39 protein-coding genes (1 of these 39 running past the window's edge) are annotated in these 57,671 nt (G+C 71.7%); 16 read left to right on the top strand and 23 right to left on the bottom strand.

Annotated elements, in window-relative coordinates:
* A protein-coding gene (locus tag ACFVH0_RS25550; protein ID WP_385823724.1) for a CDP-glycerol glycerophosphotransferase family protein crosses the window boundary here: on the top strand, nt 1–28 show its final stretch. The gene continues 2,222 nt to the left of window position 1, outside the view; the window shows 28 of its 2,250 coding nt (coding positions 2,223–2,250); the start codon falls outside the window, past its left edge; it ends in the stop codon at nt 26–28.
* Between the two features lie 24 nt (nt 29–52).
* On the opposite strand, the gene ACFVH0_RS25545 is transcribed toward ACFVH0_RS25550, so the two are convergent.
* From ACFVH0_RS25545 to ACFVH0_RS25525, 5 genes are all read right to left on the bottom strand, one after another.
* Complete coding sequence (locus ACFVH0_RS25545) at nt 53–427, bottom strand: hypothetical protein (RefSeq protein ID WP_241196904.1); 375 nt, start codon at nt 425–427, stop codon at nt 53–55.
* Nucleotides 428–497: 70 nt separating this feature from the next.
* Nucleotides 498–2,012: a methyltransferase domain-containing protein gene (locus tag ACFVH0_RS25540; RefSeq protein ID WP_385823722.1), complete on the bottom strand. Its 1,515-nt coding sequence runs from the start codon at nt 2,010–2,012 to the stop codon at nt 498–500.
* Between the two features lie 60 nt (nt 2,013–2,072).
* Nucleotides 2,073–3,074: a hypothetical protein gene (locus tag ACFVH0_RS25535; protein WP_385823720.1), complete on the bottom strand. Its 1,002-nt coding sequence runs from the start codon at nt 3,072–3,074 to the stop codon at nt 2,073–2,075.
* A gap of 429 nt (nt 3,075–3,503) precedes the next feature.
* Nucleotides 3,504–7,052, bottom strand: coding sequence for a CDP-glycerol glycerophosphotransferase family protein (locus ACFVH0_RS25530; protein WP_385823718.1), 3,549 nt, complete (start codon nt 7,050–7,052; stop codon nt 3,504–3,506).
* A gap of 43 nt (nt 7,053–7,095) precedes the next feature.
* Nucleotides 7,096–9,183 carry a CDP-glycerol glycerophosphotransferase family protein gene (locus ACFVH0_RS25525; protein ID WP_385823716.1) on the bottom strand — a complete coding sequence of 696 codons (2,088 nt, stop codon included), beginning with the start codon at nt 9,181–9,183 and terminating at the stop codon, nt 7,096–7,098.
* Nucleotides 9,184–9,284: 101 nt separating this feature from the next.
* Here ACFVH0_RS25525 and ACFVH0_RS25520 point away from each other — a divergent pair, with 101 nt between their 5' ends.
* Nucleotides 9,285–12,815: a CDP-glycerol glycerophosphotransferase family protein gene (locus ACFVH0_RS25520; RefSeq protein WP_385823714.1), complete on the top strand. Its 3,531-nt coding sequence runs from the start codon at nt 9,285–9,287 to the stop codon at nt 12,813–12,815.
* A gap of 12 nt (nt 12,816–12,827) precedes the next feature.
* Here the strand turns inward: ACFVH0_RS25520 and ACFVH0_RS25515 are convergent, their stop codons facing one another.
* Nucleotides 12,828–13,433, bottom strand: coding sequence for a TetR/AcrR family transcriptional regulator (locus ACFVH0_RS25515; RefSeq protein WP_385823712.1), 606 nt, complete (start codon nt 13,431–13,433; stop codon nt 12,828–12,830).
* Between the two features lie 160 nt (nt 13,434–13,593).
* Between ACFVH0_RS25515 and ACFVH0_RS25510 the strand changes: the two genes are divergently transcribed.
* The 4 genes from ACFVH0_RS25510 (at nt 13,594) to ACFVH0_RS25495 (ending at nt 18,318) form a co-directional block, all read left to right on the top strand.
* Nucleotides 13,594–14,538 carry an ABC transporter permease gene (locus tag ACFVH0_RS25510; protein ID WP_385823710.1) on the top strand — a complete coding sequence of 315 codons (945 nt, stop codon included), beginning with the start codon at nt 13,594–13,596 and terminating at the stop codon, nt 14,536–14,538.
* Nucleotides 14,531–15,310 (top strand): ABC transporter ATP-binding protein, encoded by a 780-nt coding sequence (locus ACFVH0_RS25505; RefSeq protein WP_385823708.1) that lies wholly within the window; start codon nt 14,531–14,533, stop codon nt 15,308–15,310. The genes ACFVH0_RS25510 and ACFVH0_RS25505 overlap by 8 nt, the downstream gene beginning before the upstream one ends.
* A gap of 113 nt (nt 15,311–15,423) precedes the next feature.
* On the top strand, nt 15,424–16,446 hold the full coding sequence (locus tag ACFVH0_RS25500; RefSeq protein WP_385823706.1) for a serine/threonine-protein kinase: 1,023 nt from the start codon (nt 15,424–15,426) through the stop codon (nt 16,444–16,446).
* An 87-nt stretch (nt 16,447–16,533) separates the two neighbouring features.
* Nucleotides 16,534–18,318, top strand: a complete 1,785-nt coding sequence (locus ACFVH0_RS25495; RefSeq protein WP_385823704.1) for a protein kinase — start codon at nt 16,534–16,536, stop codon at nt 18,316–18,318.
* Here the strand turns inward: ACFVH0_RS25495 and ACFVH0_RS25490 are convergent.
* From ACFVH0_RS25490 to ACFVH0_RS25465, 6 genes are read right to left on the bottom strand one after another with little or no spacing between them, the layout of a single operon-like run.
* Nucleotides 18,308–21,790, bottom strand: coding sequence for a hypothetical protein (locus ACFVH0_RS25490; protein ID WP_385823702.1), 3,483 nt, complete (start codon nt 21,788–21,790; stop codon nt 18,308–18,310). The two genes, ACFVH0_RS25495 and ACFVH0_RS25490, sit on opposite strands and share 11 nt — an antisense overlap.
* A complete protein-coding gene (locus ACFVH0_RS25485) occupies nt 21,787–22,869 on the bottom strand; it encodes a hypothetical protein (protein ID WP_385823700.1) in 1,083 nt (360 codons plus the stop codon). The genes ACFVH0_RS25490 and ACFVH0_RS25485 overlap by 4 nt, the downstream gene beginning before the upstream one ends.
* On the bottom strand, nt 22,866–23,888 hold the full coding sequence (locus ACFVH0_RS25480; RefSeq protein WP_385823698.1) for a hypothetical protein: 1,023 nt from the start codon (nt 23,886–23,888) through the stop codon (nt 22,866–22,868). The genes ACFVH0_RS25485 and ACFVH0_RS25480 overlap by 4 nt, the downstream gene beginning before the upstream one ends.
* Nucleotides 23,885–25,510, bottom strand: coding sequence for a VWA domain-containing protein (locus ACFVH0_RS25475; protein WP_385823697.1), 1,626 nt, complete (start codon nt 25,508–25,510; stop codon nt 23,885–23,887). Before ACFVH0_RS25475 ends, ACFVH0_RS25480 begins: the two co-directional genes overlap by 4 nt.
* Nucleotides 25,510–27,198, bottom strand: a complete 1,689-nt coding sequence (locus tag ACFVH0_RS25470; protein WP_385823695.1) for a SpoIIE family protein phosphatase — start codon at nt 27,196–27,198, stop codon at nt 25,510–25,512. The genes ACFVH0_RS25475 and ACFVH0_RS25470 overlap by 1 nt, the downstream gene beginning before the upstream one ends.
* Nucleotides 27,195–28,133: a hypothetical protein gene (locus ACFVH0_RS25465; RefSeq protein ID WP_385823693.1), complete on the bottom strand. Its 939-nt coding sequence runs from the start codon at nt 28,131–28,133 to the stop codon at nt 27,195–27,197. Before ACFVH0_RS25465 ends, ACFVH0_RS25470 begins: the two co-directional genes overlap by 4 nt.
* Nucleotides 28,134–28,349: 216 nt before the next feature.
* On the opposite strand from ACFVH0_RS25465, the gene ACFVH0_RS25460 reads away from it, so the two are divergent.
* Nucleotides 28,350–29,486 carry an FHA domain-containing protein gene (locus tag ACFVH0_RS25460; protein ID WP_385823691.1) on the top strand — a complete coding sequence of 379 codons (1,137 nt, stop codon included), beginning with the start codon at nt 28,350–28,352 and terminating at the stop codon, nt 29,484–29,486.
* Nucleotides 29,487–29,562: 76 nt separating this feature from the next.
* Here ACFVH0_RS25460 and ACFVH0_RS25455 read toward each other — a convergent pair whose 3' ends face one another.
* Nucleotides 29,563–34,566 (bottom strand): NAD-glutamate dehydrogenase, encoded by a 5,004-nt coding sequence (locus ACFVH0_RS25455; protein ID WP_385823689.1) that lies wholly within the window; start codon nt 34,564–34,566, stop codon nt 29,563–29,565.
* A gap of 389 nt (nt 34,567–34,955) precedes the next feature.
* Here ACFVH0_RS25455 and ACFVH0_RS25450 point away from each other — a divergent pair, with 389 nt between their 5' ends.
* The gene (locus ACFVH0_RS25450; RefSeq protein WP_385823687.1) at nt 34,956–35,525 is read left to right on the top strand and encodes a DJ-1/PfpI family protein; all 570 of its coding nucleotides are present in this window, start codon (nt 34,956–34,958) and stop codon (nt 35,523–35,525) included.
* Nucleotides 35,526–35,546: 21 nt separating this feature from the next.
* On the opposite strand, the gene ACFVH0_RS25445 is transcribed toward ACFVH0_RS25450, so the two are convergent.
* Together ACFVH0_RS25445 and ACFVH0_RS25440 are read right to left on the bottom strand one after the other, a co-directional pair.
* The gene (locus ACFVH0_RS25445) at nt 35,547–36,218 is read right to left on the bottom strand and encodes an HAD family hydrolase (RefSeq protein WP_385823685.1); all 672 of its coding nucleotides are present in this window, start codon (nt 36,216–36,218) and stop codon (nt 35,547–35,549) included.
* Between the two features lie 66 nt (nt 36,219–36,284).
* Complete coding sequence (locus tag ACFVH0_RS25440) at nt 36,285–36,791, bottom strand: DUF6912 family protein (RefSeq protein WP_385823683.1); 507 nt, start codon at nt 36,789–36,791, stop codon at nt 36,285–36,287.
* Nucleotides 36,792–37,083: 292 nt separating this feature from the next.
* Here ACFVH0_RS25440 and ACFVH0_RS25435 point away from each other — a divergent pair, with 292 nt between their 5' ends.
* Nucleotides 37,084–37,512 (top strand): Rv3235 family protein, encoded by a 429-nt coding sequence (locus ACFVH0_RS25435; protein WP_385823681.1) that lies wholly within the window; start codon nt 37,084–37,086, stop codon nt 37,510–37,512.
* Nucleotides 37,513–38,481: 969 nt separating this feature from the next.
* Here the strand turns inward: ACFVH0_RS25435 and secA are convergent.
* Nucleotides 38,482–41,301 carry a preprotein translocase subunit SecA gene (gene secA, locus ACFVH0_RS25430; RefSeq protein ID WP_385823678.1) on the bottom strand — a complete coding sequence of 940 codons (2,820 nt, stop codon included), beginning with the start codon at nt 41,299–41,301 and terminating at the stop codon, nt 38,482–38,484.
* A 240-nt stretch (nt 41,302–41,541) separates the two neighbouring features.
* Between secA and ACFVH0_RS25425 the strand changes: the two genes are divergently transcribed.
* A complete protein-coding gene (locus tag ACFVH0_RS25425) occupies nt 41,542–42,117 on the top strand; it encodes a GNAT family N-acetyltransferase (RefSeq protein WP_385823676.1) in 576 nt (191 codons plus the stop codon).
* Between the two features lie 77 nt (nt 42,118–42,194).
* On the top strand, nt 42,195–43,370 hold the full coding sequence (locus ACFVH0_RS25420) for a winged helix-turn-helix domain-containing protein (RefSeq protein ID WP_385823674.1): 1,176 nt from the start codon (nt 42,195–42,197) through the stop codon (nt 43,368–43,370).
* Nucleotides 43,371–43,465: 95 nt separating this feature from the next.
* Here the strand turns inward: ACFVH0_RS25420 and ACFVH0_RS25415 are convergent, their stop codons facing one another.
* From ACFVH0_RS25415 to mtnA, 7 genes are all read right to left on the bottom strand, one after another.
* Nucleotides 43,466–44,215, bottom strand: coding sequence for a response regulator (locus ACFVH0_RS25415; RefSeq protein WP_385823672.1), 750 nt, complete (start codon nt 44,213–44,215; stop codon nt 43,466–43,468).
* Between the two features lie 183 nt (nt 44,216–44,398).
* The gene (hpf, locus tag ACFVH0_RS25410; RefSeq protein ID WP_385823670.1) at nt 44,399–45,088 is read right to left on the bottom strand and encodes a ribosome hibernation-promoting factor, HPF/YfiA family; all 690 of its coding nucleotides are present in this window, start codon (nt 45,086–45,088) and stop codon (nt 44,399–44,401) included.
* Between the two features lie 321 nt (nt 45,089–45,409).
* A complete protein-coding gene (locus ACFVH0_RS25405; protein WP_385823668.1) occupies nt 45,410–46,135 on the bottom strand; it encodes a ComF family protein in 726 nt (241 codons plus the stop codon).
* Nucleotides 46,136–46,225: 90 nt separating this feature from the next.
* Nucleotides 46,226–48,091: an LpqB family beta-propeller domain-containing protein gene (locus ACFVH0_RS25400; RefSeq protein ID WP_385823666.1), complete on the bottom strand. Its 1,866-nt coding sequence runs from the start codon at nt 48,089–48,091 to the stop codon at nt 46,226–46,228.
* Entirely contained in the window at nt 48,081–50,105 is a 2,025-nt protein-coding gene (mtrB, locus tag ACFVH0_RS25395; protein ID WP_385823664.1) for an MtrAB system histidine kinase MtrB, read from the bottom strand. Before mtrB ends, ACFVH0_RS25400 begins: the two co-directional genes overlap by 11 nt.
* A 1-nt stretch (nt 50,106) precedes the next feature.
* A complete protein-coding gene (gene mtrA / locus ACFVH0_RS25390) occupies nt 50,107–50,796 on the bottom strand; it encodes a two-component system response regulator MtrA (RefSeq protein WP_187438793.1) in 690 nt (229 codons plus the stop codon).
* 4 nt (nt 50,797–50,800) lie between these two features.
* A complete protein-coding gene (mtnA, locus tag ACFVH0_RS25385; protein ID WP_385823661.1) occupies nt 50,801–51,949 on the bottom strand; it encodes an S-methyl-5-thioribose-1-phosphate isomerase in 1,149 nt (382 codons plus the stop codon).
* A 140-nt stretch (nt 51,950–52,089) separates the two neighbouring features.
* On the opposite strand from mtnA, the gene ACFVH0_RS25380 reads away from it, so the two are divergent.
* Genes ACFVH0_RS25380 through ACFVH0_RS25360 form a run of 5 tightly spaced genes read left to right on the top strand, consistent with a single transcriptional unit; the run spans nt 52,090 to nt 57,513 of the window.
* The gene (locus ACFVH0_RS25380; protein ID WP_385823659.1) at nt 52,090–53,292 is read left to right on the top strand and encodes a glycerophosphoryl diester phosphodiesterase membrane domain-containing protein; all 1,203 of its coding nucleotides are present in this window, start codon (nt 52,090–52,092) and stop codon (nt 53,290–53,292) included.
* A 4-nt stretch (nt 53,293–53,296) separates the two neighbouring features.
* Nucleotides 53,297–53,986, top strand: coding sequence for a DUF4129 domain-containing protein (locus ACFVH0_RS25375; protein ID WP_385823657.1), 690 nt, complete (start codon nt 53,297–53,299; stop codon nt 53,984–53,986).
* The gene (locus tag ACFVH0_RS25370; protein WP_385823655.1) at nt 53,983–55,194 is read left to right on the top strand and encodes a DUF4350 domain-containing protein; all 1,212 of its coding nucleotides are present in this window, start codon (nt 53,983–53,985) and stop codon (nt 55,192–55,194) included. Before ACFVH0_RS25375 ends, ACFVH0_RS25370 begins: the two co-directional genes overlap by 4 nt.
* Nucleotides 55,191–56,192, top strand: coding sequence for an AAA family ATPase (locus ACFVH0_RS25365; protein ID WP_385823653.1), 1,002 nt, complete (start codon nt 55,191–55,193; stop codon nt 56,190–56,192). The genes ACFVH0_RS25370 and ACFVH0_RS25365 overlap by 4 nt, the downstream gene beginning before the upstream one ends.
* A 10-nt stretch (nt 56,193–56,202) precedes the next feature.
* Entirely contained in the window at nt 56,203–57,513 is a 1,311-nt protein-coding gene (locus ACFVH0_RS25360) for a DUF58 domain-containing protein (protein ID WP_385823772.1), read from the top strand.
* The last annotated feature ends 158 nt before the right edge of the window (nt 57,514–57,671 follow it).

The following is a 57,671-nucleotide window of genomic DNA, read 5'->3' as shown; positions in this document are numbered from 1 at the left end:
CCCCGCGCCGGCCGCCGGACGGGCCTGAGGGGACCGCCCGGCTCCGGCGCCGTCAGCGTTGCTGGCCCGCCATCACCGTGACGAGGCCGATGACCACGAGCAGCGAGCCGCCCCAGGTCCACATCGAGGTCCGCTCGTGCAGCACGGTCGCCCCGGCCAGCACGATCAGCAGATACCCGAGGGCGTTGAACGGATAGGCGATGGACAGCGGCACCTTGGCCAGGGTCGCCATCCAGGCCAGGGCCGACACCGCGAAGACCACCAGGCCCAGCACGACCCAGGGACTGGTCGCGGCGCGGATCGCGACGGATCCGCCGCCGTGTCCCGCGGCGGCGGCCGCGCCCTTCATCCCGTGCTTGAGCATGATCTGACCGCCCGCCGAGGAGAACACGGCGAACAGCAGCAGCATCAGACTGGGGAGGGTCAAGACCTTGCTCCTGACTGCGGCGCCCGGGGACTGCGACTCCGGGGCGGGGGCGGGACGGGGAACGGCGGCCTCAGACGCCGACCCGGTCGGCATGGACGTACTGTCGGTTGAGGATGTCCTGTACATCGACGTGCTCTCCAGCGATGATCGTCTCGGCCGCATGCGGGGTGAGCAGTGCGACGTGCTGATAGCCGAACAGCGTCGGCCGGATCCGGGTGAGCAGCTTCGACACTCCGCCCAGGACCGCGGGGAGCGGTCCACCGCCGAGCAGCGCCCAGAACGGGGCCCCGGTCGACGCGATGCCGAGGACGTCGTAGCCCGCGTCCCGGACCGTGCGGCGCAGGCTGGCCCGGGTGAAGAAGCGCAGATGCGTTTCGTCGAGGATGCCGCGCCGGTCGTAGCCGAAGACCCCGAGCGCGACCCGCAGCCGTGAGTACCAGTGGCTGAAGTTCGGCACGGAGAGCAGCACATGACCGCCGGGCCGCAGCACCTCGGCGACCTCGGCGAGCACCCGCTCGGGGCGGGAGAGGTGCTCGATGACGTCGCCGGCGACCACGTAGTCGTAGTCGACCCCGATCTCGACCGGCAGCCCCTCCTCCAGGTTGGCGAGGTGGAAGCGGGTGCACTTCTCGCGTACGCCGGGGACCTCGACGTAGTCCACGCCGGTGACCTCGTGGCCGAGGGCTTCGAGGCGCTGGGCGAACAGTCCGCCGGAGCAGCCGAGGTCGAGGACCCGGCCGGGCGGGAGGCTGCGCATCTTCTCCAGGATGACGGAGTGCGAGGAGCCGTCGCCCTCCTTGAACGCGTACTCGACGGGCTTGGGGATCCAGCCGCAGGTGCCGAATCCCTTGACGGCGAGCCGGTATTCGAGGACGTCCTTGACGACGTCCTTCGCGTACTTCATGCCGTTGACGTAGCAGATCTCGTCGCCGTAGTAGGTGGGGACGGGGATCTCCTTGATCCGCATCCCCTCGTTGAGCAGCTGGACGATGATCTGGGTGTCGAAGTCGAACGCGTCGGTGTTCCGGTGGATCGGCAGCTTCTTGAGCGCCGCGACGCTGTAGGCGCGGTATCCGGAGTGGAATTCGGTGAGCTGCGATCCGAGGAGGGCGTTCTCCACACGGGTGAGAATGCGGTTGCCGAGCCATTTGTACATCGGCATGCCGCCCTTGAGCGCGGATCCGGATTTCATCATCCGTGACCCGAAGACGGCGTCGCATTCGCCGCGTTCGATCGGTGCGACCATGTCGGGCAGGAATTCCGGGGCGTACTGTCCGTCGCCGTGCAGGAGCACGATGATATCGAGTCCGTGCTCGGCGGCCAGCGCGTATCCGGCCTTCTGGTTTCCGCCGTATCCGAGGTTCTTGGTGTGCCGCATCACCACGGTCCGCGGCATTCCTTCCGTCTGCGACCAGCGGCAGCCCGCGGTGAAGGTCGCGTCATGGCTCGCGTCGTCGAGAATGAGGATTTCGGCGACCTTGGACCGGAAGTCCTCCGGAATGCGGTCGAGGGTCCTCTCCAGCGTCGTCTCGGCGTTGTACGCGACCACCAGGATGCCGATCCTGGGGCTCGGGCTTTCCTTCACGGGGCGTTCTCCAGTTGCGCTCGGTGCTCGGTGCTTGGTGTCTGGCGCTTACGGGGAGGTTCAGTTGACGGCGCAGTCGGTGCGCTGCTCGGCGCAGGGCGCCGCGAACGGGGCCGGCCCGGCGGGGGGCCGGGCGGGCGGCTCCGGCCGGGCGGCGAGGATCTTGCGGACTCCGCTGACCAGGCCCGCGGCGAGAACCACCCAGCCCAGCTCGGCGAGCAGCAGCACCGTTTCGCTCCAGTGCACGGCGGAGCGCCCCCGGTAGCCGAGGACCGCCGTCAGGCCGAGCAGGCAGCTGTACGCGGCGCCCTCCCAGAACCCGACGACGAACAGTCCGGCGGCGGCCCAGGTGAGGTACTGGAGCGCGGAGGCGGTGGAGAGCAGCAGCAGGAGGCTCATCGTGACGGCGACGACGACCGGCAGTTGCGCGGGCCGCAGCCGGGCGAGCCAGACCCCGGCCGCCGCGCAGGCCAGCACGAAGAGGAAGTGGCCGTCGCCCTCGATGAAGGTGATGAAGGACTCCGGCAGGCCGAACAGGTCGGCGAACCGGACGAGCCCCCAGAGGCGGTGGCCGCCGCCCGCGTACTCCAGGACGTTCTCCTTGAGGTTCTGCGGAACGGTCAGCAGGACCGGCCCCCAGACGAGGGCGACCAGGGCCGCGAACCCGGCGAAGAAGCGGACGAGCGCCGGCCGGCCCGCCCGGAGCGCGACCAGGAACAGCGCCGGGATCACCACCACGGGGATGAACTTGACGCTGATCGAGAGCGCGGCGGCCACCCCGGCGGCCAGCGGCGCCTTGCGGTCCACGAGGAGGTGGGCGGCGACCAGGGCGAAGGTGATGGCGACCGCGTCGGTGTTGCCGTGGTACCCGGAGGTGGCGATCAGTACAGGGCTGGCGGCCACGCCCACGCCGCAGGCGACGGCAGCGCCGAGCGAACCGCGGCGGCGCACGATCTCGAAGACGACGATCGCGCAGAAGAAGTCGGCGATCGAGGCGGGTGATCTGATCAACGTGCCGAAGGGGACGCCGAGTTCGGAGAGTTCATTCAGTCCGAGAAGCATCCAGCCGGCCAGTGGCGGATGGTTGTAGACGGGAAGTCCCGGCAGTGGCTGTTCGTAAATCCGAATGGGCCCGTAACGCACGATCGCCTTTGCGAAACCGTGAAAGATTCGCACATCGGCCGGGCCCGGCATATTCGCCGCGATCAGCATTCGGGTGATAAGACCCGCGGCGGCGGCGACGATCACCACCGCCCTTGCGCGTGACACGTTCCAGGTTTCGCATCGCATTCGGATACCCATGAAAACAGAACGTAGCAACCCGAGGACGCCGAGCGACGCACCGATGGCCACACTTAGATGGACCATTACTTGAATATGTCGCACATTCGCGCAAACATTCGCACCCCTGAATCACTCGAACGGTTCAGGGGGTACGCGGCGGCGGAAGGGAATTGCCCGGCCGGGAGCGGCACGGCCGGGCGGTGCGGATTACAGCATTCGGTCGACCACGCCCGCTGCCGCGTGCCCGTCGTCCAGGTCGCAGAAGTCGCGGCGGAACGCCTCGTACGCCTGCGCGTGTCCCGCGGTGGCGCGCTCCGGATCGCGCAGCGCCTCCACGAGGCCGGTGGAACCGGGGACCAGCGGGCCGGGGGCGCGGGCCTCGAAGTCGAAGCAGAAGCCGCGCAGGGTGTCGCGGTAGTGCGCCAGGTCGTAGGTGTGGAAGAGCATCGGGCGGCCGGTCTGGGCGAAGTCGAACATCAGCGAGGAGTAGTCGGTGACCAGGGCGTCGCTGATCAGCATCAGCTCGCCGACGTCCCCGTAGCGCGAGACGTCCCGGAGGAAGCCGCTGCCGCTGTCCGGGAGGCGGTCGGTCACCAGGTGGTGGCGGCGCACCAGCAGCACGGTGTCGTCGCCGAGTTCGCGTTCCGCGGCGGCCAGGTCGAGCCGGAGGCCGAGGGCGTATCGGCCGCCGCCGCGCGGCTGGTCCTCCCGCCAGGTCGGCGCGTACAGCACGACCCGCTTGCCCTCGGGGACGGCGAGCCGTTCGCGTACCGCGGTGGCGACCTTGGCCCGGTCCGAGGCGTGGAGCAGGTCGTTGCGGGGGTAGCCGCACTCCAGGATCTCGCCCGGGTAGCCGAAGGAGCGTCTCAGCACGGGGGTGGAGAAGCTGTTCGGCGAGACCAGGAAGCTCCACTGGCGGGCGCGCCGCTCGATGGTGGCGAGGTAGGCCGCGTCGGCGTGGGCGGTGCCCGCCAGGTCGAGGCCGATCCGCTTGAGGGGGGTGCCGTGCCAGGTCTGGACGACGCACTGGCCCTCGCGCCGCTCGAACCACTCCGGCAGCTGGGTGTTGGTGACGACGTAGCGGCTGCGGGCCAGCGCCTCGTGCCAGGCGGCGGAGCCGTGCTCGACGGCCGTGGCACCGGCCGGGATGCGGGCCTGCTGGTCGCTCACCACCCACAGGTGCTCCAGCTCGGCGCCGCGCCGGACGACCTCCTCGTGGATGGCGCGCGGCGAGTCGGAATACTGCCGGCCGTCGAAGCTGCTGTACAGCACCGTGTCGCGCAGTGGTGCGGTGCGCCGGGCCCGGTAGCCCTCGCGCAGCCGCCGCTTGCCGCGCGGGCCGCGTTCCGCCGCGGGGAGCACCGGGGCGCTGTTGATCAGCAGCTGGTCGTGGAAGTGCCGTTCGAGGGTGTACGTCCGGCCGCCGAGGGTGCGGGCGGCGGGCAGGGTGCGGTGGGCGGCGGCCGGGATGCGCAGCGCGGCGTCGTCGGCCTCGTCCCGGGCGCCCCGCTCGCGGAGGAAGAGGTACCAGTCGCCCTGGTCGAGCGGCAGTTTCCCGCCTGGGCCCTCGACGGCGTCCGGCCGGAGCACGGCCCGGAACCGCCGGGCGCCCACGGCCCCGGAGAGGGTGAGCGGGAGGACCGCCTCCTCGCCGCGCTCGCTGTGTCCGGCCACCAGGTCGACGGGCCGTTCCGGGCGGTCGGGGAAAGTGCCCTCCAGGAGGAGCCGGCCGTCCTCGGTCCAGGTCGCCAGGTCGACGGCGGGCTGCACGGTGCGGTCGCTGATCAGCAGATTGCCGCGGGAGCTGGTGGTGAGGCCGAGTTCGCGCCGCTCGTCGCCGCTCCCGGCCAGCGGGTAGCGGCCGGGCAGTACCGGCCCCGGCACGTCGACCGGTGTGCGGCGGCCGTCCGGTCCGACGAGGTGCAGGCCGTACGACACCTGGGCGCGCCCCGCTCCCCCGGCCGGGCCCGGCCGGGCGTCGGTGAAGGCGCCGAGCGGGACGTCCGCGGTGAACCGCCGCCAGCCCGCCGCCGAGGGAACGGCCCCCTCGTGCACCGTCACCGGGCGGTCGAAGGTGGTGCCGGAGGGGCGGTGGGTGAGCGCGAGGCGCAGCGGCCCGTTGCCGAGCCGGTCGCGGATCATTCCGTCGATGACCACGGTGGCGGTGCCGTCGCCCGTGTCGCCCGCGCGGTGCGTCTCGAAGCGGGCGTCGATCCGTTCGGCGTGCAGCACCAGCCTGCCGTCCTCGAAGGCGGGCACGATCCGGTGGTCGCCGTCGGGGCGGTGCACGGGCGGCGGGGCGGCCACCTCGTCCGTCGAGACTTCGGAGCGGCGCAGCATGCCGTGTCCGGCGATGCCGATCTCCAGCCGCCAGGTGAGGCGTTCGGGGCTGCCGGCCGGGTCGATGCGGAGCCTGGCCGGGTCGATGACGGTCTCGAAGCCGGATCTGTCGTAGTCGTGCAGGCTCTGCCTGGAGCGGGCGGTGGCCTCGGGCTCGTCGACGGTGCGCAGCCGCAGCGGCACCACGTGCCGGCGTCCGGCCCGCAGCCAGCCGGCCCGGAACTCGGCGGCGCGCGATCCGGCGGGCAGGTTGCGGATGTACGCGTACCCCTTGAGGTGCAGTCTGCCGCCCCGCCAGTGGGCGTCCCGCAGCCGGGCGGTGAGCGGCAGGTCCCGCTCGCCCACGCGCAGCACCGAGCGCGGCACCGGCCGGGTGAGGGCCGGGTAGGAGGCGCTGCGGCGGCGCACTCCCCGTACCGTGAAGGCGCCCGGCTCGGCCTTGTCGAGGGCGAGCAGGTCCAGCAGTTCGCCGGTCCGGCGCTCGCGTACGAGGTGCCACATCAGGCGCAGCCGCAGCGGCAGCGCGTCGAGCACGGCCGGGTCGACCTGGTCGGTGAACTCGTTGGCGTACGTGACGAAGGCGCGCCGGTACTCCTCGTCGCCGTCGGGCAGCGCCTCCATGAAGTGACAGAGGTCGTCGGCGAGCACATGCGCCTCGTACTGCCGTTTGTCGGCGGCGTCGCGGTGCTCGTCGAGGAAGGCGCAGACGCCCAGCACGTGCGAGACCCGGTCCTGGACTCCGCGGACGACGGCGCGGCGGGTGGTGAGGGAGTCCGGCCGGTCGCGCCAGTGGTAGACGGGGTCCTTCAGCACGTCGACGGAGCGGGCCAGGAAGTGGGCGGGCAGCACGACCGGGATGTCCTCGTGGAGGGCGCCGACCGGGAAGGCGAAGGCGTGCTCGTCCCAGAAGGACCGGCGGAAGACCTTGTTGCAGGCGGTCCGGTCGGCGGCCAGGTCCCAGTCCCGTGAGATGTGGGTGCGCAGCCGGGTGGTCGCCATGGGCTTGCGGAAGTCGGGCGACTGCTGGAGCCGGCCGCCGGTCCGCAGCCGCAGCACGTTGCCGGAGGCGATGTCCGAGCCGGTCTCGTCCAGGGCGCCGACGAGGAGTTCGTACGCGCGCGGCGGGAGCACGTCGTCGCTGTCGGCGAAGGCGAGGTGGCGGGCGCCCGGATCGCAGTTGCGGACCCCGGTGTTGCGGGCGTGCCCGAGCCCGCCGTTCTCCTGGCTCACCAGCCGGAACCTGCCGTCCTGTTCGGCGAACGCGGCGGCCAGGGCCGCGCTGTCGTCGGTGGAGCCGTCGTCGACCATCACCACTTCCAGGTCGGCCATGGTCTGCTCCGCGAGGGACTTCAGGCAGTCCGTCAGATAGAGCTCCACGTTGTGGACGGGTACGACGACACTGAGCCGTGGCGGCATGTTGAGCACGTCCGTTCATCGGGGGCCTGGTTGTCCGTACGGCTCAACCCCGTGACGGGCCGGGGGTCACCGGTCGCGGTCTCTCCCGAACGGGTGAGATCGGACGCTCCCCGGTTGCCGGGCGGTCCGGCTCCGTCCCGCCCAGGAACAGGCGGCGCACCACGCGTTCGGCCGCGTGCCCGTCGTCGTACGGGCAGAAGCGCTCCCGGAACGCCGCCCGCAGTCCGGCCGTCCGTGCCGAGCGCCACTCGCCGGTGCGGAACAGGTCGAACAGCTCGTCCTCGGTGGTGGCGACGGCGCCCGGGGTTTCGCCGGGGCGTCCCGAGAGCAGGTCGAAGTAGGTGCCGCGCGAGGCCCGGTAGGCCTCCCAGTCCGGGACGTGGCTGATGATCGGGCGGTCCAGGCAGGCGTAGTCGAACATCAGGGACGAGTAGTCGGTGATCAGCGCGTCGGAGACCAGGCAGAGTTCCTCGACGGACGGGTACCCCGTCACGTCCACCACCCCGGCCCCGTCCTGCGGGGCGGAGCGGCCGTAGAAGTAGTGCGCGCGGACCAGCACCACGTACTGCGGGCCGAGTTCGCGGGCCAGGCGTTCCGGGTCGAGGTGCGGGACGTAGCCCTTGCGGTAGTCGCGGTGGGTGGGCGCGTACAGCAGGACGGTGCGGTCCGGGTCGAGAGAGAGTCCCCGCCGGATCGCGGCGGTCCGCTCGGGGGTCGCGGTGAAGAGGATGTCGTTGCGGGGATAGCCGAGGTTCAGGTGCTCGTACCCGGCGGGGTAGACCCGGTCCCAGATCTCGGTGGTGTGCGGGTTGGCGGAGAGGGAGAAGTCCCACTGGTCGGCGTGGGCGACGATCTTCTCGAAGCTGATGCCGCCGGTGAGGGCCGGGTAGCCGCACTGGTCCAGGCCCATGGTCTTCAGCGGGGTGCCGTGGTGGGTCTGGAGGTAGATCTGGCCGGGGCGTTTGGTGAAGCCGCCGGGGAAGCTGGAGTTGTTGATCAGGTAGGTGGCGGTGGCCATCATCCGCCAGTAGGCGAGGGATCCCTCGATGACGTACGGGGTGCCGGGCGGCAGCCGGTCGCGGTACCGGGAGGAGACGGCCCAGACGCCCTGGATGTGCGGGGCGAGTTCGAGGGCCTTGGCGTGGATCGCGGCCGGGTTGCAGGCGACCCCGCGGTTCCAGTAGGCGCCGTACACCGCGAGGTTCGGGTCCAGCGGCCGCAGCAGGTCGGCGCGGTAGGAGGCCCGGGTGAGGGCGGTCCTGAGCGCTCTTCGGACCCGGCGCAGGGCGGCCCGGCCGCGGGCGCGCCCGGCGTCGGCGGCCTCCCGGGCGCGGCGGGCGGGGTAGCTGCCGGGCAGACCGGCGGCGCGGTGGAAGGCGGCGCGGTCCCCGGGGGCGATCCGGCCGGGGTCGTCGAGCACGGCGAGCAGGTGGCGGGTGCGCGCCGCCCGGATCCGGGGGTCGTCGCCGGTCTCGGCGAGCAGCCGCCGGTAGGCGTCCAGGACCGCGAAGTGGTGGCGGCCCGGGGTGGTGGCGGGGGTGCCGGGGCGGCGGATCCGGTGGCGGACACAGATCCGGTCGAGGGTGTCGAGGGTGCCCGCGTCGGCGGCGACGAGGGTGGCCCGGTGGACGGGGAGCACGTCCTCGTAGGGGCCGTCGGTGAAGTGGAGTCCGTGCGCGGTCCAGAAGGTTCGGCGGAAGAGGCGCGGGACGTCGGTGGAGAAGCCGTCGGGGGCGGGCCCGGGGGCCGAGACGTCGCCCCACCGGTCGACGCGGTCGTGTCCGAGCAGGAGTACGTCCGGGTCACCGGTGGCCAGCCGGTCGGCGACCGCGTCCAGCGCGCCGGGCAGCAGCAGGCCGTCGCCGTCGAGGAAGAGCAGGTAGCGCCCGCGTGCGGCGGCCGCACCGGCGTTGCGGGCCGGGCCGGCGCCGAGGTGCTCGGGGAGGGTGATCACCCTGACCCGGGGGTCGCGCCGGGCGAGCTCGGCGGCGATCGCCGCGCTGCCGTCCCGGGATCCGTCGTCCACGACGAGGAGTTCCGGCTCGCCGGGAATCTGGCCGAGCACGGACTCGATGGCGGCCCGGAGATACCCCTGAACGCGGTGGGCGGGCACGACAACACTGAGAAGCATGGCAGCCGAGCGTAATCGGGCCGTCACCGCGCGCCGAATCGCTTGTTCACCCGTTCGGGGCAGTGCCGGTGACCCGGGGCGTCCGCCCCGGTTGACCGGTCATGAAGCCGCGCCTCAGTGTCGTCGTCCCGGTCCACAACGTCGAGGACTACCTGGAGGACTGCCTGCGCTCGGTGGCCGGACAGTCGGTCGGCGACATCGAGGTGGTCCTCGTGGACGACGGTTCGACGGACGGAAGTACGGCCATCGCCGAGTCCTTCGCCGCCTTCGACCGCCGCTTCCGCTACGTTCGCCGCCCCAACGGCGGGCTGAGCGCGGCCCGCAACACCGGCGTGCGGCACACCAGGCCGGACGTGCCGTATCTGGCGTTCGTCGACAGCGACGACGTCGTCGCGTACGACGGCTACGCGCGGATGCTGGCCTCCCTGGAGTCGACCGGCTCCGACCTCGCGACCGGCAATGTGTGGCGGCTGACCGAGCAGGGGCGCCAGCAGGCCTGGCAGTACCGCTGGCTGACCGGCAGCCGGGCCCGCACCCACATCGGCCGCGACCCCCGGCTGCTCGCCGACCGGGTCGCCTGGAACAAGGTGTTCCGGCGCTCCTTCTGGGACCGGCACGCCTTCGCCTTCCCGGAGGGGAAGCTCTACGAGGACACCCCTGTGATGATCCCGGCGCACTACCTGGCCGGCTCGGTGGACGTGCTGCACGAACACGTCTACTACTGGCGGGTCCGGGAGGGTTCGATCACCCGACGGCGTACGGACGTCAAGGGCGTACGGGACCGGATCTCGGCGTGCGAGCAGGTCAGCGCGTTCCTGGCGGGCCGGGGCGGGGTGGCGAACGGCGGTGCGCGGCGCCGCTACGACCTGTCGTGCCTGCGCGACGACTTCGTGTACTTCCTGGAGGGGCTCCCCATGGGCGGCCCCGAGTACCGGGAGGCGTTCATGACGGACGCGGGGGCGTTCCTGGACCGGATGGAGCGGTTGGACGGGGCGGACCGGGCCGTGCCCCATGAGTTCCCGGTGGCGCTGCGGATCAAGTGGCAGCTGGTGAAGGAGCACCGGCTCCCGGAGCTGCTGGAGGTGCTGGCCTTCGAACGGGCCAACGGCGCCGGGACGTTCACGGTCGGCGGGGTGCCGGGGCGGCGGCTGGCCGGTTTCCCCGGCATCCCGGACACCGCCCGCCTCGCCCGTAATGATCTCCCGGCCGTGGCAAGGCTGTTGGACGCGCGCTGGGACGACGAAGGCAAGCTGCGGCTGCGCGGATACGCGTACATCCGCAATCTGCCGGCCGCGACGCCCCGCCACTCGCTGCGGGTGGGCATGGTGCGGGCGACCCAGGGTCAGGTGCTGCGCACGGTGCCGGTGCGCAGCGTGCTCGCGCCCGAGGCGACCGTCGACTCCGGCCAGCAGCTGCACCGTTACGACCACTCCGGTTTCGAGATGACCCTCGACCCGCGCCGGCTGCGGCCCGGCGGCTGGATGGTGGGGATGATGGTGGCCGCCCAGGGCACGGTCCGCCGGGTGGCGGTGCGCGCCGTGGAGACGGGGGCCGCCCAGCCGCTCGTCCATGATCTGGGCGACGGACGGCGCGCGGTGCTCGACTACCCGGGCGGGCGGCTCCGGCTGACCCTGGCTCAGCTGCCCGCCCGTTGCGAGTCCCACCGCTTCGGCAGGAGCCTGGAGCTGACCGGCCGGCTGTACGGGGGCGCCCGGCCGAAGGCCCTGGTGCTGACCTGCGACGGGGTGACGGACCAGGAGTTCGGCCACCCCGTCGAATGCCGGCCGGACGGCCGCTTCACGGTGCGGATCCCGCTCGCCGACCTCGCCCTGATGGCGGCCGTGCCACCGGCACCGCACCGGGCGCCGCGCGAGGTCGAGCCGGAGCCCGGCGGCCGGTGGCGGGCGCGGCTGGTGCTGGCCGACGGGACGCGGGTGCCGCTCGCGGTGGCCCCGGAGTCGGCGCCGCCGGTCGTGGCCGACGCGGCGGGCGAGCTGGTGCTGGACCTGAGCGGGCAGCCGTTCGTGGACGGGGCGGTGTGGACGCCGGACGGGGCGCTGCGGGTGGAGGGGGTGACCGGGGCCGGTACGGGTGTACGGCAGGACGAGGGCCCGGACCGCCTGCTGCTGCGGCACGAGACGCTGCGCGAGACGGTGTCGGTGCCCGTCACCCATGACGTGCGGCGCGCCGGGTTGCCGGAGGGGGCGGACGGGAAGGCGCGCGAGGGGGCTTACGGGGGGCGCCGGTTCACCGCGTTCCTCGCGCCCTCAGTGGCCGCCGGGCTGTACGAGGGACGCTGGGAGGCGTATCTGGGCGGCCGTCCGGTCAGGGTGCCGGCCGGGCTCGCCGCCCGGCTGCCGCTGCGCCGGAGCGGCCCGGTCGCCGCGGCCCCCGTGCCCGGCCGGGAGTTCGCCCTGGACCGCAGATCCGGCGACCGGCTGACCCTGCGGGCCGGGCCGGTGCCGCCGCTCGCCGAGCGCGGCGCGTTCCGCCGGGCCGAGCTGCGGGGCAGGCACTATCCGTCCCGCCGCGCGATGCCGCTGCGGGACACGGTCCTCTACACGGGCGGCGACTCACCGCGCGCCGTGCACGCCGAACTCCTGCGCCGGGGCGTGGAGTCGGAGCACCTCTGGGTCACCGACGGCGTCCACGGTCACGTACCGCCCACCGCCGTCCCGGTCATCGAGCACAGCGCCGCCTGGTACGAGGCGCTGGCGAGGTCCCGGCGTATCGTCACTGCCGACCAGTTGCCCGAGTGGTTCGAGCGGCGGCCCGGCCAGACCGTCGTGCAGACCTGGCACGGCACTCCGCTCGGCCGCTTCGGCGCGGATCTGGCCGGCACCCTGTACGCCGACCACCAGGAGCTCGACACGCTGCCGCACCGGTCGGCCCAGTGGTCCGTCCTGGTCTCCCCGAGCCGTCACACCACCCCGCTGCTGCGCCGCGCGCTGGACTACCGGGGGGAGGTCCTGGAGGCGGGCTCCCCCGCCAACGATCTGCTCTTCTCGCCCGACCGCGCCAAGACCGCGGAGCGGGTACGGCGCAGGCTCGGCATCCCGGACGGCCGCCGGGTCGTGCTGTACGCGCCGACCTACCGCGATCAACTGGCCCACCCCTGCGGCGCCGGCGGCGAGCGGCCCCGCTACCGCTGGGACGCGGCGCTCGACCCGGTCGCGCTGGCCCGGTCCATCGGATCGGCCCACACGGTACTGGTGCGCCGCCATCCGAGGGTGACCGGCAGCGTGCCCGAGCGGGCCGGTGTGCTCGACGTGTCGGCGCACCCGGACACCGCGGAGCTGCTGCTGATCGCCGATGTGCTGGTCACGGACTACACGGGCCTGGTGTTCGACTTCGCGCACACCGGCCGCCCGATGCTCTTCCACACCTACGACCTGGCGCACTACCGGGACACGGTGCGCGGTTTCTGTCTGGACTTCGAGAACCGGGCGCCGGGCCCGCTGCTCGCCGGGGCGGACCAGGTCTCCGCGCTCCTTCGCGACGCCGGTTCGCTGGCCGAGTCGGCGGCCCGGCACGCGGACGCGTACGAGAGCTTCCGCCGGGACTTCTGCGACCTGGACGACGGCGGGGCGGCGGCCCGGGTCGCGGACCGGCTGCTGGCGGCCGAGGGGTAGAGCCCCTGCCCGTCAGCTCTTGAGGGCGGCGACCGCGGCGGCCGCCAGGTCGTCGAGATAGCCCTTGGGCAGCGGGCCGCGCACCACGGCGAGCCGCCAGTAGAGCGGGCCGACGATCAGGTCCAGGGCCCGGTCCGGGTCGCTGTCCCCGGGCAGTTCGCCCCGGGCCACGGCGTCCCGTACGACCATGGCGGCGATGCCCTGCTGCGGGTCCAGCAGGGCAGCCTTGATCGTTTCGGAGATCTCCGGATTGCGGGCCGCCTCGACCAGCAGGTCCGGGATGACCTGCGAGGCGACGGGGTGGCGCAGGGCGTACGAGGCGAGTTCGAGCACCGCCCGGACGTCCCCGTACAGCGAACCGGTGGCCGGTGCCGGCATGCCCTGGGCCGCGACGGCCGAGACCAGGTCGAGGACCAGGGCCAGCTTGGACTTCCAGCGGCGGTAGACGGCCGTCTTGCCGACGCCCGCGCGCCGCGCGATCCCCTCCATCGACATCCGTGCGAAGCCCACCGCGGCCAGCTCCTCGAAGACGGCGCTGCGAATCGCATCGGTGACGTCCTCGCGCAGCACGGCGGCTCCGGCGGGGACACGGCGGCGGGTTCCCGGGTCGGTGGTCATGGCCGAATCATAGTCCGTGACGACGGAACGGTTGCGTTGCGACGTGAATGCGTCCTACCCTCGGCGTTGCGACGATACGGTCCCGTTCCGTCGATCGCGGGTGCCTTTCCGCCTTCCCTTCCTGTCCTCCTCCTTTCCTGTCCTCCCGTCGAAAGCGATCGTGGTGAGCCAGACAGCAACCCCAGCGGCCCCGGCCGACACCTCCGGCGGCGCGGCGCCCTTCCCGGTGTACGCACCGGGCGAGCTCGCCGCGCTCGCCGCCCGGCACGGACTCACGATGAGCGGCGCCCGGCCCTCACTGGCGGCGTACATCCGGCAGCTGTGGGGGCGGCGGCACTTCATCACGGCGTTCGCCACCGCCAAGCTGACCGCCCAGTACAGCCAGGCGAAGCTCGGCCAGATCTGGCAGATCATGACGCCGCTGCTGAACGCGACGGTCTACTACTTCATCTTCGGCGTCCTGATGAACACCAAGCGCAACGTCGAGGACTTCGTGCCCTTCCTCGTCACCGGCGTCTTCATCTGGACCTTCACCAGCAGCTCGATCACCGCGGGCACCCGGGCGATCAGCGGCAATCTGGGGCTGGTGCGGGCGCTGCACTTCCCGCGCGCCTCGCTGCCGATCGCCCTGGCCCTGCAACAGCTCCAGCAGCTGCTGTTCTCGCTGGGCGCGCTGGTGCTCATCCTGGTGGGGTTCGGGCAGTTCCCGAAGCCGTCCTGGCTGCTCGCCGTTCCGGCGCTGCTCCTCCAGGCCGTGTTCAACACCGGTGTCTCCATGGTGGTGGCGCGGCTGGCCGCCCGGACGCCGGACATCGCCCAGCTGATGCCGTTCATCCTGCGGACCTGGATGTACGCGTCCGGGGTCATGTGGAGCGTGGACACGATGCTCAAGGGCGACCGTGTCCCGCACTTCGTGATGGTGATGCTGGAGTGCAATCCGGCCGCAGTCTTCATCGATCTGATGCGGTTCGCGCTCATCGACAGCTTCGGCGCGTCCCACCTCCCGCCGCATGTCTGGGCGATCGCCGCGGGCTGGGCGCTCGTGTGCGGCGTGGGCGGATTCGTGTACTTCTGGCAGGCGGAGGAGCGGTACGGCCGTGGCTGACATCAACGAGCAGGTTCCGACCGTCGTCGTGGACGACGTCCACATCACGTACAAGGTCAACGGCGCCCGTACCGGAAAGGGCAGCGCCACCTCGGCGCTCAGCCGGATCGTCTCGCGCCGGCAGGCCCCCGGGGTGCGCGAGGTGCACGCCGTGAAGGGGGTGAGCTTCGCCGCGTACAAGGGTGAGGCCATCGGCCTGATCGGCTCCAACGGCTCGGGGAAGTCGACCCTGCTCAAGGCCATCGCCGGTCTGCTGCCCGCGACGAAGGGCCGGGTGCACACCCAGGGCCAGCCCTCGCTGCTCGGGGTGAACGCCGCGCTGATGAGCGATCTGACCGGTGAGCGCAACGTGGTGCTCGGCGGCCTCGCGATGGGCATGACCCGCACCCAGATCCGCGAGCGCTACCGGAGCATCGTCGACTTCTCCGGCATCAACGAGAAGGGCGACTTCATCACCCTGCCGATGCGTACGTACTCCTCCGGCATGGGCGCCCGGCTGCGTTTCTCCATCGCGGCGGCCAAGAGCCATGACGTCCTCCTGATCGACGAGGCGCTGTCCACCGGCGACGCCAGGTTCCAGCGGCGCAGCAAGGAACGGATCATCGAGCTGCGCAAGGAGGCCGGCACGGTCTTCCTGGTCAGCCACAGCAACAAGTCGATCACCGAGACCTGCGACCGGGCGATCTGGCTGGAGGCGGGAACGCTGCGGATGGACGGTCCGGCGGACGAGGTCGTGGCGGCGTACGAGAAGTTCACCTCCGGCAAGAAGTAGCCGGGGCGGCGGGAAGCGGGGCGTGCCGGCGGGGGGCGATAAACTCCCCTGCCGCACAACGGGGTTGCGTCGTAGAGGTTGCTTCAGGCCCCGGATCCGCTCAGGGGGGACACATGCAGGACGGCGTGCCGGGACCGCTGCGGGCGGATGATCCGCGCGAGATCTCCGGCTATGTGCTGCGGGGCCGGGTGGGCGCGGGCGGGATGGGCACCGTCTACCTCTCGCACACCCGCGGCGGCCACCCCGTCGCCCTGAAGGTGATCCGCCGGGAGTACGCGCGAAGCGCGGAGTTCCGGGTGCGGTTCGCCCGCGAGGTGGCCGCCGCCCGCCGGGTCTCCGGGTACCACCTGGTGCCCGTCGTCGACCACGACACCGAGGGTCCGCAGCCCTGGCTCGCCACCCACTACGTCCCCGGCCTGCCGCTGGACACCGTCATCGGCACGCACGGTCCGCTGCCCACGGCCGCGGTGCTCCGGCTGTCCGGCTGCCTGGCCGGTGCGCTGGACGCCGTCCACGGTGCCGGGGTCATCCACCGGGACATCAAGCCCGGCAATCTGCTGCTCGCCGCGAGCGGCCCCTGGCTGCTGGACTTCGGGATCGCGCGGGCGGCCGACACCCGGACCCTCACCACGGCGGGGCGGCTGATCGGCAGCCCGAAGTACATGTCGCCGGAGCACGCGCTGGGCAGGCCGCTGACGCCCGCGTCCGATGTGTTCGCGCTCGGGCTGCTGGCCGCCGAGGCCGCCGCCGGGGAGCACCCGTACGGCCGGGGTCACGGCCTCGCGGTGGCCGCCCGCATCGCGGACACCGACCGCGAGCCCCCACGGCTGGACCACCACCCGGAGCCGCTGCGCGGGCTGCTCCGGCGCTGTCTGGCGGCCCGCCCCGAGGAGCGCCCCGCCGCCCGCGAGGTCGCGGAGACCTGCCGGCGGGCGCTCGGCGCGGACGGCGACCTGGGCCTGCGGGTCTTCACCGGCTGGCTGCCGGACCCGGTGGCCTCGGCCGTGGCCCGGATCGAGACGGCGACCCGGCCCCGCCCGTCCTCGTACACCCCCACCTATGTGCCGACCGTGCGTGACCCGATGGCCGCCGAATGGAATCGCCGGGTCCGCCGAACTCCGTTGCAGGATCGCTGATTGACGACTCGGAACTTGTCGTAGTCTCATCCGGCACACTTGCAGTGATGAGCGGGGGAGGCTCCCATCAGTACCGGCACCGGCGACGTGCTCACACCTCTCGGCCCCCAGGATCCGCGCGAGATCGCCGGGTACCGGCTGATCGCCCGGATCGGCGAGGGCGGGATGGGCACCGTCTATCTCTCGCACACCCGGGGCGGCCAGGCCGTCGCGCTGAAGCTGATCCGCCGCGAGTTCGGCGACGATCCGGAATTCCGCCGTCGGTTCGACCAGGAGGTGCAGGCCGCCCGGCGCGTGCAGGGCTACCACCTGGTGCCGGTCGTCGACCACGACACCTCCGGCCCGCTTCCCTGGCTGGCTTCGGCGTTCGTACCCGGACTGGCGCTCCAGGCGGCCGTCGAGTCCTGCGGCCCGCTGCCGCTGCCCACGGTCTTCCGGCTCGTCGGCAGCACCGCACAGGCGCTGACCGCCATCCACGCGGCCGGCGTCGTCCACCGCGACCTGAAGCCCGGCAACATCCTGCTCGGCGCGACGGGCCCGTACGTCATCGACTTCGGGATCGCCCGCGCCGCCGACGCGACGCAGCTCACCGGCAGCGGAGTGATCGGCACACCGCAGTTCATGTCACCGGAGCACGCGCTCGGCGAAGAGGTCGGGCCGGCCACGGACGTCTTCTCGCTGGGGCTGATCGCGGCCGTCGCGGCGACCGGACGGCACCCTTACGGTGCGGGCGGGGCGCTCACCGTCGCCACCCAGATCGCCAACACCGCCAGCCGTCCGCCCCGGCTGGACGGCTACCCGGCCGAACTGCGCGCTCTGCTCGAACGCTGCCTGGTCGCCGACCCGGCCGGACGCATCACCCCCGCCGAGCTGATGTCCCTGTGCGAGCGGGCCGCGGGCGGGCCGCCGCGGGAGTCCGGCAGCTGGCTCCCCGAACCCGTCGCCGCGGAGATCGCCCGCCGCGAACAGGCCGCGCAACTGCCCCCGCAGCCGGCGGACCCGGCGGCGCAGCCCACGTACCCGCCGGGCCCGCCGCCGTCCGCACCGTACGCCACCGGCACCGTGCCGCCCGCCGATCCCGTACCGCCGCACGGCACGGGGCCGGCGGCGAGCGGCGCGTGGCCCGACACGGTGCCGCCCGTGCATGCCACGGGTGCGAGCACCGGACCGTTCCCGGCACACCAGCCGCCCCCGCAGGCCCCGGCGACCGGCCCCGCCAGGACCCGCCGCGGACGGCCGGCCCTGCTGATCGCCGCCGTGGCGGTCGCGTTCGCCGCGGGCATCGGCGGCACCGTCTGGGTGGTCGGCAACAAATCGGACGACAGGAGCAACCAGGGCGCCGACGGCAAGGAACCGGGACCGCAGCGGTCCCGGCAGACCGGCACGGGCGGTGGATCCACCGCGCCGGATCCCGCCGGTTCGCCGTCCGGCACCAAGCCGAAGAACCCCGCGGCCCCCTCGTACACCCTGGTCTTCCAGGACAAACCGCTGACCCTGCGCACCCCGTCCGGCCTGGACTGGACGTACGTGGACCTGGACGCCCCGAGGGTGGACCCCACCGCGGAGATCGACTCGGAGGATCTCGAACTCAGCGCGCAGTACGACACTTTGAGGCTCGACCGGGCCCTGGGCAAGGCGAGCGGTGCCTCTCCCGAGGAGTGCCGGACCGCCGCCGAGCAGAACCCCCTGCCCAGCTCGGTCCCCAGCGAGACGCTGGTCAAGGACAAGACCATCGCGGCGGGCGACCTGATGTGCAGCGTGACGTCCGAGGGCAATCTCGCCCAGTGGAAGATCGCCGAGGTCGTGCTCAACGACAACAAGGAGACCCCGACCTACGAGGGCTCGCTGACCCTCTGGAAGATCAACGGCTAGCCGCCCGCCCCCACAGCCGCAGCAGCACCCGCTCCTCCGGTTCCCCGCCCGCCAGCAGCGCCGCCGCCCGTGACCAGGTGGCGGCGGGCAGCCCGTGGGCGGTGATCAGCCGGTGGAGTACGGGCGAGGGGCCCGGCAGCATCAGCAGTTCGCCGAGCAGCCGGGCGTCGGCGGGCGGCGCGTCGGCGGCGAGGACCAGGTCGAGCGCGTCCGAACCGAAGCGCTCCACCAGCGCGAGCCCGTCCTCACCCGCCGCGAGCAGCCACGGGGTGAGCCGCCCGCTCTGCCCGCCGTGCCGCTCCCGCTGCTCCACCAGCAGCCGCAGCACCCGCTCCCCCGCCGGGCCGGCGAGCAGCGGCAGCCAGCGCGGGCCCCAGGCGGTGAGGGCGTCGGCGGCGCCCGGCAGCCGTTGTTCGACGACGGCCGCGGTGACCGCGACGCGCGGTCCGAAACGGACGCCGACGGTCAGCACGGCCTCCAGCGAGGGCGGCGCCAGCACCCCGGTGAGCGGCGCGAGTCCGGCCAGGGCGCGGCGCTGCTCGGGGCTGAGCCGCAGCCGGTCGGCGAACTGCTGGGCGATCACCCCGAGTCCCTCGCGCAGCAGGGTCCGCAGCGCGTCGCCCGGGTCCGGGGCGGCCAGGATCATCGGGAGTTCGCGCCGGGCCCGCGGATCGAGCACGGCCTCGGGCTCGGCGGCGTACAGGTCGAGGAGCGCGGCGCGCTGCCGCGGGCTGCCGAGACCGGCCAGCAGGGGCAGCAGGGCGGGGTCGGCCAGCAGCGACTCCAGCACGGGGGCGGCCGTGCCGGGCGCGCCCAGCACCGCCTCGGTGACCCGGCGCCCCAGCCCCGTACCGTCCACCGCCCAGTCACGGATCTTGCCGGGGCGCTCCACCACGTTGCCGACGACCCAGCCGAGCGCCTTGCCCCGGCCGAGTTGCAGCCGGGACCACTCGACGGCGGCCGCGGTGCCGAACGGGCCCGCCTGCTCGCTCTCGTAACCGCGCTCCTGGAAGGCGACGAGCACCTCGTCGAGCGGGCGGCGCAGCTCGTCCGCGTAGCCGCCGAGGGTGGTCATCGCCCGCTGGTCCAGGCCGAGTTCATGGGCGTGCCGCAGTCCTTCGGTGCCGAGTGCGGCGAGGGCGGCGGCCGGGTCCGGGAAGTCGGCGACGATCTCGGCGATGTCGAGGTCGCCCTGTTCGGCGAGCCAGCGGGCGGCGAGCCGCGGGTGTGCGCAGACGGTGGCCCAGTGCTCGGGGCCGGTGCCGAGCAGGGCGCGTACCGCGTCGGGGCCCGGTACCTGTGCGTCGGCGGCGATCCTCAGCAGCACCCGGGCGTCGACGGTGCCCGCCGGGTCCTGGGCGGCGATCTGGACCCAGCCGAGGCCGAGGGTGCCGAGGTGTTCGGGCTGGCGCAGCCCGTCGAGGAGCATCCGCCACATCTGCGGGGTGTAGCGGGACAGGAGGTCCAGGTCGTCGCCCTGGAGGTGCGGGCCGAGCAGTTCGAGCAGCTCGGGGTCCTCCAGCCGTCCGGCGAGGAACTGGAGGCTGGGCGCCGGGATCTCGGAGAGCACCGCGACCAGCGTGTCGTCCATCGAGGCGACGGCCGCGGCGAGCCTGGCGGGGTCGACCTCGGTGACGGCGGTGCACAGCCGCCCGTACAGACCGACCCGGCGGATGCCGGGCCGCTCGCGCAGGGCGTCCTCCATCGGCAGCGCACCGGCGGCGACCGGACGGTCCGGGTCGAAGACCGTCGCGAGCCGGGTGGCGACGGGGAGCAGCCGGCGGGCGGCCTCGTCGTAGAGGTCCTCGGCGGCGGGGCCCAGCAGCGCGGACATCAGGCAGTCGCGGAAGACGGAGCCGGGCACGCCGGACAGGGCGGCGACCAGGCGCCGCATCCGGGCCTCGTCGAGCAGCCGGTTCTGCTTGCGCATGCCGGGGGCGTTCTGCCGGGCGCGCACCGCGACGAGCAGTTCGGTGTTGGTGCCGAAGCAGTCGGTCATCTGGTCCAGCAGCTTCCCGCGCTGGCGGGGCGGCATCTGGTCGGCGCCGCCCAGCGCCAGGGTCCAGCCCGCCGCGAAGGTCCGCCGCCGCATCGCCTGGCCGCTGACGCCGCCGAGGAGTTCGGCGGAGTAGGCGTCCATGTCCCGGTCGGTGAGGTACGGCAGCTGGTCGGCGGGGCGGCCCGCGATGCGCGGTACGGAGCCCGCGAGGTCGTCCGGGTCGACCCGCTGGGCGCGCCCGCCGCGCACCGCCTCGATCCGCCGCAGGTCCTCGCCGCCGATCCGGCCCGCGACGACCAGCCGGGCCCGGGGCGCGGCGGCCGCGGCCCGGCAGACCTGGGCGGCGAACTCCTTGGGGTTCAGCAGCACCCAGCCGGCGCCGGAGAGCAGGGTGGCGGTACGGGTGCCCAGGCGCCGCTGCTCGAACGCGGCCAGCGCGATCACCTTGGGCCCGTGGTCGTGGAGCAGGCCCAGCCGCAGCACCTCGGGGTTGATGTCGAGGCGGTTGCCGCCGCCGGAGTCCTGGGCGGCGTCGTCGTACACGAGCAGCGCCTCGGCCTCCGCGAAGTCGCGCAGTGCGCGGGCCTCCTCCTCGTGCCGGGCGGCGCGGGCCAGGGTGTCGGCGAGCTGTCCGGGGCGCAGCGCGGGCACCCGCTGGAATCCGGCGGCCGACAGATAGCCGCCGAGGTCGGCGGGGCCGTGCACCGGGCCCCAGGCGGCGGGCGGCAGTCCGCAGGCCATCCAGCCGGCCAGCCGGGTCAGGGCGCGCAGCTGCACCTCCCGCCAGCGCACCGTGGTGTCCTGGCCGGTGGCGGAGGCGGGCGGGAGGTCCTCGCCGAGCAGGAGCGCGCTGGGCAGCGACATGCCCTGTGGCCCAGGCATCCGGCCCTCGGACGGTACGTAGCCGTGCCGGCCGAGACCGACGAGGGCGAGCGAGCCGGAGTTGAGGACGAGGTGGTCCGGGGAGAGCTCCAGCGGGGTGAATCCGGCGTGTGCCATGTCGTCCAGGGCGCGGCCGAGCGGGACGAGGGTGTGCAGCGCCTCGGCGGGGGTCCAGCGGTGGCCTGCGGCGAGCATGGTGTCGAGGTCGTCGCGTTCGCGCAGCGCGTGCAGCGGTACGGAGGAGGCGCCGGGCGACCATGCGGTGACGAGGGCGGGCGGCAGTCCGGGGTGGTCGACGATGTCCAGGAGGGCGGGGGTGACGGGGCTGCCGGTCGCGAGGAGGGCGGCGGCCCGGCCCCGCTGTTTGCGGTTCGGGAAGACCCGCAGCGCACCGTACGCGTCGGCGTCCTCGTCCTTCACCAGCCGGGTGGCGCGGACGGCCGCGGCGCCCGAGGAGCGCAGATGGCCGGGGCGCAGCTGGACGGTGTGCGGTTCCCAGCTGCGGCCGGAGCGGCCCGGGATACGGGTGAGCAGCCCGGAGAGCGTGGGACCGGCTCCGGTACGGGTCGTCGCGGTTCCCGGCTGGTTCATCGGTGCTCTCCCAGGGAGCGGAGCGCGGACTGCAGGGCGGTGGCGCTGCGGGCGCGGGCGAGGTCGATCCGGACCCGGTCGACGGTGGCCAGCCGGAATTTCTTCGCGGACAGGCAGGTGGTGAGGGCGTTGGTGAGGATCGGCCCGTAGCGCAGATTGGCGATGAAGCGGCGGGCGGGGGCGCTGATGTCGAAGTCCTCCGCGTACAGCTCGCGCGTCTGCCGGTCGGTGAGCCGGCGCAGCGCGGCGGCGTGGGCGAGGGTGGCGCCGAGCATATAGATGTCGAACCGCTCGGAGGCCGGGGCGAGTTCGGAGGGTTCGTCGGTGCCCTCGGCGGAGGGCGGGGCGTAGGCGCTCGTGGTGGTGCGGATGCGTTCGCCGATCTGGACGGCGGCGTCGTAGTCGATGAGCACGTACCGGGCGGGCGGACCGAGGACGAGGATGTTCTCCGGCTTGATGTCGGCGTGGATCCAGCCCTTGGAGTGCTCGTCGCCGTTGTGCCGGTCGGCGTGCAGCGCGGCGAGGGTGTTGCACAACTGATCGGCCAGATCGAGAAGTTGATCGGGTGTGAAGCGGCGGTGTGTTTTGGCCCGCGCGTCGATCTCCTGCTGAAGGGTGCGCGAGATGCCGCCGTGGTGCCCGATGAACTGCTGCACGAGGAAGCTCTCGTACGGCACGTCGCCACTGCCCACCACGCCGTGTCCGCCGGTCGCGATCAGGGAGGGGGACGGCTGGGACTCGACGCTGATCACGACGGGGCACTGCTGGGTGAGCTGGGCGGCCTGGCGGGCCGCCCGCAGCCCCTGGTCGCGCTGTTTCTTCTGCTCGCCCAGCGCTCCGTGGACGCTGCGCGGATCGTCCAGGACCGACTGCGACCACCACAGGCCCTTGATCACCACGTCGCCGCCGGACCAGCGGTCCTCGGCGAGTACGGCGTACCCCTGGCCGGCCCCGGCCAGGAGGCTCTTGGTGCGGAAGCGGCCGTCCTCTCCGTAGCTCTCGGGGAGCCAGGCCAGCCGGGGCGAGCCCAGATTGTCGGGATGCTCGGCGCGCACCCAGCCGGGACTGAACTCGCTCACTCGGCCTGCTCGCTTCCGTTGCTGATCCGCAGCCGTACGGTGCCCGGCCCCAGGTGGAGTTCGTCGCCGTCCTCCAGCGCGTACGGCGTTCCGGCGGCCAGCCGGGCGGTGCGCGGCAGTCCGTCGAAGTCCAGCTCCGGGTTGAGGAAGGAGGCGTTGTTCTCCGGCAGGTGCTCGGCCAGCGGTCTGCCGTCGTCGTCGAGGAAGATCCGCAGATGGGCCCGGCTGATCTCGGCCGCCCGGTCGGCGCCGAGCCCCGCGGTGACATCGGTGGTGCCGGGCCGGCTGCGCGAGGCCCGGCCCAGCATCAGCCCCTGCGGCGGCACGGTGACCGTCGTGCGGACGGTGTAGCCGTGCTGCACAGTGACCTGGACCGGCCCCGCGTCCAGCCCTTCGGGCACCGGCGGTTCGACGACGACCTCGACCGCCTCGTAACCGCACGAGCGGCAGAACCAGCGGTTGCCGTCCTTGTTGACCTGGCGCGGCAGCAGCACCGTGCCGCCGCGCAGGCAGGTGCCCGCCGGGTCGGTGCACTGGAAGCGTTCCTCGGCGTCCTCGCGCAGCAGCCCGGCCTTGTCGAGCTTGTGCAGCCGGTCGCGCTCGATCTCCTCGTCCGTGGCGATGCCGAGGTGGCGGGGGCTGAACACGACCCGGCCGTGCACCCTGCGCACCGACCACACCCGGGAGTTGTTGCCCTGGAGCCAGGAGTGCTCCCGGCGGGCGAAGCGGAAGTTGTCGCTGGAGACGACGGCGGCCCCGAACTGCGCGGCGAGCGCGAGGATCCGGTCGTCCGCGTCCCCCTGGTGGACTTCGAGCCACTGCTCGCGCTCGGCCTGCTTCACCAGGTGCTGTTCGTCGAGGAACGGGCGGACGGTGGCGTCGAGCACCGCGATCGCGGTGCTGCCCGGGTGGTCGCGCAGCCAGGCGTCCCGCACCTCGACGACCCGGGAGAAGGGCCAGGGCCGCTTCCTGGTCGCGGCGACGTTCGAGGCGTCGATGATGACGCCGGGCAGACTCACCGCGAGCCCCGGCCGGGCGGCGGTGCGGTGGGGGCGTCGGGCGGAAGAGCGGGCGGCGCGCCGTACGTACCGCTGCCACTGCCGTACGTGCCGCTGCCGCCGCCACCGCCGTACCCGCCGCTGCCGCTGCTGCCGTGAGTCCCGCTGCTGCCGTAGGTGCCGCTGCCGTACGTACCGCTGCCGCCGCTGCCGTACGTGCCGCTCCCGTACGCGCCGTCGCCGTACTCGTCGTCATCGTCGTCGTCGAGGCTCTGCTGCCGGCGCCGGGCGCGGATCTCGTCCGGTGTCTCGACCGGGATCTGCTGGAACCACTCCCGCTTGGACTTCGTGGAGCTGCGGCTGGACGCCGCCCGCGCCTCGTTCGCCACGTCCTTCGGGTCGAGCCCGTCCCGCAGACCGCCGCTCGCCCGCTGGTAGGCGGCGGCCAGATCGGGGTCGGGGATGCGCCGGGCGCGCTCCACGCCCTCCTGGTAGATCCGCTCGCGCTCGGCCTTCGAGGCGGCCGCCGCGATCCGGCCGCTGATCTCCCGGTCCAGTTCGACGGCGTCGATCTGCCGCTTGAGGTCGGGCTGGAGGATCGGCGACATGGGGTTGTCGACCGTACGCAGCGCGATCTGGCCGGGGGCGAGCTGCCGCGCGTCGCGTCCCGCACCGATGGAACCGGTCGCCTTCAGCACGGGCATCGGGCCGGCGCTGATCCGCTCGGGCGCCCGCAGCTTGAGCGCGTACAGCGGCTGCCCCTCCTCCCCCGCGCCGATCGCGCCGAGCTTCAGCCGCACCCGGCTGGGCCGCCGCCCGCCGCCGTCCGCGAGCGCGCCGTCGACCCGGCGGCGGGTCGGGTCGAGCTGGTAGACGCCGAGCACCGGAAAGCTCGGGTTGATCTCCAGGGACAGTTCGCCGCTGCCCGCCACCACGTCCCTGCCGAAGGCCGCGAACCTGGCCGTGATCTGCTTCATCGCCTCGGCCGCGCCCGCGCGGGAGGCGACGTGCTCGGGCAGCCCGGTCGGCGCGAGGCGTTCGAGCAGCCCGAAGTCGGCGCCGGCGCCGATGCCGATCACATCGGTGTGCAGCTCGCGGTCGGCGGCGTCGCGGGCGAGGGCGGCGAGCCGGCCGGGGTCGGTCTCGCCGAAGTTCGGGATGCCGTCGCTGAACAGCACCACGCGGCGCGAGGCGGCCCGCTGCTGGTCGAGCTGCTGGTACGCGCGTTGCAGCGCGCCCTCGATGTTGGTCCAGCGGCGCTCGTCGTCGATGTTGCCGTTCCACCGGCCGCGGCGCTGGAGCTCCCCCGCCGTGCCGGAGAAGCGCAGCCCGGTGTGCTGCGCGAAGGTCAGCACATCGACGTGGGCGCCGCGCGGCAGTGCGGCGACCAGCTCCCGCACACCGGCCTCGGCGACCTGCTTGCGGCTCGCGTCGTCCGGGTTGTTCGGGTCGGCGAACTCGTCGGTGCTCGAATCGGCCCTGATCTCCATGGAGTAGCTGTCGTCGACGGCGATGACATAGGCGACGCCCTCGACGACGCGGTCGCCGCGGCCCAGCTCGCGCGGGGCGATCAGAACGGTGAACTCCTCGCCGAGGTGCACCTCCTGCCGGTCCGCGGTGATCTTGATGTCCTCGGTGGTCATCAGTCCTTCGCCTCCCCCACCGCGCACACCAGCGCGGTCGCGTTGTCCCAGCCGCCCAGAGCCTCGGCGCGTTGCACCAGCGCGGCGGCGAGCGCGGGTGCGGTCGGTCGGCCGGACGCGTCGAGCTGCGCGGTCAGCTCCGCGAGCACGGCACCGAACCACCGGTCCCGCTCCGGTTCGGTCGCGCCGTCCGACGCGAGCAGCAGCAGATCCCCGGGCGCGACCCGGAACGTCCGGTGGGCCCAGCGGGCCGTACCGCCGCCGAGGAAGGAAACGAGCTGCGACTCCTCGCCCTCGGCATCGGCGGTGACCCGCAGCCGTTCCGCGAACCCGGTGTGGGCGGGCGTCAACTTCCAGGCCGTGTACGGGATTTCGCTCGCCGGTACGCGCAGTGGCCGGATCAGCCATGCCTCGGCGTCGCCCACCGAGACGACGGACGCCGTGCCATCGGGCCGCACGGTGGCGAGGACGGCCGCCGCGCTGCCGTGGGCGGTGGCCCGCCCGACAGCGGCATCCAGCTCGGCCATCAGCTCACCGGGCCGCAACGCTTCCCCCGAGATCAGCTCACCGGGGCGGGATGCCTCCCCCGGCACGGCCCCGGCCGCGGCCTGAGCCATGCTCCCGGCGCCGATTCCGATTCCGGCCCCGGCTCCGGCTCCGGCTCCGGCTCCCCCGAGTGTGTCGGGCCGAGGGCCGTCGCCCTGCCCCGCCCCGGCGAACGCCGCGTCCCCGCCCGCGCCACCGCGCCCGGTCGCCGCCTCCTCCAGCCGCCACCGGCGTACCGCCTGCTCCAGCGCCGCCCGTGCGGCGGTGCCGCCCGAGCCGTCGCCGTCGCCGGTCACCCCGTCGAAGACCGCGCACCGCAGCACCCCGCTCGGCCCGGTCAGCGCCCCCGCGGTGTCCTCGTTGTCGGTGGCCGGATCACCCTTCGCCTTGCGGGAGCCCACCGCGCTCTCCCGGTAGCAGAGCGTGGACACCCCGCCGGGCGCACGCCGGTCGAGCGCCTCGTGCAGCGGGGCGAGCCCGGCGGCGACCCCCTGGCGCAGCTCGTGGCCGAGGAGCCGGCGGCAGACCGCGTCCAGCCCCGGCGGGAAGTTCCCGGCGAACACTTCGAGCATCTGGAGCGCGTCCCGGACGTCCAGACACGGCCGCTCCGCCACCGCGCCCACCAGCGCCCGGACCAGCGCCCGCCGGTCCCTGAGCTGCGGCGCCCCGTGCTGCGTGCCCTCCCGGCGGCCGCGCGGCCGGATCCGCCCGTCGAGGTCGTAGCGGGGCAGCGCGGCCACCTGCCATCCCTCGTACGCGTCGTGCCGCACGGACTCGGCGACCAGGCTTCCGGGCCCCGCCAGATCGAGCGCCGCGTCCACCGCCCGCCACAGTCCGGGCAGGGCCGCGACGAGCTCCTCGCGGTCCAGGCTGTGCGCCTCGACCACACTGTCGCGCAGGGCCGGGGCCAGCGCCTCCGGCCACTCCACCCTGATCTCCGGCAACGCGACGGCACCGTACTGCGACGCCGCGCCGTACCCCGGCGCGGAGCCGTGCTCCGGCGCACCACCGTGCTCCGACGCGGCGCCGGACGGCAGCGCCGCACCCGGCTCCGGCACTGCACCGAACTCCGATGCGGCGTTCGATGCCGACGCCGACGCGTCTGCGGACTCCGGTACGCCTGCGGGCAGTTCCACGCTCATGTCCCCCTCGTGCCCCCTTGATCACGCCCGCCCCCGGCACGCCGGCGACGGTCCAGTACATGCCGCAGGACACCCGCCTGCTCCGCCCTGGCCAGCTCACCGCTCAGCCGGGCGATCTCCGCCTCGGCCCGCTGGGCCCGCTCCTGCCACTGCCACACCGCCTGGGCGACCTCGTCGCGCGCCGCCCCGATCTGCTGCTCGGCGTACTCCTGGGCGCGCCGCGCGGCCTCCTGCGCCCGCCGCTCGCGCTGGGCGGCCCGCTGTTCGGCGGCCTCCGCCCGCTGCTTCAACTCCGCCTTGGCATCCGCGAGTTCCCGCCGGGCGCGCCGGGCATCGGCCTCGACATCGGCCCGTACCCGGGCCCGTTCCTCCTCCTGCACGCGGTGCAACAGGGCGTCGAGATCGGGGCCCTGCCCGACCGGGAACACCCCGGCCCGGCCGGGCTCGGCGGCGGTGTACGGCTCGGGGTCCGCGTACAGCTCCGACACCGGGGTCGCGGTGCCCACGGGCGGTTCGGCCAGGGCCAGTGGCACCAGCCGTACGGTGAGCGCGGCCGGATCGACCACCGTCACCGGCCGCCAGCCGCTGAACCCGTCCGCGGCCGCCTCCCCGTCGTCGCCCCGCACCACGGCCACCCGGCAGCCCGAGCCGAGCACGGCGTCCGCCCCGTCGACCTGCGCCCATAAGGTCTCCCCGGCGGTCAGCAGCGAGGCGGCGACCTCCGGGGACGGGACCGGAACCCCGTACGGGCGTGGCGCGGCCGGTGGTGGCGCGGAGGGCGGGGGCGGTGCGCCTGCCGCCGCCGGTGTCTCGTCGGCGAAGCTGCCCCAGCCGTCGTCGCCGCCGGTGCCCGCCCCGGCCGGGGGGTGGTCGGGCGGTGGCGGCGGAGACTGCCCGGACGGCGCCTCGTCGATGAACGAACCCCACTCCGACACGCAAACGCCCCCACGTTCTCGTTCCTGCCGTTCCACCGGCCGCCCGCCCGGCACATCTCTGCCGGAACTCCGGGGCCGTCGGGGACGTCAATATAGTTGCACCACAAGGGTATTAACATGCCGTCATATTCCGTACAGAGACTTCGAAGTGACTTCGGCGCCACGTCGACGGGGCTTCGGCGCCACGTCAACGGGGCTTCCGGGAGGGCGATCTCGATGGAGGACCACCTCACCACCGACTTCGGCGCGGCCTGCTTCCTGGTGGATCTGTCCAACGTCGTGCGCAACCGCACGCTGGGCGAACCCGGGCTGCGCTCCCTGCGCCGACTGCGACTCCTCGTGGACGCCGCGAAGAAGCTCGCCCGGGATCCGGACGTGAAGCTGTATCTGGTCGCCGACGCCAGCCTGCGGCTCGGCGGGCGGCGGGAGTTCACCGATCCCGCGGACATCCGGCTGCTCGGCCGCTGGGTGGACCGCGGCCTGGTCGAGGAGCTGCCTGACGCCGACGACCGCCTGCTCGAACTGTGCGCGTACACCGGCATCCCCGTCATCACCGGCGACCGTTTCCGCGGCCACCGCGAGTCGCACCCCTGGATCCAGGGCAACGCGGACGACTTCCTGGAGCCGGTCCCTGCCCCCGGTGGCAAGGTCGGGCTGGTCCCCGTCGACATGGGGGTGGCCAGTGCGCTGGACATCTCCAGGAAGATGGAGGAGGACGTACTGAAGAAGATGGGGCTGCTGGGCCCGCACCGCACCCCCCGCTTCGACGTGGTCAACCGCAACTGGCGTTGTGCGGACCGTCGTTGCACCCTGTACGACACCCACAAGGGCAGCGCCGCCCTGCTGCCCCGCGTCATCAGGGGCGTACCCCACTGCCAGAGCCATGGCACCGCGCTGGTCGACGACGGTCCGCGCACGGCGACCGTGCAGCTGAAGCTCCTGGTGGAGGGCGATGTGAAGGCCCGGTTCACGCTGGAGGACGGCACGACGGTGAAGGTGGGCCGGGCGCCCGGCGAGGGTGGCATCTCGCTGCACGACCTGGTCCCGGAGCACCGCACCGCCGGCCTCAGCCGCGCCCATGTCGAGCTGCGGGTGACCGGCGGCATCGTCCACGTACGGGACCACAGCACCTACGGCACCCGGTGGCGCTCGACGGCCGGAAAGTCGGGTCCGGGCCCGTGGAAGAAGCTCGGCACGGCCGAGCGGCAGTACCACGGCGGGGACGAACTCCGGCTGGTCGAGGGCGTGATCCTGGCCCGCAGCGGCCGCCGCTTCCCGACCGAGCTGGCCCAGGAGTGGCAGCGCCGCCGGACTCCCCCGCCGGACGTGGCGGGCGAGACCCGCATGTACTGACGCCCACACACAACGACGGAGGAGGCGGCCACCGGACCCCGGCGACCGCCTCCCCCTACTACCGGCTCTCGACCGACTACGCGTGCGTACGGAGCAGTGTGCGCATCGTCCGCATCGCCACCGACAGGTTCGCCAGGTCGAACGCGTCCGACCCCTGGATCTCCTCAAGGGTGGAGCGGGACCGCGTCAGGATCGCCGCGTTCTTCTCCTCCCAGGCGCTGAACCGCTCCTCCGGCGTCGAGGTCCCGTTGCCCACCGCCAGCACGTCCGCGGTGAGCGCGGCGTGCGCGGCGTACAGGTCCTCGCGGATGGAGGCGCGGGCCATGGACTGCCAGCGGTCGGCCCGCGGCAGCTCGATGATCCGGTCCATCAGCTGGGTGATGCCCAGCCGGTCCGCGAGGTCGTAGTACACCTCGGCGACGGAGAGCGGGTCCTTGCCGGTGCGCTCCGCGATCGCCACGATGTCCAGCGCCGGGAAGGCGGAGGAGAATCCGGCGACCCGCTGGGCCAGCTCGCCCGGGACGCCCGCCTCGGTCAGCTCGTCCAGGATCGACTGGTACCACTCCAGGTCGGCGCCCATCAGCATCTTGGGCAGCTCGGCCCAGACCTGCTCGACGCCCGCCTTGAAGAAGTCGATCGTCCCGGAGATCTCCAGCGGCTGCGGCCGGTTGCCGAGCAGCCAGCGCGAACCGCGCTCGACGAGCCGGCGCGAGTGCAGCCGGATCCGGGTCTGCACATCGGCGGCGACCTCGTTGTCGAGCGCCTCGACGGCATCCCACACCTGGCCGAGACCGAAGATCTCACGGGCCGCGAACTGGGCCCGCACGATCTCCTCGATCGAGGCACCGGTCTCTTCCCGCAGCCGGTGCAGGAAGGTCGAACCACCGGTGTTCACGGTGTCGTTGACCAGGACCGTGGTGATGATCTCGCGCCGCAGCGCGTGCCCGTCGACCGCCTCGGGGAACTGCGCGCGCAGTTGCTCCGGGAAGTAGGCGTGCAGCAGCTTCTGCAGGTGCGCGTCGTCCGGCAGGCTGGTCCTGATCAGCTCCCGGGCCGCCGTGATCTTGGTGTAGGCGAGCAGCACGGCCAGCTCGGGCTGGCTGAGCCCCCTGCCGGCGTTGAGCAGTTCACGGATCTGGCGGTCGGCGGGCAGGAACTCAAGACCGCGGTCGAGGTCGCCGTCCCGGCCCAGCCGGCGCATGAAGCGCTGGTGGGCGTGGAGCAGCGAGGGCGACTGGGAGGTGGCGTTGGCGAGCGCCACGTTCTGCGCGTAGTTGTTGCGCAGCACCAGGCGGCCGATCTCGTCGGTCATCTCGGCGAGCAGCTTGTTGCGCTGCTTGACGGTCATGTCGCCGTCCCGGACCAGGCCGTTGAGCAGGATCTTGATGTTCACCTCGTGGTCGGAGGTGTCCACACCGGCGCTGTTGTCGATCGCGTCGGTATTGATCCGGCCGCCGCCGCGGGCGAACTCGATCCGGCCGAGCTGGGTGGCGCCGAGGTTGCCGCCCTCGCCGACCACCTTGGCCCGCAGGTCCTCGCCGTTGACGCGGATCGCGTCGTTGGCCTTGTCGCCGACGTCCGCGTTCGACTCGGCGGAGGACTTGATGTACGTACCGATGCCGCCGTTCCACACCAGGTCCACGGGGGCCTTGAGGATGGTCTGCATCAGCTCCGCGGGGGTCATCTTGGTGATCCCCGGCTCGATGCCGAGCGCCTCGCGGATGTGCGCGTTGACCGGGATGGACTTGGCGCTGCGCGGGTGGATGCCACCGCCCGCGGAGAGCAGGTCCTTGTTGTAGTCGGCCCAGGAGCTGCGCGGCAGGTCGAACAGCCGGCGGCGCTCGGCGTACGAGGTGGCGGCGTCCGGGTTCGGGTCGATGAAGATGTGCCGGTGGTCGAAGGCGGCGACGAGCCTGATGTGCTCGGAGAGCAGCATGCCGTTGCCGAAGACGTCACCGGACATGTCACCGACGCCGACGACGGTGAAGTCCTCGGTCTGGGTGTCGTGGCCCAGCTCGCGGAAGTGCCGCTTGACGGACTCCCAGGCACCGCGGGCGGTGATGCCCATGCCCTTGTGGTCGTAGCCGGCGGAGCCGCCGGAGGCGAAGGCGTCGCCGAGCCAGAAGCCGTAGCCGACGGCGACCTCATTGGCGATGTCGGAGAAGCTCGCGGTGCCCTTGTCGGCGGCGACGACCAGGTAGGTGTCGTCCTCGTCGTGCCGGACGACGTCGATCGGCGGCACGACCTCGCCGGCCACCATGTTGTCGGTGATGTCGAGCAGCGCCGAGATGAAGGTGCGGTACGAGGCGATGCCCTCGGCCATCCAGGCGTCACGGTCGACGGCCGGGTCCGGGAGCTGCTTGGCGACGAATCCGCCCTTGGCGCCGACCGGCACGATGACGGTGTTCTTCACCATCTGCGCCTTGACCAGGCCGAGGATCTCCGTACGGAAGTCCTCCCGCCGGTCCGACCAGCGCAGACCGCCTCGGGCGACCTTGCCGAAGCGCAGGTGCACACCTTCGACGCGCGGCGAGTAGACCCAGATCTCGAAGGCCGGCCGGGGGGCCGGCAGGTCCGGGATGGACTGCGGGTCGAACTTCATCGAGACGTAGCCGTGCGGCTTGCCGCTGTCGTCGCGCTGGAAGAAGTTGGTGCGCAGGGTGGCCTTGATGACGGTGAGGAAGGACCGCAGGATGCGGTCCTCGTCGAGCGAGGCGACCTGGTCCAGGGCCCCGTCGAGCTCTTCGAGGAGACCGTCGATCAGCTCGGTACCGGCGTGCTGCCGCTCCGGGGACATCCGGGCCTCGAAGAGCGAGACCAGCAGCCGGGTGGTGTGGACGTTGTTGCGGAGAGTGCTCTCCATGTAGTCCTGGCTGAACGTCGAACCGGCCTGGCGCAGGTACTTCGCGTAGGCGCGCAGCACCATCGCCTGGCGCCAGTTCAGACCGGCGCCCAGCACCAGCGAGTTGAAGCCGTCGTTCTCGGCCTCACCGGTCCACACGGCGGCGAAGGCGTCCTGGAAGCGGTCCCGGGCGTCGTCGGCGAGGTAGTTGCCGTTGCCGTTGATCTGCGGCATCCGGAGCCCGAAGTCGTAGATCCAGGCGTGCGTACGGTCTGCGCAGCGCAGCTCGTACGGGCGCTCGTCGACGACCTCGACACCGAGCTGCTGGAGGGCCGGGAGCACGGCGGAGAGGGAGACCTGCTCGCCGGTCCGGTAGATCTTGAAGCGGCGTTCGCCGGGGGCGGCGCCGACCGGTTCGTACAGGCTGAGGGCGAAGTCCTTCTCGTCCTGCTTGAGCGCTTCGAGATGGACCAGGTCGGCCACGGCGGAGCGCGGCGTGTGGTCGGCCTTGTAGCCCTCGGGGAAGGAGTGGCCGTACTGGCGCAGCAGCTCGGCGGCGCGCTCCTCGCCGCATTCGGCGCCCAGTGCCTCCTGGAAGCCGTCGGCCCAGGAGCGGGCGGCCTCGACGAGCCGGGCCTCGATGCGGTCGGCCTCGGCGTCGGTGAGGTCGGGCAGCTCGGTGCCGGGTGCGACGCGGACGACGAAGTGCAGCCGGGAGAGGATCGACTCGGTGTTCCAGGCGGTGAAGTCGACGCTGGTGCCGCCCAGTTCCTCCTTGAGGATGTCGATCAGGCGCAGCCGCACACCGGTGGTGTAGCGGTCGCGCGGCAGGTAGACGATCGCGGAGTAGTAGCGCCCGTACTCGTCCTGGCGCAGGTAGAGCCGCAGCCGGCGGCGCTCCTGGAGGTACAGCACGGAGGTGACGACGGAGCGCAGCTGGTCGACGGGCGTCTGGAAGAGCTCGTCGCGCGGGTACGTCTCCAGGATCTGGAGCAGGTCGCGGCCGTCGTGGCTGTTGGGCGAGAAGCCCGCGCCCTCCAGCACCTCGGCGACCTTGCGGCGGATGACGGGCACCCGGCGCACGGACTCGGTGTAGGCGGCGGAGGAGAACAGGCCGAGGAAGCGGCGCTCGCCGATGACGTTGCCGTCCGTGTCGAACTTCTTCACGCCGACGTAGTCGAGGTAGCTGGGCCGGTGCACGGTCGAGCGGCTGTTGGCCTTGGTGAGGACGAGGAGCTTGCGCTCGCGGGCCTTGGCCCGGGCGTCGGCGGGCAGCCGGTCGAAGGACGGGCTGACGGGGTGCGCCTCGTCGACGCTGTGGTGCGGGTCGGAGCGCAGGATGCCGAGGCCGGTGCCGGGGACGGCGGCCAGCGAGTCGGTGTCCTTCAGCTCGTACTCGCGGTAGCCGAGGAAGGTGAAGTGGTCGGCGGCGAGCCAGCGCAGCAGTTCCCTGGCCTCGTTGACCTCTTCGTCGGCGAGGTCGTCGAGCGGTTCGCCGGGCAGGTCGTCGGCCATGCGCAGCGCGGCGTCGCGCATCTTGTCCCAGTCCTCGACGGTCTCCCGTACGTCGGACAGGACGCGCAGCAGGTCGGCGGTGATCTGCTGGAGGTCGGCGCGGTCGGTCTCGCGGTCGATCTCGACGTGAATCCAGGACTCGACGAGCGCGTCGTGCGGCAGCTCGTGCTTGGCGCCCGCGGCGTCCTTGCGGCCCTGCGGGCCCGTCGCGATGCCGTTGCCCTCGGCGAGGACCTCGATGAGCTTGCCGGTGACGTCACGGCGTACGACGACCTGCGGGTGGATCACGACGTGGATGCCGCGCCCCTGCCGGGACAGCTCATTGGTGACGGAGTCGACCAGGAACGGCATGTCGTCGGTGACGACCTCGACGACCGTGTGGCTGCACGTCCAGCCGTTCTCCTCGACGGTCGGGGTGTGCACCCGGACGTTCGCCGTGCCCTGCGGACGCATTTCGGCCAGCCGGTAGTGGGAGGAGGCGGCACCGAAGACATCCACCGGGTCGCGGCCCGCGATGTCCTCCGGAGCGGTGTGCAGGTAGTAGCGCTGGAGGTAGGAGAGGAGCACGTCCTGTCCGGGGCGCTCCTGCTCGGCCCCGGTGGCCGCAACACGCACCCGGGAGGTACCGCCCGGGCCACCGACACCACCGCCCGGGCTGTTGTCAGCTACCTTCGCCGCCCGTGCGAGCAGCTCGGCCTTGGCTTCGTCCAGCTTGGTCTGCATGTCCTCTGGCTCCTGTCGCGCGCCGTTGCGTGACGTAGGTGGAAAAGACGACGTACCGCCACGACACGGGGTTTCCGGTCTGAGTCGACGCTATGCCGCTATGAGAGACGCCCGGGGCCGAATCGGCCAATTTTGGCGTTCGGTCCGGGCTGAGGGAATCAACGACGGCCCGGGTGCTGTGGCACTCCGGGCGCTGGCCGGGGGCTTCGCTGCCCCCGAGGCGTATCGCGCTGATCACGGGGTCCAGGCTATATCGCCCTCCCCCATGACCGTCACGAGCCCTTTGTGTAAAAAGATGGACCCGAACTTTGACACTCTGGACAGCGCGCGCGTCCGTATTGCCGCACTCTGGTAGGCGGAAAAGGCCGACGACCCGTGGGAGCCCCGCCATGGCACCGAAGATCCTGATCGTCACCGGCGACGCCGCCGAGTCCCTGGAAGTCCTCTACCCCTACCAGCGGCTGCGCGAGGAGGGGTACGACGTCCACATCGCGGCCCCCGCCCGCAAGACGCTCCGCTTCGTCGTCCACGACTTCGAGCCCGGCTTCGACACGTACACCGAGAAGCCCGGCTACACCTGGCCCGCCGACCTGGCGTTCTCCGAGGTCGACCCCGGGGATTACGTGGCCGTGGTCGTCCCGGGCGGCCGGGCGCCCGAGTATCTGCGCAACGACGCCGAGCTGCGCAAGATCCTCAAGGCGTTCTTCGACTCGGACCGGCCGGTGGCCCAGATCTGCCACGGCCCGCTGATGACCGCGGCGGTCGGCGCGCTGACCGGCCGGCACGTCACCGCGTATCCGGCGCTGGAGCTCGACATGCAGACGGCGGGCGCCACCTTCGAGGACCACGAGGCGGTGGTCGACGGAGTGCTGGTCTCGTCCCGCGCCTGGCCGGACCACTCGGCGTGGATGCGCGAGTTCCTGAAGATCCTCCGTACAAAGGCCCCGGTGACGGGCTGACGGCCCCCGCCGGGCCCTCCCTCACCCGGCGATCTGCTCGGCGAGCTGCGCGGCCTCGGCCAGGCTGTCCACCACCGGCACCCCGGCCGCCTCCAGGCTGGCCCTGCTGTGCGACCCGCCGGTGTAGAGCACGGCCTTCGCGCCGACATGGGCCGCGGCCACGGCGTCGTCCACCGCGTCACCGATGACCACGGTGCGCTCGGCGGATATCCCGCCCAGCGCGGCGATGTGCCGCTCCATGTGCCGGGCCTTGCTGCCGCCGGAGGGCCCGGTGCGCCCGTCGACCCGCAGGAAGTGCCGCTCTATGCCGTACCCACGCACCACGGGGACCAGCTGGTCGTGCCCGTACATGCTCAGGAGCGACTGGCTGCCCCCGCCAAGCTGCCACTGGGAGAGGAGCTCCTCGGCCCCTTCGGTGAGCCCGCAGGCGTCCCGCCGCTCGGTGTAGTGCTGGTGGAAGATCCCGTCCATCCGCTCCCACTCGGCCTCCGTGGGCTGCCTGCCCATCAGCCGTTCGTAGAAGCGGGGTATCGGGATGCAGTACATCTCGCGGTACTGCTCAAGGGTGATCGGCGCCAGGCCGACCTCGCCGAACGCGGCGTTGGTCGCGCCGATGACCGCGTCGTTGTCGTCGAGCAGTGTGCCGTTCCAGTCCCAGACCAGATGAGTGCGGTGCTTCCCGTGCGTCCCCATGCATAGAAAGTACCCGCCCCCTCCGACAACCGTTCGACTCGATGCGCCGGCCCTCGATGCCCGTCCTCAGGGGATCAGATTCGGAATCTCCTGAATGCCGAACCAGAGCAGCTCATGGTCCTCGGCGCCGTCCACGGTGAACTGCGCGTCGTCGTCCCCGAGGTCCGCCGCCCCCAGCGCCGCGGCCGCCGCCGTGACGTCCTTCTGCGCGTCGTCCGCGTCGACATGCACCGCGGCGGCCTTGGCGAGCGCCACGGGGGACGCGATGCGCACCTCGCCGAGCGCGGACGGGTCGAGGCTGTGGTCCGGGTCGGCGACGGCCGCGCCGTCCGGCACCTCGACCGCCACGACGACGCGTCTGCGCACCGCGTCGGGGTTCTGCGCGATCATGCGCAGCGAGGCGGAGGCGGCCCGGTTGAGCGCCGCGTACTCCAGCTCCTCGATGTCGTCCGAGACGTACCACTCGCGCAGCGCGGGGGTCACCGCGTACGCGGTGAGCGGCCCGGGACCGATTTCGCCCGCCCGGTGCGCCGCTGCGAGACCGGACAGGGTCAGGGGGACGTACACGCGCATGGCCGGGTCGCTTTCGTAGTCGGAAACGCCCTCAGGATACGTGTGACGTCCCCCTTTGGGGTCACGTGCACCGATGCCGCCCCGTCCACCCGGCAACCGCCCCTCACCCTCCCCGCGCCCGCCTCACACCCCGCCCGGCACCGCCCCCATCACCCGGATAGGTGATTCCTCGCGGCCGCTCCCGTCGCTCCACTGCCGCTTGCGGCCTCCTCGGCCGTCGCCGTAGAAGGTCCACAGCAGAAGTTACCGCCCGGTATTTCACCGGGCCTCTGAAGCACGGGGGCGATGATCGATGAGCACGAACAGGACCCGGCCCGCCGGACGACGCGACCAGCGCAGGCCCGAATCCGTACCACCCCAGCGCACCCGGACACCCCGGCGCGTACGCCCGCACCACTGGTTCGCCGACCGCCTCCTGGCGGTCCTGAGCGGCCAGCGACCGGTGCACTGGATGCTCGGCCACACCATCGGCGAGGCCTACGACCAACTCGCCGAACTGGCCCCCCGCACCCCTCTCAGGGCCCGCGGCGCCCGCCCCGTGATCCGCATGTGCCACGGCGCCCAGCCGGCCCCGGGCGTGGTGGAGGCCTGCGCGAGCATCGCGGCCGGCGAACAGGTACGCGCCATGGCCTTCCGCCTGGAACAGGGCCCCGACCTCCGCTGGCGCTGCGCAGCAGTGGAACTCGGCGACGACCACCTACAGCCAACCCCCTCCCGCTGACCGGCCCGGGCCCGGCAGCCCAGGAGAGGAGGCGCCCTGCGCCGGGCCCGGAGCGGAACAACCACCGGGACCGACAACACGACAGAACCAAGAGCGGGGGCAGGGGGGTGAGGAAGGAAGAGGGATGGGCCGGGCAGGACTCCGGGCCGGGTACGGGGCGGCGCAACACCCGTCCGAGCCGGCCAGGACCGACGGAACCACGCCCGCCCGCCCTGCCCTTCCTGGCCCGTTTCGGCTCTCCACCCTCAAAAGCCCCGACCCCTCACGCCGCCCTCTCCTTGCCACCGCTCAGCCCTCAGCCCTCAAGGCAACCCCGGCCCACCTGGCCACCTCTCAACCGTCCACCCTCAAGACACCCCCGGGCCCTCCCGGCCACCCCTCAGCCCCTCCGCCCTCAAGGCAACCCCAGACCCTCCCGGCCGCCTCCCCCCTCAAAGCACCCCCGACCCTCCCGGCCACCCCTCAGTCCCTCCACCCGCAAAGCAACCCCCGACCCTCCCGGCCACCCCTCAACCCCTCCGCCCACAAAGCAACCCCCGACCCTCCCGGCCGCCTCCCCCCTCAAAGCACCCCCGGGCCCTCCTGGCCGCCTCTCAGTCCCCCCACCCGCAAAGTTCCCCAGCCCCTCGCCCGCGCGCCTCCCAGCCCCCCTTCCCGGTCTCCCTATGCCCCTCCCGACCCGCTCTGCCCCTCACCTCGGTCGCATCTCGGCCCACTGCCCCGGTCACCTCCTCGACCCGCTCCTCCAGCCCCTCCGGCGATTGAGGAGCGGGGTCCGGGGCGGAGCCCCGGTTCCGGGAAGGGGCGGGGAGGGGCAGGCCCCGCGCAGCGGCCCACACCCGCAGACCACCGCCCCCAGACCAAAAAACCGGGGCCGGACGCCCAACCCGCGCGCGTCCGACCCCGGCTACAACCCGGCTACAACCCGACCACCGCAACGACGCCCAAAGGCGTCACCGGCAGCCGCCACTACTTCTTACGACGACGCCCGCCCCCACCGTTCTTCTGGGCCTTGCGCCGCTCCGCCCTGGTCAGCCCGTCCGACTCGGACCCGGCCGTACCGCCACCGTTGGAGAAGTCACCCTCGACGACCCCGCCCTCCCCGTCCACCGTGGGAGCGGAGAAGTGCAGCCGGTCCGGACGCTGCGGAGCATCGAGCCCCTTGGCCCGGATCTCCGGACGCGCCGCCGGCACGGCGTCCTCCTTGGTGAGCGAGGTGCGCTCGGCCTCGTCCTGCACCGGCACCTCCTCGACCTGCTGCTCGACCTGGACCTCCAGGTTGAACAGGTAGCCGACGGACTCCTCCTTGATGCCCTCCATCATGGCGTTGAACATGTCGAAGCCCTCGCGCTGGTACTCGACCAGCGGGTCCTTCTGCGCCATGGCGCGGAGGCCGATGCCCTCCTGGAGGTAGTCCATCTCGTAGAGGTGCTCACGCCACTTGCGGTCCAGGACGGACAGCACCACACGCCGCTCCAGCTCACGCATGATGTCCGAGCCGAGCTGCTTCTCACGCTCGTCGTACTGCTCGTGGATGTCGTCCTTGATGGACTCGCCGATGAACTCGGCCGTGATCCCGGCCCGGTCGCCGGCCGCGTCCTCCAACTCGTCGACGGTGACCTTCACCGGGTAGAGCTGCTTGAACGCGCCCCACAGCCGGTCCAGGTCCCACTCCTCCGCGAAGCCCTCGGCGGTCTCCTGGCGGATGTAGTCGTCGATCGTGTCGTCCATGAAGTGGCGGATCTGGTCCTGCAGATCCTCGCCTTCCAGGACCCGGCGACGCTCGCCGTAGATGACCTCACGCTGCCGGTTGAGCACCTCGTCGTACTTCAGGACGTTCTTGCGCGTCTCGAAGTTCTGCTGCTCGACCTGCGACTGGGCCGACGCGATCGCCCGCGTCACCATCTTGTTCTCGATCGGCACGTCGTCCGGCACATTGGCCATCGACATGACGCGCTCGACCATCTGCGCCTTGAACAGCCGCATCAGGTCGTCGCCGAGCGACAGATAGAAGCGGGACTCGCCCGGATCGCCCTGACGACCGGAACGACCGCGCAGCTGGTTGTCGATACGCCGCGACTCGTGCCGCTCGGTGCCCAGGACGTACAGCCCGCCGAGCTCCTTGACCTCTTCGAACTCCGCCTTGACGGACTGCTCGGCCTTCTCCAGCGCCGCGGGCAGCGCGGCCGCCCACTCCTCGACGTGCTCGACGGGGTCGAGCCCGCGCTGGCGCAGCTCTGCCTCGGCGAGGTCGTCGGGGTTGCCACCGAGCTTGATGTCGGTGCCTCGTCCGGCCATGTTCGTCGCGACCGTGACCGCGCCCTTGCGGCCGGCCTGGGCGACGATCGTCGCCTCACGGTCGTGCTGCTTGGCGTTGAGGACCTCGTGCTGGACACCGCGCTTGGAGAGCTGCTGCGAGAGGTACTCCGACTTCTCGACCGAGGTGGTGCCGACCAGGATCGGCTGGCCCTTCTCGTGCTTCTCGGCGATGTCGTCGACGACCGCGGCGAACTTCGCGACCTCGGTGCGGTAGATCAGGTCCGACTGGTCGGCACGGACCATCGGCCGGTTGGTCGGGATCGGCACCACACCGAGCTTGTAGATCTGGTGGAACTCGGCGGCCTCGGTCATCGCCGTACCGGTCATACCGGAGAGCTTGCTGTAGAGGCGGAAGAAGTTCTGCAGGGTGATCGTGGCGAGGGTCTGGTTCTCGTCCTTGATGTCCACCCCTTCCTTCGCCTCGATCGCCTGGTGCATGCCCTCGTTGTAGCGGCGGCCGGCGAGGATACGGCCGGTGTGCTCGTCGACGATCATGACTTCGCCGTCGATGACGACGTAGTCCTTGTCCTTCTTGAAGAGTTCCTTGGCCTTGATGGCGTTGTTGAGGTACCCGACGAGCGGCGTGTTCACCGACTCGTAGAGGTTCTCGATACCGAGCCAGTCCTCGACCTTCGAGACACCGGGCTCGTGGATGGCGACGGTCCGCTTCTTCTCGTCGACCTCGTAGTCGCCGGTCTCCTCGATGCCCTTGAGCGGGTTGCCCGCCTCGCCCTTGGTCAGCCGCGTGACCAGCTTGGCGAAGTCGCCGTACCACTTGGTGGCCTGGTCGGCCGGGCCGGAGATGATCAGCGGCGTACGGGCCTCGTCGACGAGGATCGAGTCGACCTCGTCGACCACGGCGAAGTTGTGACCGCGCTGGACGAGCTCGTCGGCGGACCACGCCATGTTGTCGCGGAGGTAGTCGAAGCCGAACTCGTTGTTCGTGCCGTACGTGATGTCGCAGGCGTACTGCTCACGGCGCTGGGCCGGAGTCATGTTGGCGATGATGCAGCCGACGGTCAGGCCGAGGAACTTGTGGACGCGGCCCATCAGTTCGGAGTCTCGCTCGGCGAGATAGTCGTTGACCGTGATCAGGTGCACGCCCTTGCCGGAGAGCGCGTTGAGATACGCCGGCAGGGTACCGACCAGGGTCTTGCCCTCGCCGGTCTTCATCTCGGCCACATAACCGAGGTGGAGGGCTGCGCCGCCCATCATCTGAACGTCGTAGTGGCGCTGTCCGAGGACCCGCTTGGCGGCCTCACGGACGGTCGCGAATGCCTCGGGGAGCAGGTCGTCCAGGCTCTCGCCGTCCGCGTACCGTTCCTTGTACTCGTCGGTGAGCGCCCGCAGCTCGGCGTCGGAGAGGTTGACGAAGTCCTCTTCGATGGAGCTGACCTGGTCCGCGATGCGGTGCAGTTTGCGCAGGATCTTGCCTTCGCCTGCACGCATGAGCTTGTTGAAGACGGACACTGAGGCTGGTCTCCTTGCCGGTCGGGCCTGGGCACTGGGTCGTGTTATGGACTCTGGCGCGGGCACGGCAGGTGGGCCCCACCGCAACGGCCATCGTAAGCGAGGACCCCGCCGCCTCGGGAGGGCTGCCGCCGCGTTGGCCCCGCTGTCCCCTCCGACTCAACGGCCGGGGAGCGCCGAAGGTGCCGGGAAGTCCGAAAAGTGTTCGCTTCCCGAGCACACCGTCACCAGAATCCCTTCATGGAGCCGATCACCCTCACCAGCGACCGTCTGCTGCTGCGCCCCTTCGCCGACAGCGACGTGGACGCGATCCATGCCGCCTGTCAGGACCCGGACATCCAGCGGTGGACGGTCGTGCCCTCCCCCTACAGCCGCGCCGACGCGGAATTCTTCGCGGGAAAGCTGTCCCCCGGTGGCTGGCAGGACGATTCCATGTACAACTTCGCGGTGGTCCTGCGCGGGAGCGGCGCCCTGACCGGCGCCCTCGGCATCAACCGCCGCAACCTCCCGGGCACGTTCGAGGTGGGGTTCTGGGCCACCGCGGAGCACCGGGGCCGCGGCTACATGACGGAGGCGGTGCGGTGCGCCGCCCACTGGACCTTCACCGCACTGGGCGGTGACCGGCTGGAGTGGCGCGCCGAGGTGGGCAATGTCCCCTCGCGTGCCGTGGCGCTGAAGGCCGGCTTCCTGATGGAGGGCGACCAGCGGTCGGGCCTGCTCAACAAGGGAGTGCGGCGGGACTCCTGGATCGGCGCGCTGCTCCCTTCCGACCTCGGCCTGCCGAGCACCCACACCTATCTGCCCGCCGCCCCCTGACCGTCGGCTCTGCCCGCCGGCCGGGGTTCCCGCGGAAGCCCGGCCGGTTGTCAGTGGCTGCCTCTAGGGTTCGGGGCATGACGTCTGTGCCGCCTCCCGCCGCTGAACTCTCCGCCGACCAGGCGCGCAGGATCGCCCTGCGCGCCCAGGGCTTCCTCGGCGCTCCGGACCGCCGGGCCGGGGTTCCGGGCGTGCTGCGGCACCTGGGCGCCGTGCAGCTCGACACGATCTCGGTGCTCGCGCGATCGCACGAGCTGATTCCTTACGCGCGCCTCGGCGCGGTCGGCCGACGCACCGTCGAGGAGGCGTACTGGTCGGGCGGCCGCACCTTCGAGTACTGGTCGCACGCGGCCTGCATCCTGCCGGTCGAGGAGTGGCCGCACTTCGCCTTCCGCCGCCGCGCCTACCGCTCCCGCCCGCACTGGCACCACGACCTGCCGGACGGCGCGTACGAGACGGTGATCAAGCAGCTGCGCGCCGAGGGCCCGCTGACGGCGACGGAGCTGGGCGGCGCGAAGAACGGCGGGGAGTGGTGGGACTGGTCGGCGTCGAAGGTCGCCGTCGAGCGTGCCCTGATGTACGGCGAGGTGGTGTGCACCGAGCGGCGCAGCTGGAAGCGGGTGTACGACCTCGCCGAGCGGGCCCTGCCCGATGACGTGCTGCACGACGATCTGGACGACACGGAGTGCCTGCGACGGCTGGTCGCGCTCGCGGGACAGTCCCTGGGTGTGGGCACCCGCGCGGACATCGCCGACTACCACCGGCTCAAGGGCGAGCAGTTCGACGCGGTGGTGGCGGACTCCGGTCTGGTGCCGGTGACGGTGCGGGGCTGGGCTAAGCCGGCCTGGGCGGATCCGGCGGCGCTGGCCTCGGAGCCGCGCGGACGGCACCGTACGACGCTGCTGTCGCCTTTCGACTCACTGGTCTGGGAGCGGGCGCGCACCGAGCGGATCTTCGGTTTCACCCACCGCCTGGAGGCCTACGTTCCCAAACCCAAGCGGGTCCACGGATACTTCGCGATGCCGCTGCTGGCGGGCGGAAAGCTCCAGGGCCGCGTCGACCCGGCGCGCGAGGGCAGCACGCTGGTCGCCCGGCAGGTGTCTCTGGCGAGCGGGAAGGCCGTGGCGCCGATGGCCGAGGCTCTGGTGGAGGCCGCTTCCTGGGTCGGCTGCACGGATGTCCGGCTGGAGCGGGTCGACGCACCGGAACTGCGCGGACCGCTCGCTCGGGAAATCGCCCGAGCCCTGGCCTGAGCACGCTTTCCGGCGCCCTCGCCCGGCCCTTTTGCCGGGCCGGTTCTTCACCGATCGGCTCTTCTTCTTCACCGACCGGCTCTTCCCGGGCCGGGTCACCGGATCTCCAGGATCTTCTCCCGCATGGCATAGACCACGGCTTCCATCCTGGAGTGCAACTGCAACTTCTCCAGAATGTTGCGGACGTGGTTCTTCACGGTGTTCTCGGAAATGAACAGTTCCTTCGCGATATCGCGATTGTTCATGCCCGTTGCAACGAGTTTGAGGACTTCGAGCTCGCGGTCGGTGAGCCGGGGTGCCGGTACCAGCCTTCTCTCGTCGGTCCGCTGGATCATCGACTTGAACTCGGTGAGCAGCTTGGACGCCATGGAAGGGCTGATCTGGGACTGCCCGTCGGCGACCGCGCGAATGGCCGTGGCCACCTCGTCCGTAGAAATCTCCTTGAGGAGATAGCCGGTGGCACCGGCCTTGATCGCGTCGTAAAGGTCGGCCTCCTCGTCGCTGATCGTCAGCATGATGATCTTGGCGCTGGGCGCCACTTCCTTGATCGCCGTGCAGGCCTCGATGCCACCGCGCTTGGGCATCCGGACGTCCATCAGCACGATGTCGGGAAGCAGATCGGCGGCCTTGTCGACCGCCTCCGATCCGTCTCCCGCCTCACCGACGACCTGGATGTCCTCCTCCTGGGCGAGGACGATCTCCAGACCTCTGCGGAAGAGCGCGTGGTCATCCACCACGAGGACCCTGATCGGCTCCCTGCGGAAACCGCTGTCCGCGCCGGTGCCGGCACCGCCGATGTCGTCGGCATCATTCGCATCACGCACGGGCCCGAAGGTGTCCGCCATCGTTCCTCCCCCTGAAGGCCATGGCCTGAAGTTCACACTGTCCGCCAACGGCAGTTCACAGAGCACCGATTGGCTTGGGACGCCATGATTCCATGCCTGGACGTCAGAGCGGTGATCCTGTGGTCGCACGCGGGTGCCCCTGGGGGCGCACAGACGCTCCAGGGGCACCGCGGAAGCGTGGCATCAGCCGCCGAGCGCACCGCCTGCGCCGCCCGCCTCGTCGGCGGCCAGCGGGTCGGTCCTCAGGTGGATGACACCGTAGTCATAGGCATGCCGTCGGTAGACGACACTGGGTTCCTTCGTCTCGGAGTCGACGAACAGATAGAAGTCGTGCCCGACCAGCTCCATCTCGTAGAGCGCCTGGTCGAGTGACATCGGTGCGGCGACGTGCGTCTTCTCGCGCATCACCAGCGGACCCTCGCCCTGAACCTCCAGCGAGCCGAACCTCGTGGTGGGTACGGACTCGGTCGACGCATCGGCGATCAGGTCGCCCTCGCCGTTGAAGGATGCCGCCCCCGGCACGATCTCGCCGACCTCGGCAGCGGAAATCCGGCCATTGCCACGGCGGCTGTAGCGCTTGTCGTGCTGCTTGCGCAGCCGCGCCTCCAGCTTGCCGGTGGCCAGGTCCAGCGCTGCGTACGGGTCGCCTGCGGCCGCTTCCGCCCGGATGACCGGACCACGCGAGCGGAGCGTGATCTCCACCCGGTCGGAACGGTCGGCCTGACGGGGGTTCGGCTCCTTGGACACCTCGACGTCGAGGCTGATCACCTTGCCGTCGAACTTCTGGATCTTGTCCAGCTTCAGCTTCTCGGCCACGTGCTTGCGGAACCGCTCGGGCACCTCGGTCTTGCGGCCCTTGACGACGATGTCCACGCAGAACTCCGTTCCCGGATCGCTCCACTCAGCGGTGAAGCATCTCCCTTTTGCACCAGGCCCCGGTGACAACCGGAGCCGCGGACTCGGTGACTTCCACCTCCTCCTCCCCCATCGGTGAGGACTCCACCCCACCGAAATCCTGCTTCTGGACCACTGGTGTGTTGCCTGCCCGAAACCTGGCGGTGCATTCATCGAGGTCTGGCATTCACCATTCCTCACAACCGAACATAGCCTGCCCGGCCGGATGTCGGCACCCGCTACTCACGCGTACCTCCGGTCGGGTCGTTTTTCTTACTCACTACCTGCAACGATGCAAGTTCATTGACAGTTCCGGTTTATTTCGAAGGCCGACGGAGATACTGCGACAACGGCCGCCTGCCCACTGCCGACGGCCCCCGCGTGCCCGCATGCCGCCGCCACTGCCCGGGCCGCCTCGGCGAGCGAGGCACCCGTCGTCAGAAGGTCGTCCACCAGCACCACCCGTCCGGCCGCAAGCAGCCGCTCGCCCCCGGCCAGGACCTCCAGCGCGCCCGCCAGATTCGCCTGCCGCTGACCGGCGCCCAGCCCCGCCTGGTCGGCCACCGCGCGCCGCTGCCGGAGCACCGCGGCCACCTGCGCCGGGATGCCACCACGTCTCAGCTCTCCCGCCGCGGCCAGCGCGATCCGGCGTGTCGGATCATGGCCACGGGCCGCCACCGCACGCCGCGCCGAGGGCACGGGTACGAGCAACAGCGGGCCGTCGGCGCCCGCAGGCCCCGCCCCGGCCCGTACGGCCCCCGCCAGCGCCTTGCCGAGCGCTCCCGCCAGCCTCAGCTCACCCCGTTCCTTGTGGGCCAGCAGCACCGCACGCACCGCGTTCTCGTACGCGGCGGCAGCATGGACCACCGGCAGGCCCACCGGCTCCGGATCGGGCCTCACCCGGCGTGGAACACCGCCGTGGAGTGCCGCCCGGCATTCCTCGCACAGCTCGACGCGTGGCCTGCCGCAGCCACCGCAGGCCACCGGCAGCACCAGGCCGGAGATCTCGCGCCACCACCCCCGCATGACTCCACTGTGCGCTTCCCACAGCGACCGGGCCACCCCTGTGGAAAACGTGGCCGCCGGATCTCGGCCGACAGGCCGGACCGGCGGATCTCAGCCCGGGTAGACCAGCGACGAGCCTTCCTTGACCACCGTCTGCCAGTTGTCACCGGGCGACAGCTTCACGATCCCGTCGCTGGACGTGGCCGCCATCAGCGGAAGCTGCTCGTCGTCCGCCGCCGCGACCGACGACACCTGGTTCACACCGGGCAGCACACCCGACGCGGACGTCGAACCGTCCGCCTGCACATAACGCACCTGCTGCACGCCGCCCTGCTCCTTGCCGACCACCACGAGGCGGCTGCGGCCCGACCACGACATCGCGGTCACATCCGTGAGTTGCGGTGCGGCCTGGCGCAGTTCCACCACCGACACCTGCTGCTCCGATGTCGGCCCGCGCCGTTCGATCCGGCCGATCTTCAGCGTATTGCGGCCGTCCTGGGTCACCAGCAGAGCGATCCGCACTCCGTCGGCGGACATACGCACCGCCTCTATCCGCCCGCCGTCCAGGTCGGGCACGGCGACCTCCTGCGGCTCGCCGGTACCCCCGGCCAGTCTCAGCAGTCTGGGCCGGTCACGGTCCCGGTCGGCCACCCACAGGTCGCCCCGGCCGTCCCAGCTCGGTGTCGACAGACGGTTCTTCGGATCGTGGGACCTGCTGGTCACCGAGGCCGCGGGAAGTTCGCCGTCCGAGACGATGGACGACACGTACAGAGAAGCCCCGTCGCGCGAGACCGCCGCCGCCGACTGCTCGTCCCTGGCCACACCGACCGCGCCCATCCGCACCGTTCCGTCACCGAGCGGGCCGGCCACCGCCTCCGGGACTCCACTTCCCTTGGTGCTGCCGGGAATTCGTTCCACCTGCCCCTTGGCATCGACGAAGTACTGGCTGTCCGGCCCGCTGGACGAACCGTCAGGGGCGAACTCCTCCGCCTGGTCCGCTCCGAGCAGGCACAGCGGGGAGCCGTCGGAGCGTTGGAGTTCGACCTGCTCGACCCGGGCGGACGTCAGGTCCCTCAGGGTGTAGAGAATCTGCGAGGCCATCATGCGGCAGGAGCGCTGCCCGACGCCGTCCGCCTTCTTGTCGAGCGGGACCTTCAGTACGTTGCGGTCGTCGGGCGCCAGCGAGGTGACGCCCTTCTTCAGCGCCGTACCGGGAGGGAACCGGGACGCGACGACGGGCCGCAGCCAACTGGTCGGCCCCGCGAGGAGACTGCGGACCGACTGTGTCACGGTGTCCATCCCCGTGACGGGGTCCGTCCGGCTGCGGAGATAGACGGGGTCGGCGACCAGGGTCGACTGCCCCCCGGACCGCCCCGTGGCGAAGTAATACTTGTTGACGGAGCGGTAGAGGCGCTTGAAGTCCGACTGCCCGAGCAGCAGACCGTCCGGCACCAGGTCGATCCGCCACTCCTTGCCGTCCGGCCCGTTCTCCCTCACCAGGTGCAGGGTCTGGTTGTAGTCGGTGGGCGCGAGCGGCTGATAGGCGCTCTGCTCGTCGACCGTCGCCACCTTCTCACCGGTCAGGGTGTAGGTCGCCTCGGTGGCGTTGCGGTCGCTGTCACGGAAAGGGCGGTCGTTCCGGTTCGGTGCCTTGGTCAGCACGGTGGTGAACGCGTTCGGCTTCCATGTCCCGGCCGCCTTCTTCGTCAGGTACCGACGGGTCGTCCTGAAGTGCGGGTCATCACTGGTCATGGACTCCAGGAAGCCGTCGACCACCTCGTTGGGGGTGGCGTTGTCACGCGGCGCTACGGCGTACACCTGCACCTGGGAGTCGCCGGGCTGCGAGGCGTCGACAGCCTTGACGTCGCCTGTGACGGGCATCGAGCCGCACGCGGACAGCAGCACCACACCGCACCCGAGCAGCGCGACCAGCCCCAGCCCGCGCCCACGGCCGTCGTTGCGACGGTCAGTCCCCACGATTCATGTCCCCCCGCTCCGGGTCCTGCACCGCAGTGTCCAATTCGCCGCCCGACCGCTCCTCGGCGTGGCGGGCGACCACCCGTGCGCCGCTCCCCGGAAGGGCCGCCGGGTGCACCGAGGCCGGCGCGGTCCGGGGCGCCGCCGGGGTTCGCGACGGCACGGGCAGCGCGGACCGGTCGTTGCCGCCGGGCTGGGCCGGCACGGCCGTCAGCCGGTGCTCGCTCCCGGCCTTCGGCGCGGCCGCGGCCCGCTCACGGTTCTCCCGGTTACGACGGGAGTCCTCGGGTTCCAGTGGTATCGGCGATCCGCGCAGCGGCTCGTCCGCGGTACGCGGCAGAGTCAGCCGGAACTGCGAACCGCCGCCGGGCTCGCCCCATGCCTGGAGCCAGCCGCCGTGCAGCCGGGCGTCCTCCACGGCGATGGAGAGCCCGAGACCGGTACCGCCGGTCGTCCGCGCGCGGGCCGGGTCCGCCCTCCAGAAACGGTTGAACACCCGCGTCGCCTCGCCCGGCTTCAGCCCCACCCCGTAGTCCCGGACGGCCACGGCGACCGCACCTCCGGCCACCCCCATCCGCACCACCACGTCGCGGCCCTCGCCGTGCTCGACGGCGTTGACCACCAGGTTGCGCAGGACGCGCTCGACCCGTCGTGCGTCGGCCTCCGCGATCACCGGCTGCTCGTCGCCGACCACCCGGATCCGAGTGCCCTTGCGCTCGGCCAGCGGCTCGGCCCCGCCTATCACCCGTCGTACGACCTGCCGCAGATCTATCGGCTCCGCCTCCAGCGCCGCGGCCCCCGCGTCGAACCTGCTGATCTCCAGCAGATCGGAGAGCAGCGACTCGAACCGGTCGAGCTGGTCCCCGAGCAGCTCCGCGGAGCGCGCCGTCACCGGATCGAAGTCGCTGCGGGCCTCATGGATGACATCGGCGGCCATCCGTACGGTCGTCAGCGGGGTCCGCAGCTCGTGGGAGACGTCGGAGACGAAGCGCCGCTGCATCCGGGAGAGCTCCTCCAGTTGCTGGATCTTCAGCTGCAGATTCTGCGCCATCTTGTTGAAGGCCTCACCGAGCCTGGCGATGTCGTCCTCGCCGGTGACCTTCATCCGCTCCTGGAGACGGCCGGCCGAGAGCCGCTCCGCGATGCCGGCCGCCATCCGCACGGGCGTGACGACCTGCCGCACCACGAACCAGGCGATGGCCCCGAGCAGCACGACCACGAAGAGTCCCGCCGTCGCCAGCGTGCCCTTGATCAGCGTCAGCGACTTCTCCTCCTGCGTCAGCGGGAAGAGGTAGTAGAGCTGGTACGGATTGTGGTCGTTGTCGTAGAGCCGCTTGCCCACGACAAGTCCGGGCTGCGGTTGCTGCCCGTTCGCGTACTGGATCTCGGAGTACGTCTGGAACGCCCCGGACCCCTTGTTCACCGCGTCCCGCAGACGCTGCGGAATGCTCACCGCCTCCACGCTGCCCGAGCCGCGTGGGGCACGGGTTCCCTCGTCGGCACTGAGCGCCACCACGTTGAAGGCGTTCTTGCCGCCACTGGCGAGCTGGTCGACGAGCTCGGTCCGCCAGGAGTTGTTGGCGGTGGCGCCGTCCGCCGTGTCGCCGCCCTGCCCACCGGGGGTGAGCGGGGCGTTCGCCTTCTCCTGGGCCGCGGCGAAACCGCCGGCCGCCTGGGTCTGGGCGGCCTTGCCCTTGGCGTCGAGCAGGCCGTTGCGCACCTGCCCGATCACGACCAGCCCGAGGAGCAGCACCACACCGAGCGACATGAGCAGCGTGCCCGCGACGACCCTCAGCTGGAGATTGCGCCGCCAGAGCCTCACGGCGGGCAGCAGCGGACGCCGCACCCAACGCATCAGCAAACGCGGCACAGGACCGCCGGGCGCCCGGTCGTGGAACAACCGGCCGCCCTGCAGAAGGCGCCCGATCCGGAGCGCCCTGTGTCCTGGACCGGCAGCCCGCTCCGCACGGACTCCCGGCTCCCCGGGCTGCGGAGCAGCGCTACTCGGGGGCATCTCAGCTCGGTCCGGCCTTGTAACCGACCCCTCGGACGGTCACCACGATCTCCGGCCGTTCCGGGTCCTTCTCGACCTTGGAACGCAGCCGCTGGACGTGCACGTTCACAAGCCGGGTGTCGGCGGCGTGGCGGTATCCCCACACCTGCTCCAGCAGCACCTCACGGGTGAAGACCTGCCACGGCTTACGGGCGAGCGCGACCAGCAGGTCGAATTCCAGCGGGGTGAGGGCGATCGACTGCCCTTCCCGCTTCACCGAGTGACCGGCCACATCGATGACCAGGTCCCCGATGGCCAGCTGCTCCGGCGCCGGTTCCTCGGACCTCCGCAGACGTGCCCTGATCCGGGCAACCAACTCCTTAGGTTTGAACGGCTTGACGATGTAGTCGTCGGCCCCGGACTCCAGACCCACCACCACGTCAACCGTGTCGCTCTTGGCAGTGAGCATGACGATCGGCACACCGGACTCGGCCCTGATCAACCTGCAGACCTCGATGCCGTCCCTACCGGGCAGCATGAGATCGAGCAGGACCAGGTCCGGCTTGGCCTCACGAAATGCGGCAAGTGCCTTGTCGCCGTCCGCTACGAACGACGGCTCGAACCCTTCACCACGCAGCACAATCCCGAGCATCTCGGCCAGTGCGGTGTCGTCGTCGACGACAAGGACGCGTCCCTTCATAATCGACATCATCCCATTAGCTAATCGTTACCTGCGATGATCTGGCACACAGCTCTGCCAGTCCGACCCCCGTGACCGGGGAAACCGCACCCTCCTCCGTGACGATCGCCGTGATCAGCTCCGGAGGCGTGACATCGAACGCGGGGTTGTACGCGGCGGTTCCCACCGGTGCCACGGGCAGTCCGACCGCATCCTCGCCCGCCACCCCGGCCCGCGGCGATGTGAGCTCCGTCACTTCGACCCCCGGCCGCTGCTCGACGATGATCGACGCCCCGTCCGCGGTGTCCAGATCCACCGTCGTGGTCGGCGCGACCACGATGAACGGTACGTGGTGGTACTTCGCGAGCACGGCCAGCGGATAGCTCCCCACCTTGTTCGCCACCGACCCGTCCGCGGCAATGCGGTCCGCCCCGATGAGCACGGCATCCACCTCCCCGGCGGCGAACAGCGAACCCGCGGCGTTGTCCGTGAGGAGGCGGTACGGCATTCCGTTGCGCGCCGCCTCGTACGCCGTGAGCCGGGCCCCCTGCAACAGCGGACGCGTCTCGTCCACCCACAGCTGCCGCAACCGCCTCCCCCGGTGTGCGGCGAGCGCCACCGCGAAGGCGGTGCCCTCACCACCGGAGACGAGCGCCCCCGTATTGCAGTGCGTCAGCAGGCGATACCCACCGTCCCCGGGCAGCAGCTCGTCCAGCAGGGCAAGGCCGTAGCGCGCCATGCGCCCGCTGGCCTCGGCGTCCTCCCGGTGCAACGCCCTGGCCTCGGCCAGGGCCACCGCCGCGGCCCGCTCCGGATCCGCCCCTTTCCCGACGGCCTCCCGATAGGCCCTGTGGGCCCGCCGTACCCCGTATCCGAGGTTCACCGCGGTGGGCCGCGCCCGCTCCAGCAGCCCTGCGGCCGCCACCACGTCGTCCCCACGGGCGGCCGCCAGAGCCACCCCGTAGGCCCCCGCGATACCGAGCAGCGGGGCACCGCGCACCGCCAGCGTCCGGATCGCCCGCACCAGCGCGGGCACATCGGTGCACACCAGCTCGGCTTCCTCCGCCGGCAGTCGCGTCTGGTCGAGAAGTACCAGTGCGGGACCTTCCGGCGGCTCGGCCCAGCGGAGTACGGGAAGCGCGGAGGGCTCGATGCCCACCGGCGATTGCGCGTCCTGATCAGCCATCCGCCCAGTCTGCCCGGTGAGTCACCCACAAATGAAGGCAGGAAGGAGATGGAGCGCCCGGCCCAGACCTGGGCAACGCGTGGCACGATGGCTGCCAACCTGCCGCCCCGATGAGCGGGCAGGACCGTGAAGGAGCCAGAATGAACGACACTCCGGGCTGGGCCTCGCCCGGATCCGCCCCCTCCGAGGGTCAGGGTGCCGGTGTCCCCCGGCCCTCCGAGCCCGTCGACGGCAACGGCCCGGCAGGGAACTGGTCTCCCACGCAGCCGCCCGCAGGGCAGTGGTCCCCACCGGGCACTCCCGGCTCCGGTCCTGGCACACCGCCTCCTCCCGCAGGCTGGGGCGGCGGACCGCAGGGCCCCGGCTGGGGACGGCCGCCTTTTGCGGCCAAGCCCGGTGTCATCCCGCTCCGGCCGCTCGGCGTCGGCGAGATCCTCGACGGCGCGGTCTCCACGATGCGCGCCCACTGGCGCACGGTCCTCGGCATCACACTCGCCGTGTCCGTGGTCGCCCAGATCGCGATCATCCTCGTGGAGCGGTTCCTGCTGCCGGAGCCTCCTCGGATCGACCCGAACGCCACCGGCTCGGAGGCGCTGCGGCAGGCCACCGACTCGGCTCAGTCGACCCTGTTCAGCAGCCTGCCTTCCCTGCTCATCACCATGATCGCCACGCTGATCACGACATCCGTGCTGACCGTGGTGATCAGCCGCTCCGTGCTGGGCCGCCCCGTGACGCTCTCGGACGCCTGGGCCGAGGCCCGGCCCCGGCTTCCTCAGCTGCTGGGGCTGACCCTGCTGCTGGCCCTGATCAGCGCCGCCATCCTGGCGGTGGGCCTGCTGCCGGGCCTGCTCATCGGCTCCACCGCGGGTGCCGGACTCGCTCTCCTCGGATTCATGGCCGCGTTCTGCGTCGTCATCTGGCTGATGGTCCGCTTCTGCCTCGCCTCGCCGGCGCTGATGCTGGAGCGGCAGTCGATCACCACCTCCATGCGCCGCTCCGCGAAGCTCGTCAGTGGTGCGTGGTGGCGGACCTTCGGCATCCTGGCGCTTACCGGGCTGCTGACGCTCATCGTGGCCGTGATCATCACCATCCCGTTCGGCGTCATCGCGATGGCCGTGGACGGCGACGGAATCGGCTCCGCCCTCACGGACGGCTCCACGGACTTCGGCTGGCCCTTCCTGATCGTCTCCGGCATCGGCGAGGTGATCATCGCGACGATCACGTACCCGCTCTCCGCCGGCGTGATGGCACTGCTCTACATCGATCAGCGCATCCGCCGCGAAGCACTCGACCTCGAACTCGCCCGGGCGGCGGGCCTGCCCGGATACGACACCAGGAGCTGATGCCGTGTCGGGGGCGGGGGGCACCACAGCAGTACGGCTACTGATCCGCGCGAGCGGCGACATACCCGTGGACACTCCACGTGTCCCCGCTCGCGAGGACGCGAAGCACGAACTGTCCAAACCGATGTACCACGAGAACGATCCCAATCTCCTCCAGCGGGGCCTCGACCGGCTCTGGGAGTGGATCGGCGATCTCCTGGACACCGCCTCCGGCGCCGCACCCGGCGGCCCGGTAGGCCTAGTCGTGCTCGTGCTGATCGTCGTGGGCCTGATCGCCGCGCTCTGGTGGCGGCTGGGCACTCCGCGCCGCACCGTACGGTCCGCGGACGCCCTCTTCGACGACAGCCCCCGCAGCGCGGCTGGACACCGGAAGTCCGCCGAGGACCACGCCGCCGCCCAGCGCTGGAACGAGGCGGTCCAGGAACGGATGCGCGCCATCGTCCGCTCCCTGGAGGAGCGCGCCCTGCTCGACCCCCGCCCTGGACGCACCGCCGATGAGGCCGCCGCCGAAGCGGGCCGACCGCTCCCCGCACACGCGACGCGACTCCGCACGGCGGCCAGGGCATTCGACGACGTCACATACGGCGGCCGTACCGCCGACCAGCAGGCATACCTGGACGTACGAGCCCTGGACCTCGACCTCGAAGCCGCCAAGCCCCTCCTCACAACCACGGCCCAGGGGGCAGCCGAATGACCGGGGTCACCGCGGCCTCCACCTCGTCGGCCCTCACCCCTCACCAGGTCTGGGTCCGCATCCGCGGTGTGCTCCTCGCCCTCCTCGTACTCGTCGCCGCCGGAATAGCCCTGGCAACCGTCCGCTCCGGCGACCAGCACGGCCTCCTCGATCCTCGCTCCGCCGACCGCTACGGCAGCCGGGCCGTCGCCGAGCTCCTCAAGGAACGCGGTGTCTCCGTTCGCGTGGTCACCACGCTCGACGACGCCACTGCCGCAGCCGGCCCCGACACCACGTTGCTCGTCACGTCCCCCAATCTGCTGGCACCGCACCAGCAGAGCGCACTCCGCGCCGCCACCGAAAGCTCGGCCGCCCGTACCGTCCTGCTCGCAGCGGGCCCACCCTCCGTGCGCACGCTGGTTCCCGGTGTCCGGGCGGAGTCCGCCGGACAGGTGGCGCCTCGCGCCCCCGAATGCTCCCTGCCCGCCGCCCGCAGTGCCGGCGACGTCGAGACAGGAGGCTTCGGCTACACATCGGACGGGCTCGACACCATCGGCTGCTTCCCGAGCGGCGGCCTCCCCACCGTGCTCCTGGTCGAGCAGGGAGCGGGTGACACCGTGCTCCTCGGTTCCCCCGACCTTCTTCGCAACGACAGACTCGCCAACCAGGGCAACGCATCCCTGGCCCTGCAACTTCTCGGTTCCCGCCCTCATCTGGTCTGGTACCTCCCCTCACTCGCTGATACATCCGCTGCCGCCGAGAACCGGGGTGCCGAAGGCGACGGCGCCTCCGACCACCGCAGCTTCGCCGACCTGATCCCCCAGGGCTGGCTGTGGGGCACGTTGCAACTCGCCCTGGCCGCCGTGCTCGCCGCCATCTGGCGCGCCCGCCGCCTGGGCCCCCTGGTGACCGAACGGTTGCCCGTGGCCATCCGAGCCTCCGAATCCGCCGAGGGCCGGGCCCGCCTCTACCGCAAGGCGAACGCCCGCGACCGGGCCGCCGAGTCTCTGCGTTCCGCCACCCGCACCCGCCTCGCCCCACTCATCGGCGTCCCCCCACGCGACGCCCACTCCCCGTCAACACTCGTCCCCGCCGTTTCCGCCTGCCTGGGCGGGACCGACGACAGCCTCCAGACATTGCTCTTCGGACCCGCCCCGTCCGACGATGCCGCTCTCGTCCGGCTGGCAGACCAACTCGACACCCTCGAAAGAGAGGTACGCACGTCATGAGCGCCCCGCCCCCAGTGCCCGCCGAGACCACCGAGCTCCTCGGGAACGGCGACACAGCCCGCGCGTCCCTGGAAGCGCTGCGCTCGGAGATCGCCAAGGCCGTTGTCGGCCAGGACCCGGCCGTCACCGGACTCGTCGTCGCCCTGCTCTGCCGAGGCCACGTTCTCCTCGAAGGCGTCCCCGGAGTGGCCAAGACCCTCCTGGTCCGGGCTCTCGCCGCGTCACTCGAACTCGACACCAAGCGCGTCCAGTTCACCCCCGATCTGATGCCCAGCGACGTCACCGGCTCACTCGTCTACGACGCTCGTACAGCCGAGTTCTCCTTCCAGCCCGGCCCCGTCTTCACCAATCTCCTGCTCGCAGACGAGATCAACCGCACCCCTCCCAAGACCCAGTCCTCCCTCCTCGAAGCCATGGAGGAGCGCCAGGTCACCGTCGATGGAACTCCTCGGCGGCTGCCCGACCCCTTCCTCGTGGCCGCCACGCAGAACCCCGTCGAATACGAGGGCACCTATCCGCTGCCCGAGGCACAACTGGACCGGTTTCTCCTCAAACTGACGGTGCCTCTTCCCTCACGGGAGGAGGAGATCAACGTCCTCACCCGTCATTCCGACGGCTTCAATCCCCGTGATCTCAAGTCGGCCGGCATACGCCCCGTCGCCGGCCCGGCCGATCTGGAGGCCGCCCGCAACTCGGTCGCCCGGACCAAGGTCTCTCCCGAGATCGCCGGCTATGTCGTCGATATCTGTCGTGCCACGCGTGAATCCCCCTCGCTCTCCCTCGGCGTCTCCCCCCGAGGTGCTATCGCCCTGTTGTCGACCGCTCGCGCCTGGGCCTGGCTCACCGGACGTGACTACGTCATCCCGGACGACGTGAAAGCCCTGGCACTCCCCACACTTCGCCATCGCATTCAACTGCGGCCCGAGGCGGAGATGGAGGGTGTCACCCCCGACTCCGTCATCACGGCCGTCCTCGCCCACGTCCCCGTACCTCGATGAGGCGGTGACTGTGGCCCTCACCGGACGTACCGCCCTGCTGGCCGCCCTGGGGTCACTCCCTGTAGGCATCCTGGCCCCGAGCTGGACCGGAATGCTGGCAGTCAACGCACCGCTCTCGTTGGCAATTCTCTGCGACTACGCCCTGGCTGCACCAGTGCGAACGCTCCAGTTCACCCGATCCGGTGACACAAGCGTTCGACTCGGTGAGGCCGCCGAAGTGCAACTCACCGTAACCAATACTTCCCGTCGAAAACTGCGGGCGCACCTGCGCGACGCCTGGCCTCCCAGCAGCTGGCCCACCGGCACGGACCGGACTTCCTCGCGGCACGCACTGGCGGTCCCGGCGGGCGAGCGCCGCCGGCTGACCACCTTCCTGCGGCCGACACGACGGGGCGACCGCCTGGCAGAGCTCATCACTGTCCGCTCCTTCGGGCCGCTGGGGCTTGCCTCCCGTCAGGGGAATCACGAGGTTCCGTGGACGGTACGGGTCCTGCCTCCCTTCACCAGCCGGAAGCATCTGCCGTCCCGTCTCGCCAGACTCCGTGAGCTCGACGGCCGCACCAGCGTTCTCACCCGTGGTGAGGGCACGGAATTCGACAGCCTGCGAGCGTACGTGCCGGGCGACGACACCCGCTCCATCGACTGGCGGGCCACCGCACGTCAGTCCGCCGTCGCGGTACGTACGTGGCGCCCCGAGCGGGACCGCCACATCCTCATCGTCCTGGACACCGGCCGTACCTCGGCGGGGCGTGTCGGTGATGTGCCCCGTCTCGACGCGTCTCTGGACGCGGCGCTGCTGCTCACGGCGCTCGCCACTCGCGCGGGCGACCGTGTGGATCTGCTCGCCTACGACCGTCGGGTCCGCGCACAGGTCCAAGGCCGGTCCGCGGGAGAGGTCCTGTCGGCCATGGTGAACGCTCTGGCGCCCGTCGAGCCGGCACTGGTGGAAACGGATGCCCGAGGTCTCGTCGCCGCCGTGCTCGCCGGGGCTCCTCGTCGCTCCTTGGTCGTGATTCTCACCGGTCTGGACGCGGCCCCCGTAGAGGAAGGTCTGCTTCCCGTCCTCCGCCGTCTGACCCAGCGCCATACCGTGCTGGTGGCTTCTGTGGCGGATCCGCATGTCGAGGAAATGGCAGGTTCGAGAGGCACAGTGGACGCGATATACGAAGCCGCGGCGGGCTCGCAGGCCCAGGCAAGGCGACTCCGCACGGCAGAGCAGCTCCAGCGTCACGGCGCGGTGGTGGTCGATGCCACCCCGGACAATCTCGCCCCGGCCCTCGCCGATGCCTACCTCGCCCTCAAGGGGGCGGGGCGGCTCTGACACATACCTCTACCGCAAACCGAACCACACATCGGGAAGGGGATCCCCGACCAACCGTCGTAGAACGCAGAAAAGCCCCGTGTCCACAAGGACACGGGGCTTTCCCGTAAAAGGAGTTCGGCGGCGTCCTACTCTCCCACAGGGTCCCCCCTGCAGTA

It is taken from the genome of Streptomyces sp. NPDC127117, from assembly GCF_042677325.1.
Lineage (GTDB): Bacteria > Actinomycetota > Actinomycetes > Streptomycetales > Streptomycetaceae > Streptomyces.
The sequence above is the reverse complement of the archived record's forward strand: the minus strand, read 5'-3'. Positions and strand labels throughout refer to the sequence as shown.

What these genes read in the sequence shown, in the direction of transcription:
- ACFVH0_RS25535 (WP_385823720.1), bottom strand. Translation starts at nt 3,074, where the DNA reads ATGCTTCTCGGACTGAATGAACTCTCCGAACTCGGCGTCCCCTTCGGC.
- ACFVH0_RS25530 (WP_385823718.1), bottom strand. Translation starts at nt 7,052, where the DNA reads ATGCCGCCACGGCTCAGTGTCGTCGTACCCGTCCACAACGTGGAGCTC.
- ACFVH0_RS25525 (WP_385823716.1), bottom strand. Translation starts at nt 9,183, where the DNA reads ATGCTTCTCAGTGTTGTCGTGCCCGCCCACCGCGTTCAGGGGTATCTC.
- ACFVH0_RS25520 (WP_385823714.1), top strand. Translation starts at nt 9,285, where the DNA reads ATGAAGCCGCGCCTCAGTGTCGTCGTCCCGGTCCACAACGTCGAGGAC.
- ACFVH0_RS25515 (WP_385823712.1), bottom strand. Translation starts at nt 13,433, where the DNA reads ATGACCACCGACCCGGGAACCCGCCGCCGTGTCCCCGCCGGAGCCGCC.
- ACFVH0_RS25500 (WP_385823706.1), top strand. Translation starts at nt 15,424, where the DNA reads ATGCAGGACGGCGTGCCGGGACCGCTGCGGGCGGATGATCCGCGCGAG.
- ACFVH0_RS25490 (WP_385823702.1), bottom strand. Translation starts at nt 21,790, where the DNA reads ATGAACCAGCCGGGAACCGCGACGACCCGTACCGGAGCCGGTCCCACG.
- ACFVH0_RS25475 (WP_385823697.1), bottom strand. Translation starts at nt 25,510, where the DNA reads ATGACCACCGAGGACATCAAGATCACCGCGGACCGGCAGGAGGTGCAC.
- ACFVH0_RS25470 (WP_385823695.1), bottom strand. Translation starts at nt 27,198, where the DNA reads ATGAGCGTGGAACTGCCCGCAGGCGTACCGGAGTCCGCAGACGCGTCG.
- ACFVH0_RS25460 (WP_385823691.1), top strand. Translation starts at nt 28,350, where the DNA reads ATGGAGGACCACCTCACCACCGACTTCGGCGCGGCCTGCTTCCTGGTG.
- ACFVH0_RS25455 (WP_385823689.1), bottom strand. Translation starts at nt 34,566, where the DNA reads ATGCAGACCAAGCTGGACGAAGCCAAGGCCGAGCTGCTCGCACGGGCG.
- ACFVH0_RS25450 (WP_385823687.1), top strand. Translation starts at nt 34,956, where the DNA reads ATGGCACCGAAGATCCTGATCGTCACCGGCGACGCCGCCGAGTCCCTG.
- ACFVH0_RS25445 (WP_385823685.1), bottom strand. Translation starts at nt 36,218, where the DNA reads ATGGGGACGCACGGGAAGCACCGCACTCATCTGGTCTGGGACTGGAAC.
- ACFVH0_RS25440 (WP_385823683.1), bottom strand. Translation starts at nt 36,791, where the DNA reads ATGCGCGTGTACGTCCCCCTGACCCTGTCCGGTCTCGCAGCGGCGCAC.
- ACFVH0_RS25435 (WP_385823681.1), top strand. Translation starts at nt 37,084, where the DNA reads ATGAGCACGAACAGGACCCGGCCCGCCGGACGACGCGACCAGCGCAGG.
- ACFVH0_RS25425 (WP_385823676.1), top strand. Translation starts at nt 41,542, where the DNA reads ATGGAGCCGATCACCCTCACCAGCGACCGTCTGCTGCTGCGCCCCTTC.
- ACFVH0_RS25420 (WP_385823674.1), top strand. Translation starts at nt 42,195, where the DNA reads ATGACGTCTGTGCCGCCTCCCGCCGCTGAACTCTCCGCCGACCAGGCG.
- ACFVH0_RS25415 (WP_385823672.1), bottom strand. Translation starts at nt 44,215, where the DNA reads ATGGCGGACACCTTCGGGCCCGTGCGTGATGCGAATGATGCCGACGAC.
- ACFVH0_RS25405 (WP_385823668.1), bottom strand. Translation starts at nt 46,135, where the DNA reads ATGCGGGGGTGGTGGCGCGAGATCTCCGGCCTGGTGCTGCCGGTGGCC.
- mtrB (WP_385823664.1), bottom strand. Translation starts at nt 50,105, where the DNA reads ATGCCCCCGAGTAGCGCTGCTCCGCAGCCCGGGGAGCCGGGAGTCCGT.
- mtrA (WP_187438793.1), bottom strand. Translation starts at nt 50,796, where the DNA reads ATGATGTCGATTATGAAGGGACGCGTCCTTGTCGTCGACGACGACACC.
- mtnA (WP_385823661.1), bottom strand. Translation starts at nt 51,949, where the DNA reads ATGGCTGATCAGGACGCGCAATCGCCGGTGGGCATCGAGCCCTCCGCG.
- ACFVH0_RS25380 (WP_385823659.1), top strand. Translation starts at nt 52,090, where the DNA reads ATGAACGACACTCCGGGCTGGGCCTCGCCCGGATCCGCCCCCTCCGAG.
- ACFVH0_RS25370 (WP_385823655.1), top strand. Translation starts at nt 53,983, where the DNA reads ATGACCGGGGTCACCGCGGCCTCCACCTCGTCGGCCCTCACCCCTCAC.
- ACFVH0_RS25365 (WP_385823653.1), top strand. Translation starts at nt 55,191, where the DNA reads ATGAGCGCCCCGCCCCCAGTGCCCGCCGAGACCACCGAGCTCCTCGGG.